Below are 57,671 nucleotides of genomic sequence, written 5' to 3'. Positions count from 1 at the left end.
ATACATCCCCGACTACGCAGGGCCGGCAACCCCGGAAATTACGGATACCATTGTGGCAAATATTACTGGTGCTTCTGATGCCCCAGCCATAGGCAGCCACAACGATAAAATCTCCACTTTTGACCCGAAACCTGAATATCTGAAGTTTCTTTATACTTTGATTGATGTGGAGCGGATTCGCTCTGCTAAGTTGAAGGTGAAGTACGACGCTCTTTATTCGACTTCTCGCGGCTATCTCGACGGTGTTTTGGAACACTGCGGCTGCGATGTGGAAAGTTTTCACACCTACCGCGACGTGCTGTTTGGGGGCGGAATGCCTGAACCCAAGGGCGAACAGTTAGTCGAGTTGGTGGAAGCTGTTAAGAAGGATTCAGCCGATTTAGGTTTGGCTACGGATGGCGATAGCGATCGCTTTGGTATTGTTGATGAGTTGGGTAATGTCTTGACTCCGAATACCGTGTTGTTGCTGTTGGCGCGTCACTTGGTTAAGAATAAAGGCTTGACTGGGGCGATCGTCCGTACCGTCGCAACTACCCATTTGCTAGATAATATGGCCGCCAAATACGGTTTAACAATCTACGAAACCGCAGTCGGCTTTAAATACATCGGCGAAAAGATGCGAGAAACAGCCGTGCTCATCGGTGGCGAAGAGTCTGGCGGTTTGAGCGTTTTGGGTCACATCCCCGAAAAAGATGGGATTTTGGCTGATATGCTAGTTGCTGAGGCGATCGCCTACGAAGGCAAACCGCTATCTCAGCTAGTAGAAGAAGCCATCAAAGAAGCCGACGGCCCCCTGTACAACAAACGCTTGGACTTACACCTAGAAGAAGCGCACAAAGCAGCCGTTTTGGACTCTTTTACCAAGAATCCACCCACGGAAATAGCGGGTATTGGCGTTAAGGAAATCGGCCGCAAAGACGGAATTAAACTGTATCTTGAAGACGGCGGTTGGGTATTGCTGCGGCCTTCGGGAACGGAACCTTTGATGCGCGTTTACATGGAAACCAACTCTGTGGAAAAAGAAACCAAAGTTGCCGAGTACATGGAAAAGGTAATTGCCAAGTTAGAACCTGCTTAAGTTTCAATTTATCCTAATGCGGGGTTTTTCTCCTAAGCTTTGAGATTGTAGGGTGCGCGCCGCGCACCTTACGTATTTTTGATAGATCTTGCCAAGCTTATGAACATTATATATCTGGTATTACTTCGTTTCCAATTACTTAAATTATCTGCGTCGCATCTGTGTTTATCCGTCTGACATCTGCGGTTTCTGTACCAATCAAAGACTTATGCAATCGGTATATTAATCATCAATACTTGTCCGCCACCATTGACAAACAAATCAAAATTATCAGTATTCGATCGCACTTTAAAATCTTTCCATCAAATCTTTTTCTTGGGAATAAACATCTCGTAGCTGTTGCAGCCCTGAAGCAGAAATCACCGATTTAAGTTTAGCTACCAACATTCCCCACTCCAGCAAGCTGTCAACTGACACAGCCTCTTTGAACTTGTGCGTATAGAATTTAGTCCAAAATCCCGGTGCTAGCTTGCTTTTCCAGCGTTTGTACCATCTGCCAAAATCTTGAGGGGAAGGCGGATTGACTCGTAAGATTGGGGGAAAATCGGCGTAGCTGACAAACCGGCTGATGCCTTTGGCGTGGACATACACCATGTAGCGGCAGCATTCGATCCGGTAAATGTCGTCTGTTGAGATGTTGAACAGCAGTGCTACTGTGTCTTCTGTGACGAATCTCGCCAGCGGATGCAGGATTGGAGATTTGTGAATTATCTTGGATTCTGCGATCGTCCGCGATTTTGCCGGAGTTTCTGATATCATGGCTAGTATACCTCTGGATATGGTTAGTAGACTTCTGGATATGGCAAATGCGCTTTTGATAGAAAGAAATAATCTGTCTAGATTGAGTTTTTAAGACGATCGCCCTTTAGTTTTCGAGGCCGGGGGGCGATCGCTCTTTACATATACAATTATACGACGCAATTGCATCAACTGTCAAGCATGGGTTTAGTCAGGCTAAAAATTCGGGAACTAGCTGCTGAGAAGGGCTGGACGCTTAAGGAAGTATCCGATCGTTCTGGGGTAATTTATAGCACCGTCAGAAGCTATGCTCGTCGTCCTGAAATGGCAATGGTTGACTTTACTTGCCTGCGGAGGTTAGCTCGAACTTTTGATGTGATGATTGAGGATTTGGTTGAGGTTTTGGAGGAATAGGGCGGCTTTTTAGATATCTAATATTCAACGACAGCAGATTTTCGGCTTGGGATTCTACTCAGGCAATTTGAAGAATGCTAGGTTCCGGGATGGGCGAACCTTCTTCCTGCCAAGCTTCTAGATACATTTCGATCACTTCTTCGCCATGTCGGATAGCTGCTTCGCGGGTTTCACCGTGTGTACAGGGCATAATCACGCGATCGGCAAATTCTGGAATCGTCACTAAGAAAAGTTGATCTTCGTCAGACCATTGGACGATCGTACTGTATCGATTCATCGCCATTTATTTTAATTTTTCCTTTCCTCATTCTCGCAGTTCTTCGTCGGTCGATCGCATATTCAAAAATTTTCCCGCCAATATTTTTCGTATACATAAGCATCTCGCAGTTGCTGCAATGCTATTGCTGAAAACAGGGATTTCACTACAGCTACCAAGAGACCCCATGCAAGCTGTTTATCCGCAGTAATAGCGTTTTTGAATTGATGGGTGTAAAACTGTGTCCAAAAATTAGGTGCTTTTTTGCCTTTCCAGCGTTTGTACCATCTGCCAAAGTCTGGAAGTTTCGGCAATTCTACTCCTAAAATTGGTGGAAAATCAGCATAGCTGACAAACCGGCTGATGCCTTTGGCGTGGACGTAGACCATGTAGCGACAGCATTCGATGCGGTAAATCTGGTCTGTTGAGATATTGAACAGCAGTGCAACTGTTTCTTCGGTGACAAATCTTGCCAAGGGGTGAAGGACTGGGGACTTGTGGAGAATTTTTGAGCAGGCGAGGGTGCTTGATTTTAGCTGGAATGCTGCTATCATGATGGATAACTTAGACAGTTGATACCTGTCTAGATAAGTTTTAAAGGCGATCGCCGCTAAGTTGTCAAGACCGGGGGCGATCGCCTTTTTGTATTTTTTACACTATAGCATGATTAACTATGATTAGTCAAACATTATCATACTTAATCTGACTTAGGATGCTAACATCAAGAAAAGTTATTAATAGTTGATTATTCTTCGTGGCAAAAACTAATACGGCGATCGCGGTCAGTTCCGTGATTAAGGAAGTCATTCAAAAACAAGCCCAAGCGACCAGACTCACCCAGAAGGAAGTCGTGTACTTGGGAATGCTGGCAATTGATGCACTCGACAAGGAAAGTCGCCAAGAGTTGGCGGACAAGGTGCATCAGATGCAAGTTAATGGTGAGATTTGAGGGGTTCAGAGCGATCAAACTTCTCAAAACTTCAAGAACTGGCGAGCTTAGCTTTTTGATTGCTTGTATGCTCTTAGCCAATTTAAGCCCCGCTTAGCACCTAGTTTTTTCTGCATATCTTCCAGAGAACTGTAAACACGCCGATCGCGGATCAGCTTTGCGTATCCATCTTTAACTCCAGGGATTGAGGTAAGGTCAGATTTTGGATTGTTAATAAAATCCAAGAAATCTGTAATATCTTGAGGCTCAACAACCCTTTCATTCAACTTTGACTGCAAAAGTGCTTGTTCAATAGCCTTTTCTGCTTCTGGTTGTTTAGCTGCAATTAGAAATACCCAAATTCGCTCAAGCTCTGCTTCAACTGCTGCTTCATAGATTGGTAGCCCAGTTAGCAAGTGGTATTTGTCTTCCTCATCAGTAATACAAACGATTGGCAGGGCCAAGTTAAATTCCCACACCTTTAAGCTTTCGGAAACTTTTTTTAAATCAGACTTTGAAATTCCAGATTTTTCTTGAGAAACCTTTATCTGATTTAAAACAACAAGGCTAGGCTGACTCTCAATACCCGTATAAAATTTGACCATTTCTACATTCCTACTGAACTTTCAATCTGATTTATTCTTGTCATTATCTGTTGGGTTAATGCTGAGAATTGCGTTGCAACTTCGGCTGCTCCTTTATTATGTTCAGCAAACAAAGAGATAGGCTGACGTACTTGAGATGCTTGACCAACAGCAGCAGCTCTCTTTATTTCTTGCAGAATCGTGAGTCCCTGAAATCTTTGCTGTACTGACTGCTTAATTGTAGTATGGATTTTCACATTTTTTTCTGTCATCATTGGTACAATTCCCAGAATTACTCCCCGCTTTCCCATTTCCTCTTGAACTTCTTTAGCTCGGCTAATTGGGGTTCTGATGCCATAGACTGAAAGATATTCCATCTGGGATGGGATAACCACATATTGAGCTGCATAGAGTCCATTGCTAGTGATCGTAGTAGCGCTTGGCGGTGTGTCTATAAGTACATAATCATAATCATTAGCTATACCGGATTGTTGCAAAGCCTTATTTAATCGCTTTTCACGAATACCGATTAAGTTGGCGAGAGCAGAATCTTTGGTTTTATAGCTACTGGGTAAAACATCAATTTTCCCAGAACAGCCTGTTTTACTAAAAACTTTATTAATAGGGGAACTCTTGATATATTCTTTGTACTTAAAACTTGGGGTGTCATAGTCTTTCAAAAACTCTATAACTTCTTTTCTATCCAGAAAAGAATCCAAAACTGTGTCAAATTCTGCTAAGGTAGAAGCTTTGTCAAACTCATCAGCTTTGTTGACCCCCAAGGATAGGCTAGCATGGGCTTGATCGTCTAAGTCAATAACTAAAACTCTGTTACCTAATTTTGCCAGCTCATAGGCAATGTTGACAACCAAAGTAGTTTTACCAACCCCGCCCTTGGATGTATGAATTGCAATTGTACGCATTTTAACTATATCCAAAAAAAATCTAACGAAATTTGCTACTGGTTGAACTTGTTCTGGGTTTTCTATATTGTGCTTACACTTTAGTGTCGCACTCCCTTGTGTATATTCGTAAATCTCAACTGAAAATGGGTCAATCAGTATCCCAAATCTTGTACGAGAGTATTTCAGATATTTTTCTAATTGAATGCGAGCTTCCGCATTAAGTTTGGTTTTAGCCGTCTTAATTTCAACCAGAAAGTTAATATACCTACTCAAATCTTCAACTAAGAAATCAACCTCTTTTTGAGTCGAAACTATCTGACCATTGGTAGTCAGCCTGGGTACTTTAACCTTAAACTCTGGAATCCAGTGAGAATAACTACTCTTGCGAGGCAAACCCGCCATCTCCAGCATTGTCTGAACCAGATGCAGAGACACATAAGCCTCATTATTCCAGTCAGAAGACAGTTGAACCATGTTGAAAACTCAGGCTTTTCTCTATTATTACCCAAAATGAGGTTTAGAGGATCGATCGCACTTTTATTCCTGCTTGACAGACTCAGCCAACCGCTTCGCATTCTCCCGCCGATGAACATTAATCGGACTATTGCGAATATCAGCTTCTACCATTGCAATTAGTTCATCTAGTGTTTGAGTCCAAGCTTCCAGCATTCGGTTGCTGTCTCGAAGCATGGCGACAGTGTTCTTAACTTTTTCCGGTTCGGGAAGTTGTCTTTGCTCACTCATAGTATGTTCCAATCCCTTTTAGCTTCTTCAACACTTGCCAATGACGCATCAAGCGCTACTTGTCCTTGCTCAATGCTGCGATACAGTAAATCCAGCATAGCAGAGGAGGCGATCGGCTGATCCTCAGCAATCCGCAGTAACAATGTGTATAAACGAGAGTAAGGCTCTCTGAGCCGTTCTGCGGCGTTTTGAAGCTGATCTAAAACCGTAGCAGTTGCTTCGATCTCGCCATACTGCTCAAAGATGGCAAATTCTGCTGATTTGGCTTCGTCAATTCCTGCTAAAAGTCGCTGTTGCAAATTCAAGATATTAGCAATTGTTTCCTGGGCTAACTTCGCCATAAAAAAATACTCTTCACTCTCAACATTTAACAAACATATAGCAACCGCCAGGATGGTTAGGACGTTTTTGAATATAGTCGTGGGGTGGGGGCAGGTTTCGATCTTTTGTCAATCGGTGTCAAAGATTTTGGCGAACCTGCCCCTACTATACTAACGGTCTTGGCGGTTCCTATATCAAAAAAAAATCCCCCGCCCGAAGGCAGGGGATTTAATTTAATTACCTAGAAACCAGAGTTCAGAGTTATCCGAATTTCCCGGCCGTCGAGGCAATTACAAAGGCTGCGTAAGTGAAGACGTTGCCCACAGTAAAGTGAACTAAGCCAACCAAACGACCTTGGACGATCGACAAAGCAACAGGCTTGTCTTTCCAGCGAACCAAGTTGGCCAAAGGAGTGCGCTCGTGAGCCCAAACCAAGGTTTCGATCAACTCTTGCCAGTAACCTCTCCAAGAGATCAGGAACATGAAACCAGTTGCCCAAACTAGGTGTCCGAATAAGAATATCCAGGCCCAGACTGACAGGTTGTTAGTACCATACGGGTTGTAACCGTTGATCAACTGAGAAGAATACAGCCAGAGGTAATCGCGGAACCAGCCCATCAGGTAGGTAGAAGACTCATTGAACTGAGCGACGTTACCTTGCCAGATGCCTAGGTGCTTCCAGTGCCAGTAGAACGTTACCCAAGCTAGGGTGTTCAACATCCAGAAGACAGACAAGTACATCGCGTCCCAAGCAGAGACATCGCAGGTACCGCCACGGCCGGGGCCGTCGCAAGGGAAAGCATAACCGAAGTCTTTTTTGTCCGGCATCAGCTTAGAACCGCGTGCATCCAGAGCGCCCTTGACCAAAATCAAGGTGGTGGTGTGCAAGCCAAGTGCGATCGCATGGTGAACCAAGAAATCGCCAGGTCCGATCGCCAAGAACAGAGAATTTGTACTACTGTTGATTCCTTCCAACCAGCCTGGGAGCCATACGTTGCCGTAGTTTGGCCAAGCAGTCGCCGCAATGCTGTCTGGGTTAGAAAGTAGCACGTCCATGCCGTACAGAGCCTTCCCGTGAGCAGCTTGGATGAACTGTGCGAACACTGGTTCAATCAAGATTTGCTTTTCAGGAGTTCCGAAAGCGACTACAACGTCGTTGTGAACATACAAGCCGAGAGTGTGGAAGCCCAAGAACAGCGACACCCAGCTCAAGTGAGAGATAATCGCTTCTTTGTGCTGCAACACGCGATCGAGCACGTTGCCTTTATTAGCTTCAGGATCGTAGTCCCGCACCAAGAAGATAGCTCCGTGGGCGAAAGCACCGACCATGATGAAACCAGCAATGTACTGGTGGTGCGTGTACAACGCAGCCATTGTCGTATGATCCTGCGCTATGAAAGCGTAAGGAGGCATCGCGTACATATGCTGAGCGACCAAGGAGGTGATTACACCTAAAGCAGCGAGGTGAAATGCCAGTTGGAAGTGCAGCGAGTTGTTGTAGGTTTCGTAAAGGCCTTGGTGAGGCAGGTTGAACTGACCTTCACTCTTACCGCCTACCAAACCAGCTTTTGAATCCAACATCTCTTTGATGCTGTGACCGATACCGAAGTTAGTCCGGTACATATGACCGGCAACGATAAACAGAACTGCGATCGCCAAATGGTGATGAGCAATGTCTGTGAGCCACAGGGATTCTGTTTGAGGGTGGAAGCCGCCCAAGAAAGTCAGAATTGCAGTTCCAGCGCCTTCGGCAGTACCGAATACGTGGCTTGCTGCATCTGGGTTCTCGGCGTATACGCCCCAATTACCAGTGAAGAACGGAGCCAAACCAGCCGGGTGAGGAGGGGTAGACAAGAAGTTTTCCCAACCTACGTGCTGTCCGCGAGATTCGGGGATAGCAACGTGAACCATGTGACCAGTCCAGGCCAAAGAGCTGACACCGAACAAACCAGCCAAGTGGTGGTTGAGGCGAGATTCAGCATTCTTGAACCAAGACAAGCTCGGGCGGTACTTCGGCTGGAGGTGCAACCAACCTGCGAACAGCATGACAGAAGCCAACAGTAGCAAGAAGATAGCTCCTTGATACAAGTCGCCATTTGTCCGAACCCCTTGGGTGTACCACCAGTGGTAAACACCAGAGTAGGAGATGTCCACTGGGTTAGAAGCGCCCGCTTGAGTGAAAGCTTCTACTGCTGGAGCACCGAATTGAGGGTCCCAAATCGCGTGAGCGATCGGGCGGACGTTTAGAGGGTCTTTAATCCACTGTTCAAAGTTACCTTGCCATGCTACGTGGAACAGGCTGCCCGAAGTCCACAAGAAAATGATTGCTAGGTGGCCGAAGTGAGAAGCAAAAATCTTTTGGTAAAGATTTTCTTCGGTCATGCCATCGTGGCTTTCAAAGTCGTGCGCTGTGGCAATCCCGTACCAGATCCGCCGTGTGGTCGGGTCTTGGGCAAGGTCTTGGCTAAATTTTGGAAATTTCGTTGCCATAAGCCTTGATTAATCCTGAATCCTGAACGTTGAAGAGGTTCGGTTCCGAGGTTTGGATTCTGGGTTTGAGATTGCTCCCAAATCCTGAATCCAAAACCTAAAGGTAGTTTACCCTACCGAGATGATTCGCGCTAGGAAAAATGCCCACGTAGTGACAATTCCTCCTAGGAGGTAGTGAGCTACGCCCACAGCCCGACCTTGAGTAATGCTCAGAGCGCGAGGCTGAATGGAAGGAGCTACCTTGAGCTTGTTGTGAGCCCAAACAATGGACTCAATCAGTTCTTGCCAGTAGCCGCGGCCGCTGAACAGGAACATCAAGCTGAAGGCGAACACGAAGTGTCCAGCTAGGAACATCAGACCGTAGGCCGACAGTGCCGAACCGTAGGACTGAATTACTTGAGAAGCTTGCGCCCACAAGAAGTCCCGCAGCCAGCCGTTAATCGTGATCGCACTTTGTGCGAAGTTGCCGCCGGTGATGTGAGAAATTGTGCCGTCTGGCGATACTGTTCCCCACACGTCCGACTGCATTTTCCAGCTAAAGTGGAAAATCACGATCGAGATGCAGTTGTACATCCAGAACAAGCCGAGGAACACGTGATCCCAACCAGAAACTTGGCAGGTACCGCCACGGCCTGGGCCGTCGCAAGGGAACCGGAAGCCTAAGCTGCCTTTGTCAGGAACCAAGCGAGAACTGCGTGCGAACAACACGCCTTTCAAAAGAATCAGAACTGTAACGTGAATGGTGAAAGCGTGGATGTGGTGGATCATGAAATCCGCCGTACCCAACTCGATCGGCATCATCGCTATTTTGCCACCGACTGCTACTGCACCGCCGCCAAAAGCGTGGCTGACGATTTCCATAGCATTAGGCGCTGTGTTACCTGGTGCCAAAGCGTGGATATTTTGTACCCATTGGGCAAATATCGGACGCAATTGGATACCGGTATCTGAGAACAAATCTTGAGGACGACCGAAAGCTCGCATTGTATCGTTGTGAACGTACAAACCGAAGCTGTGGAAGCCTAAGAATATGCAAACCCAGTTAAGGTGAGAGATGATTGCATCTCTATGGCGGAGTACGCGGTCGAGCAAGTTATTAACGTGCTGAGCCGGATTGTAATCCCGCACCATGAAAATTGCTGCGTGAGCTGCTGCTCCAACAATCAGGAATCCGCCAATCCACATGTGGTGGGTGAACAGGGATAGCTGAGTTGGGTAGTCAGTCGCGATGTACGGATACGGAGGCATCGCGTACATATGGTGAGCCACGAGGATGCTGATAGAGCCCATCCAGGCCAAGTTCCACGACAGTTGGGCGTGCCAAGACTGCGTGAAGATTTCGTACATCCCCTTGTGGCCTTCGCCAGTGAAGGGGCCTTTGTGAGCTTCCAAAACTTCTTTGAAGCTGTGGCCAATGCCCCAGTTAGTACGGTAGAAGTGTCCGGCGATGATGAACAACACTGCCAACGCTAAGTGATGGTGTGCTGTATCGCTCAGCCACAAACCGCCTGTGGTGGGGTTCAGACCACCTTTGAAAGTCAGGAAGTCGCTGTAGGCGCCCCAGTTGAGGGTGAAGAAGGGCGTTAAACCTTGAGCAAAGCTGGGGTAGATGTCAGCCATCAAGGCTGAGTTGAAAAGCCACTCGTGTGGCAGTGGGATATCGGCAACTGTTTTAATCAGTTTGCCACCTACTGTCAACGGTGAGCCTGCATCGATCGCGTCCATGCAAGCGTTGATCGGCAGAGCAACGTGAATTTGTTGTCCTGCAAAGCCCAAGCATCCGCAGCCTAGCAAACCTGCCAAGTGGTGGTTCATCATCGATTCTACGTTCTGAAACCATTCCAGTTTCGGAGCGCGGACGTGATAGTGGAACCAACCGGCAAATAGCATCAGGGCTGCCATTACCAAGGCGCCGATCGCAGTGCAATATAGCTGGTATGAGTTAGTGATGCCGTTGGCGCGCCACAGTTGGAACAAACCAGAGGTGATCTGAATCCCGTGAAAGCCGCCGCCTACATCTGCATTTAAAATTTCTTGACCAAAAATCGGCCAAACCACTTGAGCGCTGGGCTTGATGGCTGTAGGATCTGTCAGCCAAGCTTCGTAGTTGGAGAATTTAGCGCCGTGGAAATATGCGCCGCTCAACCATACGAAAATTACTGCCAAGTGGCCGAAGTGAGCGCTAAAGATTTTGCGCGAAACGTCTTCTAAATCACTTGTATGACTGTCGAAGTCGTGAGCGTTAGCGTGGAGGTTCCAAATCCAAGTGGTGGTTTTTGGCCCCTTAGCTAGAGTGCGATCGAAATGACCTGGTTTTGACCACTTCTCGAAGGAAGTTGGAACCGGATCTTTATCGACTACTACTCTAACTTTTACCTCTCGCTCTGGAGGACTAATGGTCATGAAGACTCTCCTCTCGATAAGACAAGGAACGAGAACTGAATACTGTATCTGACACTCCCCACGCTTAATTAGGCGGGGGATTCTCGGTTCCCCGAAACAGCTTGCACTTCGCTCTTTCCAGAGTTACACGCAGGTCGATCGTCTCCCCAAGCATTTTGCTTCTTTGTAAAGAAGCCAGTTCCCCAGTGTCGCTAACAATGTCCCTGGGTACTGCCAACTCTTCTCGCCAGAGCTGCCGATCGCCTCCTGGATTTAGGTTTGATGCGGCTGCTCCTTTTGAGGGAGTTTTATGAATTATAAGCCTGCTAGAGAAGTATTAATCGCTTGTTAACAATACTTAAAAAAGCCTCAATTCTTGATGCAATTACCCCCTTTAATTTCCACAGCCCCTCAAAAAAGTCAAGGGGTATTGCCATTAAGTTTACAAAACTCAAAGATAAAGCAATTGAGGAATACTCATTTATAGAGAGATGTTTAAGAAAATGGCTGGGGCAGTTATTAGTGGGATCGGATTGGTTGCCGGCACAGCCTGAATCCGCGACACAGGGGGCCCCCCAATTGCCGATCGGCAATTCGGCAATACTAAATTCAGTTTTGGGCTATAGTTCCCTATGAGAAGGCTTCTAGGAGTATAGTTGCGTGATTGGCATCAATTGGCAGAGAACGGTTGCAGGCAGGCTGCTGGCATTGTTTGCAGCAGCAGTATTGATTTTGGGTGTAGCAAGTTGTGGCGCGGGCCATCCCTCCATGCCCAAATCAGGAAACAAGAGCGGCTCAGCTACCGCCGAGGTAAACAGAATCTCAGAGGTTTCTCCCCCAGAAGCCATTCAACAACTGCGTCAGGCTCTAGAAATTTACCAGCCTCAAATAAGTATTTTGAATCCAAAACCTGACGAAGTGCTTCAGGATATAAATGTGTCTGTTAAGTTCCAAGTCAAGGACTTCCCCATTTTCAAAGAAGCAAACTTGGGTTTGGGGCCCCACCTGCAAGTTTTATTAGACAACCAACCTTATGCAGCAGTTTACGACATCAACCAAACTTTAACGCTCTCCAACTTAGAACCCGGAACCCATACCCTGCGGGTGTTCGCAGCTCGACCTTGGGAAGAAAGCTTTAAAAACGAAGGTGCTTTGGCCCAAACCACCTTTCACATTTTTACCAAAACACAGGACAACAATCCCGATCGCACATTGCCCCTACTAACGTACAACAGCCCGCAAGGCAGCTACGGGGCAGAACCAATCCTGCTCGATTTTTACTTGACAAATGCGCCTTTGCACCAAGTGGCTCAAGCAAATTCCCAAGATGACATACTCGATTGGAAAATTCGAGCCACAGTGAACGGGGAAAGTTTCGCGATCGACCAGTTGCAACCTATATATCTTAAAGGATTCAAACCCGGGAAAAACTGGGTGCAGCTAGAATTAATCGACGAACAGGGAAATACCGTCAAAAACGCCTTTAATAATACAGTCAGACTGATAGATTACCAACCCCAGGGGCAAGATACTTTTTCTAAATTAGTGCGGGGCGAGATCACAGTAGCAGAAACTCGCGGTATAGTCGATCGCAGCTACCAAGTACCAACCCCAACCCCGACACCCGAACCGACACCCGAACCGACACCCGAACCAACACCCGAACCGACACCGACACCTGCATTAGAAAAAACACCAGTAGCCGAACCCTCACCAGCGGTTCCAGAAACCCCAGCTACCGAGCCGAGCTTAGAGCCAAAAGTTGCTCCCGTTCAAACAATAGAACCGACACCAACAGCAACCCCCCAACTCGAAGCACCAAAACTTGTAGAACCAGTTCAAGTCATAGAACCGACACCGACACCGACAGCAACCCCACAGCTAGAAACCCCCAAAGTTGTGGAACCAGTTCAAGTCATAGAACCCAAACCCATAGCAACTCCACAGTTAGAAACCCCCAAAGTTGTTGTACCCGTTAAAATAATAGAGCCGAAACCAACACCATCTCCCCAAACACAGAAACAGGAATACAAAGGATACTACAATCGGTTTCGCAACTTTTTGAATCAAGTTACCGAACCTGCCAATCCTTCAGTACCCCCAACCCTGCCAGAAATAACAGACAAAGCTCCTGTACCTAAAGTAGTCGCTCCTGCGATACCAGAAGCATCTCCCAATCTGGTAGCACCAGCGCCCTCGGTTGCCGCTCCCAAAAGCACCGAATTAGCAGTTCCCGAAACAACAGTTTCAGAACCAGAAAACACACCAAAATCAGAACAAAAAGCAGTTCCCGAAACAACAGTTTCAGAACCAGAAAACACACCAAAATCAGAACAAAAAGTCGAATTTGAAACCTAAAAAATATTTCTGAATTCATCTGCGTACCCTTCGGGAAGGCTTCGCCTACATCAGCCTAAATTCGCCTACATCTGCGGTCAAAAAACACAGGAAAATTGAAAATGACCTATCTCGAAACAGCAGCCAAATTTTATAGCGACGTTGCCGAAACTCCCCAAATTGGACTGTGCTGCGTCCAAAGCAGTCCCTTGCAACTCCCAGGATTAAAAATTCCCGAACAAATGCAAGAAATGAACTACGGCTGCGGCACCACCGTTCACGCCGCCGAACTTGTCGGAAATCCAGTCGTGCTTTATGTCGGCGTCGGCGGCGGATTGGAAGCACTGCAATTTGCTTATTTTTCTAGGCACAATGGATCGGTTATTGCCGTCGATCCGGTTGCAGCAATGCGAGAAGCGGCTGCACGCAACTTGCAAATTGCCGCCCACGAAAATGATTGGTTTGACGAGAGTTTTGTGGAAATTATAGAAGGCGATGCTTTTGCGTTGCCGGTACCGGATGCTTCTGTTGATGTTGTCGCACAAAATTGCTTGTTTAATATCTTTGAACCTGCGGATTTAGCTAAGGCATTAAAGGAGACCTATCGGGTGTTGAAGCCAGGGGGCAGGTTGTTGATGAGCGATCCGATCGCAACTCGCGCAATTCCGCAGCATTTGAAAGACGATCAGCGCTTGCGGGCTTTGTGTTTGTCGGGTGCTCTGACATACGCAGAATACGTTCAACACCTTGTAGACGTGGGCTTTGGGCAAGTGGAAGTCCGGGCGCGCCGTCCTTACAGGCTGCTGGACAAACACAATTACAAATTGGATGCGGATCTGTTGTTAGAAAGCCTCGATACAGTGTCCTTTAAAGTGGACATTCCCCCGGATGGCGCTTGCATTTTCACGGGCAAGACGGCGATTTATGCGGGGTCTGAAGAGCTGTTTGATGACGGAGCAGGTCACGTTTTGCAGCGAGGAGTTCCGGCGGCGGTGTGCGATAAAACTGCTGGGAAGTTGGGGGGATTGATGCCGGATCAGGTGTTGATTACTGATTCGACTTGGCATTATAACGGCGGCGGTTGCTGTTAAATTTATTTCGGAATGGGGAGGTAGCGTTCACCGCAGAGATATAGCGGTTATCAAAAAAGTGAGGTATGCCCACGGAGGCCACGGAGGCCACGGAACCCACGGAGGCCTATCCCCATGAGTACCTCATCTTTTTGAGAAAGGCTATAGCTGCCTCTTTCAAATCTTTATGGTGTATGGGTTATTTGGGAAAATAATTGCAGGGAAAAGCAAGCATAAAATTTAGGAGAAGCAAGAGACGCCAATTGCTGAAGTTGGTTGACAAGCAAGTCCTAATACTATAGTATTCGAGTATGACATATAAGACTATTGACTTATTTTCTGGTGCGGGTGGCTTGACTACAGGATTTCACCTAGCTGGTTTTGAATCTTTATGTGCGATCGAGGTGGATGCTAAAGCCCTAGCGACCTATAAGCACAATTACCCAAACACCAAAATTGTTCATCAGGATATACGCGAGGTCAATCCTTTGGATTTGCGATTATGTTTGGGTTTGCAGAGGGAGGAACTAACAGTGTTGATAGGTGGCCCCCCATGCCAAGGATTTTCAAGAAATATTCCTGCTGACTATCGATATCTTAGCGACTCTCGCAATCAGTTATATCGGACATTTTTAGAATTCGTACAAGAATTTAGACCCATTTACGTTGTTATGGAGAACGTACCTGAAATCTTGAAAGCTTACGGTGGTGTAGTTAAGAATGAAATTATACAACAACTTGAATTGCAAGGTTATAAAGTAACTTATGGATCGCTAAACTCCGCGCATTATGGAGTACCGCAGACCAGATCAAGGGCTTTTTTCGTGGCTAGTTTAGATAAACCACTTCAATTTCCTGAACCTACACACGCTGGCGAGATTAGAAGCGATTACAGAGCTACGAAATCTTGTTACCAACTGAGTCTCCTAAAATCAAACATTTCTTCAGTCGTCACAGTTAGAGATGCGATTGGAGATTTGCCGTCATTGAATGCAGGAGAGGAATATAATGCTGAAGTTTATCCTTTGCCACCCCAAACTGCGTACCAAGCAATGATACGTAATGGAAGTACGAAACTTTTCAATCACGTTGCTCGTGCTTTGAGTCCCATTCAAATGTCAAGAGCGCGTCTTCTTAGTGAAGGGCAAGATGCTAGAGACTTGCCACCTGAATTAGCCCCTAAAAAGCACTATAGCGGTGCATATGGAAGGCTTTACTGGGATAAACCAGCAAGAACTATCACAAGGTGGGTTTTCCATCCAGGATCTGGCAGGTTTTTTCATCCAACCCAAAATCGGACAATTACAATCCGTGAAGCTGCAAGATTGCATTCTTACCCAGATAACTTTCACTTTTTGGGAACGTACACTGATATGGCTTCTCAAATCGGAGAATCAGTACCCCCACTTCTAGGCAAAGTAATAGCTGCATCTATTCTCGAAGTTCACCGTCAAAAGACTGTGTACTGAGTTGATCTTGCAAAGCTGAGAGCACAGTCTGCACATATCGATCAAGTGTAAGACGAGTTCGCTCAACCCTGATGTGAACGGCTTCTGAAGAAATGGTTCTAGCTCTGAAAAGTTGCTTTTGATTCTTGTACCAAACCAACTCTGGCTTACCTCCAATACTGCCTTGTAGCCCTGCTCCTGATTTTCCAGTAACTCTATCAACTGTCCAAGCCCAAGAAAAAGCATTTGGGTCAAGTGGATTAAGAGGGAATTCACAGTAAATATATTCATATCCTCTAATGGTTTTCAGCAATATGCCTTCATAGCTATTGATAATGCTCTGTGCTGCTTGACTCGATCTAATTTTCTCGTTCCAATGCTGAACAATAGCTGCTCCTAGTTCAGCAGGTGAGGATTGTTCAGTCAAACCAGGAAAACCAAGTTGGGTAGCCTTTTTGATAACATCTGCTCTCTGAATGACAAACCAAAATGTATTGACAACCGTAAGACTATTCAGTTGAAGAGACTTGAGTGACCAACCAGTTGCAGTCGTGGTGTCAACAGCATCATAGAGGAGTTTGCTACGTCCTAATGCTGGATCTGATAAAGGAATATCCTTGACATAATGAAAAATTGCTTCCCAAGTATAATCCTCTATCGAGCCGATAACTGGAGATGCAATGGTAGTAATAATGGCTTGCCTCAATCTTTCAATTTCGTTTTCTGTCAGCACTCAAGAGTTCCTCTACGGCTCGTAAAAATTCACCCATTGTTATGTCCAGAGCATTTGTAATGTGACTAAGAACCCTCACAGATGGACTTTTCAGCCCTCGCTCAAGCTGGCTGATATAGGTTCTGTGCAGACCTGTGACTTCTGCCAGATATTCCTGTGACCAACGTTTCTCTATGCGACGACGTTGTATTTCTAGTCCTAAAGTTTGGTCTAGTTGGCTAGGTTGCATAGAGAAAGATAGTAAGGTTTTGAATACCAAAGTTCTACAGACTAAAGTATTCAATGCTGCAATATGAACACTGAACTCTCCCCCCTCCTATGCCACAGCCATCTTGCCTATGCCGAAAAGCCCAGATTTAACCAGCTTTTCCCCATCCTCCCAAACTTCTCGCTAAATTAAAGAAGTGTAAAACTTACTCAGCCCGCACCAAGGAGATATCCATGCCTCGCGTCAGAGCACCAGAATTCCCCGTAAAGTACCCCTGGTTGAACACCGAAAAACCTTTATCCATTGCATCCTTAAAAGGGCGCGTCGTCATCCTCGACTTCTGGACTTACTGCTGCATCAACTGCTTGCACGTCCTCCCAGACTTAAAATACCTGGAACAAAAATATAAGGATTCCCTGACGATAATCGGGGTTCACTCGGCTAAATTTGAAAACGAAAAAGATGTAGAAAACATCCGCCAAGCTATCCTCCGCTACGATATCGAACATCCCGTAATCGTAGACAGCGGTATGAAAGTTTGGCAAAGCTACGCGGTTCGCGCTTGGCCGACTTTAATGGTGATCGATCCAGAAAGTTATGTCGTCGGCTTTGTTTCGGGCGAAGGCAATAGAGAAGCACTAGATCAGTTAGTTGGCAAGTTAATTGCTGAATACAAAGATAAAAATGCGATCGCCTTTCAAGAACTTCGCTTCAGTTTAGAAAAACAGCGCAAACCTGTATCAACTCCCCTGGCTTTTCCTGGTAAAGTGCTGGGATTTGCGATCGCGCCAACGGAGGCAAAACAGCTTCACCAACATGAGGCGCTGTTGGGCGAAATGACTGAGGACAGTCAATCTGTAGATGAAACTGTACTGCCCGGGCCTGCTAATTCAGTTATCCAAAACTTGGTCGGTTCTTGCTTGTTTATTGCCGATTCGGGACACAATCGAATTGTTGTCAGCAGTACCGAGGGTGAGATACTGCACGTCATTGGTACTGGGAAACCGGGTTTGACTGATGGCAACTTTGAAGAAGCTGAGTTTTTTGCACCTCAAGGTATGGCTTTTGATGCAGAAACTCAAATTCTCTATGTTGCTGACACGGAAAATCACGCTATCAGAACGATCGACTTTACGACTCAAAGGGTGCAAACTGTTGCTGGTACTGGCGAACAAAGTCACGAAATTGCTCCCCGCAGCGGCAAGGCTTTAGAGACGCCATTGAATTCGCCTTGGGATTTAGAAAGAGTTGGCGATCGACTTTTTATCGCCATGGCGGGTTCGCACCAAATTTGGGAGATGCAGTTAGATACTGGTACGATCGCCACTTACGCAGGTATTGGTCGAGAATCCTGTGTTGACGGTAGTCTGGCGGAATCTGCTTTTTCTCAGCCCAGCGGCCTGTCTACGGATCGATCGGAGTTGTTTGTCGCTGACAGCGAAATTAGTTCGATCCGCGCCGTCGGTATCGATGAAGACCCGAAGGTACGCACTGTCTGCGGTAGCGGTGAATTGTTTGGTTTTGGGGATAAAGATGGTCGCGGTGAGGAGGTGAGGTTGCAGCACTGTTTGGGTGTTGAATACGCTCAAAATTACCTCTGGGTTGCTGATACTTACAATCACAAAATTAAGCGAATCGACCACCGGGGCGGTACTTGCATGACGATGATTGGAGATGGTAAAGCTGGTTTGGTAGATGCTAAAGGTCTCAAAGCTCGATTTTTTGAACCTTCAGGCTTGAGCGCTATCGGGTCTCATTTGTTTGTTGCTGATACGAACAATCACGTGATTCGGCGAATTGAGTTGGATACTTTGGAGGTCACAACTTTGGATTTTCACAGTTTGTGTGCGCCGGATGTTTGTCTCCCTGATTGATCCGAAATGTTGATAATAGACCTCTTGCAAAAAAAATCACGGAGTTACAATTAAAGGTTTTGAGTTTTAGACCTGAGAGCTAACTCATAATTGTAAAGTGCTGATCTAACCTGCAATCTGCTCCACTTAAGCCAAACCCTTCATTATAGCATAAAATTATTTTGCAAGAGGTCTAATTATTTCAACAACTCAGAAACAGTTTTAAATTGATAACCTTTTGACTGCAAAGACTTGACAATTATCTCAGTTGCTAATACGGTTTTCGAGCGATCGCCTCCGCCGTCGTGCATCACCACAATCGAACCCGATCGCACATTGTTAATCACCTGATTTGCGATATCCTCTACCGTGTGAGTTTTCTCATAATCTTGAGAATCCACATCCCACATAATCAGTTTTTTGTGCATTTGGGCAAGTAAATAAGATAAAACTACAAATCTCCGTCCCCAAGGTGGCCGAAAACTAATACTATTTTGCTTAACGCCCAATTCCTGCAAAAGTTTGTCCGTTTTTTCAATCTCAGACAGCAAATATTCCCGGGGTTTAAACATCATATCCTTATGAGAGTAGGAATGGTTTGCCAACTCATCGCCCCTCGCCACAATCATTTTGACGATTTCGGGATGTTTCTCTATATTGCGGCCGATTTCATAAAAAGTTGCTTTAACTCGATAGCGGTCTAAGATATCTAAAAGTTGATTTGTATAGGGAGGATAGGGGCCGTCGTCGTAGGTAAGCGCCACCACTTTCTCTTGAGTATCGGCGCGGTTGATGCCAAAATAATTGTGGAATTTAGTAACGTTAATCAGTAGCGATGCTGCAAAAAATAACGCTATTGTCAAAAGCAGAAACTTTTGTAAATTTTTACCTATTCGCATAACTGCACGCACTCGATTGAGAAGAAAAGTGAATGGATCGGGACTTACGCATCAAAACCTTCATAAACCGGGTTTTTGCCGTTGTTGCCGGCTGTAACGCCTCTTCGGGTGAAAAAACAGGTTTCCGAGCGGCCGTGCGTAAGTCATATTGATGTCAGATTATAGCACGATCGAGGGCAGATTATTCTTAACATTATATAAAAAAGTATTATCTTCGCAGTGAGGATTGTCTGCTGATATTTTATAATTGTTCAAACAGAGATTGCAGGTAGATTTGAGATTTTTTGCTTAATTCTCCTGAATTTTCTGCCCTAGATCTACCGGGTGCAGCGACCTGTGCAAGGCAAATACGTGTGTAGGGGCGAAGCATGACCGCAGAAAATATGGGATTATAACTAATAACTTATATGCGGTCATGCTTCGCCCTCTTCAAAAACCAGATGCACCCGATCTATCCCTTCTACCCAACGTTCGTCAAATACCAATTCATAAATACGGTTATTCACTTGGAGATAACCCTCTCGCTTGACTACTAAACCCGACATCAGCAATTCCGTTTCTACTGGACTATCAACAGCCACAACCTGTCTTTGATGTAAAATTTTTCGGTAAAGTTTTAGCAGTTCAACAGCACGCTGTTTATCTTGCAATAGACGATCGCGAATTGTCTTCAAATGCTCTGGTTGATCTTGCGATTCCCAATTTTCTATGATGTGCGATCGCACCAACTCCTCCACATAAGTTGCTTCATTGTTAGTGGGAATAGGAGAGTCAGAAGTGCAAATCAGTTTGCAGACTTTTTGGGTGAGAAAAGGCTGTCCGGCTGTCCAGGCGATTACTTCTGTAAGTAGCGTTTGCGGATTTGTCACTCGTTTCGTTAATCCTTGCAGTAAGGGTTGAGCTTCATGCGCTTGAAAACCTTTGAGTTGAATTGCTTGACCCACATTAAAGGGAGTAGATTTTCTATCTTGAATTAATTGAGAAGGAGTAGCCACGCCTAACAAGACAAAATTCAGACGCTGATAGTCAGAACTATCAGCACGTTTGTTATAGAAAGTTCGGATGAGGCTAAAAAATACACTGTTGTCAAACTGAAGATCGAGGACGCTATCTATCTCATCTATGAAAATAATAATTCTTTCAGAAATATTGGCTAACAATACTTCATTGATAAATTCTGACAAACGTTGGACGGGCGATAATAATTCGCGTTCGCGCCACCAAGTACGGATATTGACTTTATTTAACAGATGCAAACCACTAACTAAAAGGTAGGCAAAGCCTGCGTACCACTGATCTAAAGTGCTCTGAGGACTGCTAATTACAGAAATATCGATCGCGGTACAAGCAAAGCCTTCTGCTTGCAGCTTTTTCATAATTTGTACTCGCAAGCTGGATTTGCCCATTTGTCGGACATTCAGGATGTAACAAAGCTGGCCCAACTTTAAAGCTTTGTATAGGTGTCTGTCGGCCGATCGCACTACATATGTAGGTGCATCCATTGGCAAACTGCCGCCAACTTGGTAATCGAAATTAGGCGGTTCTTCCGCACTCCTCAGCAGCGCATTTTCTATTACTAATTCGGCTTGAGTTGCTTTGAGAATTTCTAGGGTGTGCGACAATTCTTGGGTGCGTTCTTCTACTTTTTTCTCCAAAGTTTGGTTGTAATCTTCTAATTGTTCGTAAAGATTTGCATTTTCAATGGAGATGGCGGCTTGAGAAGCAATGATTTTTAAAGTTTCGACTCGTTGGGGGGTAAATGCGCCGATCGCCAGATTATTTTCTAAGTATAAAATGGCAGTTAGTTTGCCTCGATCGAGCAGGGGAATGCAGAGGATTGATTTGGGTTTAGTGGCGGTTATGTAAGTATCGCGGGTAAATTGTCCTTCGGCGGCAGCATTATTTAATACTACATTTTCGCGGCTGCGAGCGACGTAGTTAACTATGGCGGTTGATAGCAGGGGAATTCCGGTTGCGGGTTCGACGGCATCTACCGGAATGGATTGCAGAATTGTGCGATCGCCCTCTACTGCTGCTGCTGCTTCTATAACCCAATTCCCGCCTCGATCCAGGATGAGAAAACCTGTTTGGGCACCTGCATTTGCGATCGCAGTTTGCATCACCTGGTTTAACAATTGTTTGAGGACGATTTCGCCGGAGATAGCTTGGGATGCTTTCAATATGGCGGCAAAATCCAGCACTTCGCCCGATTTGTTACCTGTTGTAACCCGATCTTGCTGATTGTCTCGGGCATCTGTTCGAGTTGAATCGATCGACTGGAGTGCTAAAAACTGCGGGTATCGCGCTTCCAAATCTTTTACCTTAGCCATAGCCCCCCAGCGCTGATAGGCGTAGTGGGCATCTTGCAAGTAGTGACGGGCAATATGATTTTGATTTCTGGCTAAATAAAACCTGCCAGCCAATTCGTAGGCGAGGGCTTCTTCGTTGAGATATTCGTTTTCGCGGGCTAGGATGATGGCTTTGTCGTAATATTCTCTGGCATCTTTATCGTTGCCTAATACGCGCGCGAGTTCCGCTTCGACTAGATAAAATTTGTGCAGGTAATTCATGGGGGCCTGCTTTGCCCATGTGTCCATTTTTTCTTGTTTGGCAGCAACCTTTGTCAGGATTTCTTCTCTTTCCGTCTCTGAGGAATTAGGATAAAGCGCCAGTCGCGCTAACATATCATACAAACAGACAGCAGGGAGAATAAACGAGGAACCTGCATTAGCTGAGTATTCTTCAAAGCTGTCTGCATTCTCAACAGCTTGCTGAAATTCCTCGAAAATATAACAGAGGATAACTTTATGTGAATAAGCGTGCATGAGTGCAGTTCGATCGCCACCTGATAGATGAAATGGTATCATCTTTTCTTCATCGTATACTTCACCAATCAAACGGCACGGATTGTCTGCTTGTCCCATCAAGTTCAGGATTGCCTGCATATAGATTTGAGTCCAATGAAGGTACGCTTCCTGCTGAGTTTGATAAGTAACTTCAAGAACTTTCGCCATCTCTTTCTTGGCATCGCTCAACTCTGCACCGCTGAGGTACAAAGAATAGGCATAGAGACTTCTAGCACTAGCAGCATATTCAAGATCTCCAGTTTCTATCCCACTGTGATAAGCTTCCATGCAAAAAGAAGATGTATCTCTGAGAGGTTCACGCCAATGCCTGATATAGCCCTGATACACCACAGAAATTCTTGCTTTAAATATTCTATCTTTGAATCGTTCTAGTAACTGCAAAGCAAGTTGACCGAACTGATAGCCAGCGTCAAACTCTCCCGAGCAGCAGAGGAGCATTCCGTAACCTACATATGGAAAAGCAGAGCCAGCAGAATTACCGTGCTGAATCGATAAATTCACCTGCCGACACCAATTTAGCAAGCTCAGTTGATTGATTGCTATGAACGCAGGACCAAATAAATAGTTCATAATCCGCATAGCTGCTACTTTATACGGAGCGGTCATTTGCGGTAAGTCGATTAGTTCCTGGATTTGCCTGCCTGCTAAGTCAGATTTTATCTGCTCCATCTCTCGTGTCAGATCGGATTGGTTCGGTTGTTTCGGTAATTCTACTCCAAGTAATTTCAGAACCTCTAGCCCAATGTCGATCGCCTCTAAAAATTTAATTTGGGCGCAATAAGCTTGCATCTTGACTTCATAGACTTTTACTTTGTCTAACAGGGTTTTGGCTTTTTGCAAAACTACCTCAGCTAAGCGCTCCATTTCATCGTAGTTGGCAATTGTATAAGCTACTTCTGCTGTTTCCAAATACAAATCTAAGGTAAGGTTGTACTGCTGCGACCAACTCTTTTTATTTAACAAAATTAAGCCTGTCTGAAGGTAATTGAAAGCTGCTTGGCTGGCCGTTGAAGATTTGGCTTTTTTACCTGCCTGTAAATTAAATCTAGCTAACTGGTATCGCTCTGTTTGTCGAGCTATTAGGGCGCGGCCTTTGTTCAACTGATTGACAATCTCAAATAGCTTCTGTGCCAATGCTTCAGATGGTGAATTTTGGAGTAACAACCTGCCCGCACGCAGGTGTACTGACTGTCTGTCTGCTTCGGAAATGAGAGAGTAAACTGCTTGTTGAATGCGATCGTGGGCAAATTTGTATTCTGCAACTAACCCCTCGGACAAACCTGCTACCTCAAATTCCGCCAACTGATAGGCACGGCTGAGGGGCAGGATGAGGTCTGATTGCAGTGCCGATCGTAAATCTGTTGCTGTTGCTTGGAGAGATTTTTCATAGATAATTGCCAGCGTTTGCAAATCAAACTGATTCCCCACGCAAGCTGCTAATTTTAATACTGCTTGAGTGGCTGTCGGGAGTTTTTGGACATTTTTTACAGTCAGATCTAAAACGTTATCTGTCAGGGATTGCGCTTTGATTTGTTTTAAGTCCCACTGCCATTTCTGAGCTTGGTAGTTAAAATGCAACCATGCTTCAGAATGCAGGAATTTTAAGAATTCATTGATAAAAAACGGATTGCCACCAGTTTTTTGCAGGAGCAATTTGGCAAGCGGTTTAGCATTTTTTGAGTCTGCAAACAGCGTATCGATTAAAAGTTGCGTAATATCGGTCAAGGATAAAGGTGCCAGCAATATTTTATTAACTGTTGTTACTTTGGCTTTGGCAATTTTTTCCAAAATTTGAGTGAGTGGATGCGCCTCAGTTACTTCATTATCGCGATATGCGCCCATGAGAAATAGATATTTATTTTCTGCTAGTGTCATCAGCAGTTGAATTAATTCCAGCGATGCTAGATCTGCCCACTGCAAGTCATCTAAGAAAATTACTAGCGGATGTTCGGGCTGAGTGAATATATTAATAAATTTTTGAAAAACCAGATTAAAGCGCTTCCTCTGTTCTGCTGGTGGCAATTCTGGTAGGGGTGGTTGCGAACCAATAATGAGTTCTACTTCAGGAATAACTTCCACGATTGCCCCGCCAATTTCCCCTAATGACCCTTGTAACTTCTCCCGCCACTGGCTAATTTGCGCGTCACTTTCTGTGAGTAACTGCCGTACTAATGAACGAAATGCTTGAATTAAGGATGCGTAGGGAGTATCTCGTTGAAACTGGTCAAACTTACCAGCAATAAAATAGCCGTGTTGGCGAGTCAGCGGCTTATAGATTTCCTGGATTAATACTGTTTTTCCAATCCCGGAATATCCCGAAACCAGCATCATTTCCCTGGCTCCTTCGCTGACTCGATCGAAGGCGGCTAATAGGGCAGAAATTTCCCGCTCTCGCCCGTACAGTTTTTGCGAAATTTGAAATCGATCCGAAATATTGTGCCGCTCGATCGGGAAAGGGTCGATTTGCTCTTTAGTCTGCCACTGCCTGAGACATTCTTGTAAATCTGCCTCGATATTATATGCTGACAAGTAGCGTTCCTCAGCATTTTTTGCCATTAATTTCAACACGATGGTCGAAATAATTGGTGGAACTTCTGGTTGGAGTTCGTGTGGTGGGAGAGGTTGTTTGGCAATATGACAGTGCACTAATTCCAAAACATCATTTGTAGGGAAGGGTAACTGTCCCGTTAGTAATTCATAAAAGGTTATCCCCAGCGAGTAAAAATCAGTGCGGTAATCGATCGATCGATTCATGCGACCTGTTTGTTCTGGCGAGATATAAGCCAGCGTTCCTTCTAACACGTTCGGGTTGCGAAAGGTTGGATTTTCTCGCGACAGGGTTGTTGAAATTCCAAAATCAATTAGCTTCAGCTTGCCTGTTTCCCGCTCGAAAATAATATTTGAAGGGTTAATATCCTTGTGAACGATATGCTGCTGGTGAACCTGACCGAGAATGCCAACAATCTCAATTGCCAGGTGGAGAAATTCAGCAATTGTAAATTGCTGCTTAGCTATCGTCCTATTCAGGGATTCGCCGCCGAAATCTTCTAACGCAATTACCCACTGATTGTCTAGGTGTTGCAAGCTGTAAACATCGATTACTCCCGGTAAGTTAATGTTTTGGGTTACTTCATACTCTCGCTTGAACCCGGCAATTTGTTCCGGTGAAGGATAGGCTTGTTTGAGCATTTTGAGGATAACAGGCCGATTGTCTGCTTGCCGGTATCCCCGATAGACTAGCGAGTTACTGCTCTCGTGCAGTTTTTCAGTAATTTGGTAAACATTCTGCATAAGTTAGGTGTTTGTATGTTTTTATGATAAAAAAACCGCAACAAGTGCGGTTTGAGTTTGTGAAATATCAATCCACTTTTCCAATTGTAGAAAATTACAGCACTTTTCATGTAAGTGATGCACGCAGAGAACGCAGGTAGGGACACGGCACTGCCGTGTCCTTGCGAGGATTGTTCGATAGACGGGCCTACATCATCAACCTGCAATCTGCTGTATGAGCGATTTGACCTCAAGATCGCATTTTAGTTCAAGTCCGAGTTAGAGTCGGGTTCGGGGTCTTGCGATGGAGAAGGAGGAAAGGGATCTGGATCTGGCAAGGGATCTGGTCCGGGATCGAAAGCAGTAATGGCAAGCGGAACTCGTTCCCCTGCAAAGAGTGCGGTGATTTTAGCGTTTTCACCGCTCATTATTGCGGTTTTTTCTGCTTCAGGTAAACCCACCCCGTCCGTGAAGGAACTGGGGTTATCCATGAAAGCACTTTGTTTCTTGGTGTCAAGCGCTAAATCAGTTAATAAATCCAATAGGTTACTCATGGGATGTTCTCCTAATCTTAGATAGTGAAAAACGAAACTTAAATTGTAGGTTGGGTTGAGGAACGAAACCCAACATTTTTCGTGAATTTGTTGGTTTTGCTACGCTTAACCCAACATACAAACTAGATCCCCCTAAATCCCCCTGATTGTTGGGGGACTTTGAGTTACTTCTAGTCCCCCCATTTGGGCAGGGCGGTTTCCTTAAGGTTGAATCCTATGCCATCGTTCAACTCTTTAACTATGCTTTTTCTGTCTGCATCTGAGAACACTGGAGTTTGGTAAAGCCTTTCTATAAAGACGTAAGGAGCGATAGTCAATGCCAGCTCTCGATAAGGCCTTGCCGTACCGATATTACTGTCTTTTCCGAGAATGTGGCTTAATTCACTAAGTAAGAACAGAACGTAGGTACACATCTGGATCTGTGCAACGTTTTTCCACAGCCATAATTGCGAATTTTCTCTCACACCTGATTTCTGGTTGTTTATCACATCTTCCAAAATCAGCTTTTTTAATTTATGTCCCTCCTCGGCTTGGTTATATATCGATTGCAACTTCTCGATTGTAACTGACGGTTCCGGAACGTTCATTTGATTCCGCAACACCTTTTTACAGATTTGCCAAAAATCCTCCTCTAGATCTTCAAAAAATCGATCCAATTTTCTTTGAAGTTTTTCAATCTCATCTGGTGTTAATGCCTGCCCATCCTGTTTTTCCTGCTTTTGTTTTGTGTCAACTATGGTGAGAATTAGCTTAGCTATTAAATCACCAGGACGCAGAATCAAAGCTTGTTGGAGAAAAGCAATCGCCCTCAGGTAACATTTTTGTTTCTCATGTGGGTCTTCTGTTTGCTTGGTCAAATAAAAAAACAGAAATGCGTGTTCGTAAAGATTTACCCTGCTGCTTTCTAAGAAGGGAACGGGAAAAGAAGAGTTTTGCAGAATCTCAAAATTCGGAGCTACTACAGTCTCAACTTCCAAATCGCAGAATGAATCTTTGTATTCTTGAGCCAACCTGTAAACGGTCGATCGCATCCCCCACGCCCAAGCATATGTAGGCATAAGTTCGAGCGCTCTGTTAAGGTATTGTAGGGCCGTGTCTTTGTTTTGTTGTATGACATCCAGTCCTGACAATTTTCCTTGACTTAATGCCGGAGTTACCAACTCATTAAGTAATTGAATGATACCGCTCGTTATATTCAGCCGATAAGTTGCTCCCAAGTGAGCTAATGCCCACTCGTAGGTGCTATCTGCTGGTTCTTTACCATCAAGCGCTTTTTGAAAATGTTCGATCGCCGAGTCAATGTATTTCTTTCGCCTGTTCTCTGCAAGTGCCCAGAGACGATAGGTTTCACCTAGCTGTGCGTGAGCCCAGAAATAATTCTTGCTCTTGCCGATCGCCTTCTTTAAGCACTCTTCTGCTTTCCCATAATCCATCAACTGGCAGTAAGTTGCTCCTAGATGAGCATTAACCCAAGCATCGTTTGGAGCTTTTTCTAGGAGTTGTTTAAAAATCTCGATCGCCTCGTCATAAGCCCCTGACAACCGAAAAGTTTCTCCTCTTTGAGCATTCGCCCGAGCTCGTTCGTTCATCTGCATAAAATCCTCCTGAAATGTTACTTACTGAACTAAATAAGGGGTTATTCGTGGGAGAGGGCGGGTTTATTTAACCTGTTCGCTACGTTTAAATTCCTTGGCGAACCAGCCCTTACAGGTTATCGACTTTGCTGCAAAATTTCGGTTTTTGCAAACACTTAACTTGCGAGCAATGCCAGAGTTTTCGGGTGATCCCGCCACTCCAACCAAGCCGGATCGTGGCCGACTAACTCAATGGCTTCATCATTAATCGGAATAGCTTCCTGCAAATACTGCCATGCTGGTTCGCAGTTACCTTCCAAAATTTCTAAGCCACAGAGTCGGTACAGAATATCTCCCCGATCGCCAGTTTCCCATTGAGCAAGCAAAGCCGTTCGCGTTCGATCGATTTCGCTTTTTGCCGCCTCCAATCCCTGCCAGCGCGCCTTAGATATTGCGATACAGTACAAAGCTGTAGTATCGTCAGCAACCTCTAGCAACCTTTGTTCGCAACAGGCGATCGCCTCAGAATATTGGCCGTCATAGCAAAAGATTAATCCTTTCTCAATCAGCCAATTTTTCCCACCAAAAATGGTTTTGTCAAAGGCGACTGTTCGATCGAAATCAATCAGCGATTGCTTGTAGCACTTCATCAATTCATAGATGCGGCAGCGATAAGCCAGCGCCCAAACGTAATCCGATTGATGCTCGATCGCCCGATCCAGATCGGTCAGTGCCTTTGTGTAGTATGCTTCTCCCAGAAAGCGGTAAGTTACGCCTCGATGCGCGATCGCCCAATTATAATCTGGGTTCAGTTCGATGGCGCGGTTGAAATCTGCTAGAGCCTCCTCATAGCGTTTCATCAGATAATAAGTTTCACCTCGGTGCGCGATCGCCCAAGCACTGTCAGCCTGCAACTCGATCGATCGATTAAAATCCTCTAGCGCTGCTGCAAAATGTCCTGCCAGTCGGCGATTTTCACCGCGGTGAGCCCAAGCCTTAGCATCCTCAGGGTTTTGTTCGAGCGATGGGTTGATGTCATCTAAAGTTTCGCGATCGTTAGAGCGTGTGGGAGCCATATTTCTCTCCATTACATAAGTTTTTTGACATGGTTTTTTGTCTATATTTTCATAACAATAAGTTATGAAAATAACTTATCACATTTTTTTGATTCTCGCGCACAGTTAATAAAAATAAATTTTTTCCTGCCCGAGCGAGAGAGCGCACAAAAATGTATTCTTTGTTAGTTTATTGTTAGTTTATTGGCAAATTAAGCACTACCAACTTCATAAAATGTTGCTACAAATATGAGCGATCGAATAAACCTTCATCGATCAAACACATCTACTAACTGTAGCAATATTTTCTGATAGCTGAGAACTATCAACTATCAGGGCAGGCACGGGGGCCCCCCCTCCGCTTCGCTTCGCCCCTACCAAATGTCAACTGTCAACTGTCAACTGTCAACCCCAACCGTGCCATCATTTCACTGTTTACAGGTGCTGGCGCTTGAGGCGGAACGTAAAGTGTCGAAACTAAAGTAACGCGAATTCCTGCCAGTTTAGACAGAGGAATATGCTGGATAACTGGCTCGCAAACCGGATAATAAACTGCTGCTTCGTAAACAATTATTTCGTGTTCAGAACCATAGTATGTTTCTAACACTTCAGCTAACACCGTTAGGCCGCGCAGTTGGCTTTCTTCCCGATAAAAACCCAGATTGCCGATCGTCGCAATCTGCCACAAAATTAAAGCACTGGTTGGGTCAAATTTACGCTGCCGAATCAGAAAGTCAGTGGCTTCAAAACTTTGACATCCGTTGCGCCCTGGGTCAAGACCCAAGTCAGCAAACAAGCAATCTTCCGCTGAAATTCCCGGTAACATTTGCGCCCTAAAACCTTCACGACGCGCCTGTTTAATCGCTGCATGGGTGGGGTCAGCAAAAACGCCCGGATGACCGTAAAAAACAGCACACACATTCAATCCCTGACGAACTTCAGCCAAAATGCGATCGACCATCTCCCGATATGTCTCTCTGCGCCGCTGATTGTCGGTATTGTAAGGCAGGGCTTGGGCCGTGGCGTTGAGTGTATGCAGCCATTTTCCAGTAATCGGGTCAGCTACAGCGAACAAAACCTTGTCGGCTTGCTCGATCGACGCCTTTGCAGCTAAGGTCAGATGACCAACCAATTGAATCCCGGTACCAACAACAGTTAAAGAACCCGTTTTCAAACGCAACCTCCTCCAATGCTACTGAATCGATAGCCAAAATACTCCCAATACAACTGGCAACTCACCGCCGCCAGATTGCCTTGTAAATTTACCAACCCCATACCTTCCAACTTAGAGGCCTCCACTAAACCCAACTCTACAGGTATACTGCTTTTCACCACTCGCACAAAGGCTGCTAGCAATTCAGGCTCCTGTTGTAGGTTCCACAATTCTCGTTGTAAGCGATCGCTATAAATTCCCGCTGCAATACCAGAGGTTTGCAGCACTTGCTCGGGAGTCACATCTCCGAGCCCAATATGATAAAGAGCTAATCGTATTAAATAGGGATTTCCGTTTACCAAAGCCACCAGTTGTTTAGCATTTTCAGCAGACAAATCCAGTCCTTGCCGTTTGGCTAAATTCTGTACTTGCTCGCTATTGAATGGTGGCAGTCCGATCGGTAGCCCGACATTAAACGGCGATCTATTCGCACTCAGCGGAATATATATCTCAGCCGAGTGCACTACGACTAACCGCAGTTTTCGCCAAATTTCCCGATTCTTTGCTTCCTCGTGCCAACTTCGCAAAAGCCCGAAAAAGTCGCTCGCCAGGTGGGAATAGGGAAACAAGCGATCGATATCGTCTAAAGCTAAAACTATAGGCTTATCTGTTGCAGCCAGCAGATACTCCTCAAAATACATCTTGCAACTAAGCTGACTGCCAAAAAGTTCATCCCAATATTCCGCCATCTGATTTTCCAGTTGCAAACCCAAACCGACGTTGGCACAAAACCACCGCAAGAATTTATCTAAATCTAGGACGATTTCTCTATCTGCTAACTGAAAATTTATCGCAATCGTTTGATAGCCTTGCTCGGCAGCTTTCTCTAGAATCCTTGCCATGAGGGAGGTTTTCCCCATCCGCCTGGGAGCTTGGATGCGGATTAGCGCTCCCGGTTGCAAAATTGTCTTGTAACACTGAGATTCAATTGGCTGACGCTCCACATAAAAAGACGAATCCAGGGGAACTTGGCCTAATGGTAATTCCAACTCTATGTCTTTTTCTGGTTTGGGCGGGGTATGGGATGCTTTAACCCCGTCACTCTGAGGAAACACCCTGGCATAATCACTGGGCTCCAGAATCAGACTAAAAGCGCTGAAGCACCTTTTTAGCGTGTTGCGATCGACACCAGCTTCGCGAGTGTATATTTTCATCACAGTATTCACAGCTAACCGCGTGCGATCGCTTATTTGTTCCAAAGTATACCGATTCCCGCTATTTTGCTCGAATTCTGCCTTTGTTTTGGCTGCCTCTAATTTCTCTAATCCTTGTAGGGTAAGGATTACACCGCGTTGGCGCTTATCTTTTTCTTTGTGTTGAGCTTGTAACACTATCATGTGATGATGATTGATTTCCCAAGATTATAAAAATTTTATCAAGTTAAGCAACTTAGCAGTTAGATAGAAAAACTTACAAATGCGCCAAACCCTAGCTCCGGGGGAGTTTGGTTAATTGCCGATCGCAAATCTTAAGTTGCGATCTTAAATAGCTAAATTTGAGTGGTGCGATCGGTCTCGGCAGTGCAAAATGATACTGTCTGGCTAGCCAATATTATTGGTAAGCCTGAATTAAACTGCGATCGGGTAAAGCAGGTAAAACTGCTTCTACATCCGGCCTATGAAAATTTAGCGTGTAGTTTTACCGAATATTTAGGGTGCTTTACTAAACCCTGGTGTTAAGAAGCAGCTTTGATGGAAAGATCGCGGTGGTGACTACTAACCGCATCCTCAAAGAACACTTGAAGCTTACAACCAGAACAATCGTTACTCATCGCTCTGTCTTTCCTCAGTGGAAAGGCTCGGATTGTCCTTGGCAAAAACTGTCGGGCAGTTGAATTATTGCAAAACTTTTATTAACTTTAGGTATTAGAAATGACATTGGATTCTCAATCATTTACGCTTTCAAAGCAGCGCGATTGCTCGTTAGATCTAATCACAACTTTTTGGCAGCAATGGCAACAGTATCGAAACTCTCTTTACCGTTGCTGTATCAAGTGGATGGGTGGGAACTTTATTGATGCTGAAGATGCACTTAGTCGGGCGATGCTGAAAGCTTGGGAAAAGGTGCAAAAGTATGCAGCGGGCGAAATTGCTAATTTTAAGGCTTGGTTGACAAAACTGACTCATAACCTCTGCATAGATATTTATAGAGAACGCAGTCGGGGTGCGAATCGAGTTGAGGATATAGAAGCGATTCCACAGAAACAAGGACTGGTTTCCTTTGACGATACGCCCCTTTGGGCATTGGAGACTCACGAGCAAAAGATTGTGATTCGCCGTGCAATTGATAACTTACCGCTCAGGATGCGCGAGACGTTTATCCTGCACTTTTATGGGGAACTTTCTCATCAAGAGATTGCCCAACAGCAAGAGATTTCCTACCAGAATGTCTGCAAGCGCATCTCCCAGGCGCGCGCAATTCTGCGAGAGGTATTGAGGGGATATTTTATCGGAGAGGAGAGGGCGGATACGGATAAATCTGTTCCACCGACAGCAACGGAATCGGCAATTGGGGAAATGTCCCAAGGGAATGCAGCAGTTGAAGCGATCGCAGGTGAGACGGTAGTTTCAGTTGCAGTGCAGAAAGTGGAGACTGTGGTGAGTGAGGAATTAATTGAGGTAGTGCGATCGCAGCAGCAGTCGAAGTCGGATTCTGTTGTAGCGACTGCTGACGGGAGGCTATACCAAATCCGGGTTAAAAACCCCTTGATTTTTGAAGATGGGGAGAGGGCGAGATCGGGGAATGGGGAGAAATTAGCTCGCGAACTAAAAAAGAGGGTGAGTAACCCGGATTTAGTATTATACCAATTTAATTTTATCGGCAAACAGATAGTAGGAGCATTCCCCCCGTGGCTGAATTGTTTAGGAGGCATCAGGCGGGGCAAATTACTGGAGAATTTGTGCGATCGTCCCTCTCTCCTCCTGTGTAATGTATTTCATATTTTCACTCCCTTGTCAAGAGTCTCTCAGGAATCAAGATTAGGCTTCGTTTCTTTTGAGTCAAAATTCAGAAACTGATTAGTGTCATCGTCCTTAAGGTATAGAAATGGATACGCAATCAGAGCTTTGGATAGCGACTATGAACTGCGAAAAATTCAACAAATTGCACTGTTCTATTTTGCCAGTATCCCGGCTATACCCCTTATCGCCTTTTGCCGGAGGCATTGTATCATTTATGCACCGGTTAATAGTGCCGGGAAAATTAGATTCTTTAAGTCAGATAGCTGAGTATGTCCTCGTAGCAGCAGCCGAGGCAGCTCTAGATCAAAAAGCATCTTACGGGCTGCGCCTTGCAGTCGATGAAATTGCCACAAATATCATCATTCACGGTTATGAAGAATCTGGTAGAGAAGGGGATTTGGAGTTGCGTGCCGAAATTAGCGATCGCAACTTGACAATTATGATTGAGGATACAGCAGTCACCTACGATCCCCTCGATCGAGCGCTACCTGATGACTTAGACAAACACCCGCACGAAAAAAAGATTGGAGGACTCGGAGTTTATTTAGCTATTCAAAATGTAGATGAATTTGCTTACGAGTGGCTGGGAAATCGCAATCGCAATATATTTACTGTCCATCGTACAAGTCACAGTTAGGACAAGATCTCCAGAGGATGCGACCGACATAATTTAAAACTAGGGAAAGTCTACTGCTTGTTGAGCTAGCTATCTCTCAAAATAGCAGTAAAACTGTGGGTTATTACCTGAAACAGAGACATTACTTTGCTAGCTGTACGACGAAAATTTCCCAGCACATCCTAATTAAATTAGTCCTGGACGCACCCCGACCTTCATAACCGGGTTTTTTACCGCGATCGAACAACCCGCCAGAAAAATAAGGGTTTTCAGCTTTGATAAAATTCAAAACCATCCAACAACAGAAACCTGCGGGAATCCGCTGCGGTTGGAGCAGTAATGAGCCTTTATCAAAAACCCTGCCAATTGAACACACAAATTATCTAATTACCAGCATTATGACCATTCCTAACTACAACGAGACCACCTATCTGCAAGAAAATCCAGAAGTGGCAAAAGCCGTAGCTTCTGGCCTTATTCCCAACGGGTTTGAGCATTGGGTAAAGTTTGGTTTTACTGAAAAAAGAAAGCCACAAATTTCATTCAACGAGCAATTTTATCTAGATGCTAACCCCGAGGTAGCAGCAGCAGTTGCCAAGGGTAGTTTATCAAGCGGATTTGAACATTATGCGCGGTTTGGAGCGGCTGAAGGTCGAAAACCAGTTGCCAGTACCACACCCACAGGCCCTAAACTTCAAGAAATCTTAAAGCGCGGGTTTGTGCGGGTTGCAGTTAACGACGATGCGATCGGATTTAGCAAGCGGGAATCCGACGGTTCATTTAGTGGGATTGGCATTGATTTTAGTCGCGCCTTAGCCACCGCTTTGTTCGATAACCCGAAAGCAGTAGAATTCGTAGTCGTCGAGGCGGGCAAAGACTTTAACAGCGTAGCCAGTGGCGCAGTCGATATTGCCGCCACTTTGCCCACTCAATCTATGCTCCGCGATGGCAGTTTAGGAGTAGATTTTTCGCCTACGGTTTTCTTCGACACTCAAGCGGTATTGGTGCGCGGTAATAGTGGAATTAGTTCTGTTAAGCAGTTACCAGGAACAACCATCGGCGTATTAGCAGGAACGCGCTCTCAGCAAAATTTAATAGATGTCGCCAAACGTGCCGGAATCGCCCTCAACATCCAAACTTTTCCTTCTCAAGATACCTTATTTGCTGCCTACGATGCGGGGAAATTGGGCGCTGTTTCCATTAATCGCGGGGTGCTGAGCAATCGCATTCCCACCTTATCCAATCCGGGAAATCAAGTCATCCTGGATGAAGCCATTTCTAAAGAGCCTTTAGCACTCGTCGTGCCGGAAAATCAGTCTGAATGGGCTGATGTGGTGCGCTGGGTGGTCAGCGCTCCCATCCAAGCCGAATTCTTTGGTATTAACTCCCAGAATGTGAATGAATTTCTTAATAAAAATTCCGCCACCAAGAGCTTCTTAGGCGTGGAAGGAAAGTTAGGAGAATCCCTGGGACTCAAAAATGATTTTGCGTTGAAAGTTATCAAACAAATTGGTAATTACGAAGAAATTTACAATCGCAATTTCAATCCCAAAGTGCTGCCGCGCGGGCTCAATGAGCTAATGTTTGTCAAGCCTGGGGGACTGCTTTATTATCTACCCTTTTCGGGGACTGACCAATTAACCGTGCCCTTGGTAAATAACGACAACCGCAACGTTTTACAGGAAGTGTTAGACCGGGGTTTCGTGCGTGTCGGGGTGAGAAATGACGCGCCAGGAGTTGGTTTTGCTGACTCCAAGGGCAACTTCAGCGGATTTGATGTGGATTTTGGTCGGGCACTAGCAGCTTCCCTATTTGGCAACCCCAACGCAGTGGAATTCGTGATTCAGAAAACTGGTCCTCAGCGCTTCAGCGATGTCGCCAATGGCATCGTTGATGTAACTAGCCGCAATGCCAGCCACAACCTCAAGCGGGATGCTTTGCTGGGGGTAGATTTTGCCCCCATTAATAGTTACGATGCTCAATTTGTGGTAACACCAACCGCCAGCGGAATTACCTCTTTTGAACAGCTTGCCGGTCGCCGAATTGGCGTGAGTGCAAATACCAATTCTGAGGTAACTCTGCGAGAAAAGCTGAAAGCTGCGGGCATTAATGCGGAAGTCGTAGCCTTAAATAGCTTGGAGGCCCTATTCGATCGTTATATCAAGGGCGAATTGGATGCGCTCACCGGCAATGGGAATCTGATTATCTCTAGTCTTCTCACCTTACCCCCCGACCAGCGAGACAAACATCAGCCATTTCCCGATGTTTTGGGAGAGGAGCCTTTAGCAATGGTGGTGGACGAGAATCAATCCCAGTGGAAGGATGTGGTAACAGGCGTTACTTATTCTGTTTATGAAGCGTTAGAGCTGGGTTTAACTTCTGAAAATGTGCGCCAGCAAATCAATAGTTCCGATCCAGTTGTCCGCCGCTTTTTGGGAGTGGAAGGAACTGTGGGTGAAAGTCTGGGTTTGTCGAATAATTTCGCTTTGAATGCGATTTCCGCAGTGGGGAACTATCAAGAGATGACCGATCGCAACTTCCCAGGTATTAGTTTGATGATAGCGCCTTATACCGAGGGCGGTATCGTTTTCTCAGTTCCTTTTGCTTGATTTTGCTGAGTCGGGGTGATTGATGAATCACCCTGACAACAATCAACCTTGAATATTGGCTAACGATACTGAATCGAATCTTTAGCCGGATAATACCAAATCCGGGTTTACCACCCCCGTTATTGTCATTGCGAGCGACAGCGAAGCAATCGCAAAGACTCTGCTAATAACGGAGGATTTATAAAGGGGATGGATAACCCGGATTTAGTATAAATACTCAGATCGCACTGAGCTAGATTTTTGCCGGATTGGGGTGCAACGAAAAAAGGAATAGAGGAATGTTCCTTCACATCTATCTTTCACCACTTTTAAAATCATGTCAAATTCTCAATCAGTTAGTGCAAAAGACATTTGGGGTTCTCCAGAAGATATGGAGAAAGCATTTTGGCAGCTATGGGAACAGAATCGAGATTATCTTTACCGTTGCTGTGTCAAGTGGATGGGGGGGAATCCTACTGATGCCGAAGAGGTGCTCAGTCGCGCCATGCTTAAAGCTTGGGATAAATTGCCAAACCATGCCGAAAAAATCACCAACCTCCGAGCTTGGCTGATTCGCTTAACCCATAATCTATGTATAGATATACACCGAGAACGCCGCCGGAAAGCAATGCAGATGGAGGATATTGAAGAATTAGCTGCTACAGGAAATTCAGCAGTTATTTCTGGTTTGGACTCTCCTGAAGAGGCACTTCTACATCATGAGTTGGGACATTACATTCGCCGCGCTATTGATACTCTTCCTTCTCGATTACGCAATCCGTTTATCCTGCGTTACTGCCACCAAATTGCCTATCAAGATATTGCCCAAAAACTTGCTCTCTCGCTCAATAACGTTTACAAGCGCATCCAACAGGCGCGAGAGATTCTGCAAAAGCGTTTGAGCAGGTATTTGTCAGGGTTGGATGATGCTCTGTTAGATTTCTCCGAGTCTTCTCAAAAGGGGGAAGTTGCCCCGATCGCAGATGAATTTACTGTAGGGGTAGCGCAAGAGTGCCTACCCCGTCAAGATTTTGGGGCGGGGGGATTGCCCCTACAATCCGATGAAACGATCGCCCCACCCGCGATCGCCCCCATCCCTCAGAACATTGGCGAGACAATTAATTATCAGGTAACAGCATCATGTCTAGAAACACTACACTCCGGGTGGTATCCCTCACTCAGTCCTCTGGGGTGGAGTTGAATGCTTACCTGGTTGCAGACTCGAAGCCAACCAGACAAGAGCAGAAGCTGAAAACATTAAGTGAGTACGTGCAGCAGTTTCCCTCTGGGTGGAAGAAACGGTTGGAATTGGCGAATCTGCTGTCTGAAATGGGTCAGATCGAGCAGGCGGTTGAGGAATATCGCCAAGTAATCGATCGGCAGCAACCACCATCGATCGGCGTCCGCTTGCAATTGGCAAAACTCTTGCAGCTTATGGGACAAGAGGTTGAGGCAGCAGCGGTTTATGAAAGTGCCTCGGCGAATGCACGCAATGAGGCGACTCGACAGCATATCAGCGGAGCGATCGCACTCTGTAGAGGTGATACTCAGGCAGGGATACTCGCTTTTGAGTCGGCGGCTTCCCTTGAACCTCACAATGCAGCTCACTGGCTGGCGTTGGCCCAGGTGCAGGTGGGGAGAGGCGATGCGGTTGCAGCTTTGCGAGCCTTTGATGCCGTTTTGTCACTGCACCCAGAGGATATTGTCGCGTCGATCGGCAGCTATGACGCTCTGGTGGCGGTGGGGAACGTGCGCCAAGCGCAGCAGCGGTTGAGCAAAGCGCTAGAGGTGGCTCCGGGTGATTTTGGGGTACTCAAACGACTGGCGGATACTCGTTGCCGGATGAGATTGGTATCGGGTGAGGAGGGGAAGCAGACTAAAAAGACGATCGCTTCTGTGCTGCAACTGGCTCCTGATGCGGCGGACGGTCATGAGTTGCTGGCATATTATCACTTTTTCCGGGGGGAGTCGGCTAACGGGGTTGCGGTGTTGGAAGGTTTTACCGAGGAACACCCGAATCATCCGAGGGGTTGGTATTCCTACGGGCGTTACTTGTTCCACACGGGGGAATATCAGAGGGCGGCGGCGGCGATGCTGAAAGCTTATCGTCTGTATCCCCTGGATTGTGAAATTTATCGGGCGTTGTGCGAGATTTTGCCCGCTGCGAGGATGACTTCTTCCCCAGCCTCTCTCGATCGCCCCCAGCCCACAGCGCAGTTTCATTCTCACCAAAAACGTGAATTTTGTAGGGGTAGTGCCCCCGTGCCTACCCCCGACCCAGACGATTCGATCGGCAGGTCAGACCAAGAGGGCCGGCACGGGGGCACGGCCCCTACGGAAAATCAAACAGCCCTGGGGGATTTAGGGCGATCGAACCGTGAAGTAACCCTGACATCAATAGTAGAAGAGATGCTCGATCGTTTTCCCGATCGCTGGAGTGTTTGGACGACGGCGGGGCGGGTGTTGGTGGAAAGTTTTCAGGAGATCGATCGGGGGTGTGCTGTCTCTGCGAAGGGGACGCAACTTGAGCCGCAGTTACCTGATGCTTGGTTTGCTCACGGGCGGGTGTTGGCATTGGCTCTCAAACACCGGGCGGCGGTGGAGGCTTTGGCGCAAGGATGGGAGTTGTTACCAGAAGAGGGGGGTTATCTGCAATCTGTATCTGCTGCGGTGTGGCTGGGGGAGAGTTATGGAGTGTTGGGGGATGAGGTGGCGAGCCGGAAATGCTTGGAAAAGGCTTGTCAGTTTGCTCAGGAATTGATGGAGTTTGACCCGGCTATGGCTGGTTACTGGCGAGGGAGGGCGTTGTTGGGCTTGGGGGATGTGAGGGAGGCTGTGGAGGCCTATCGAAGTGCGCTGAGTCGGCGGTTGCTCTACCCTTTTCGCGGTGAGGTTGAGGAGGCTGTGAAACGGTTGAAAGGTAAGAGGCGAAAGGGCGATCGTGCTAAAGCGTAGATCCTTGACTTCTTAGGGAAGTCGGGGATCTGAACCTCTGAGAGTGCATTAAGTTAGGAAAAAACAGCCTCTAACTCGAAAAATTCAGAAATTGACCTCTGGAATCGTCTTATAAGTGTAGAGACAAAAATACAATTTCGTCTCCACTAATCTCGAACAAGATTGAGGATAAAAACTCAATCAAAAACAACAAGTGAAACTAGCAAAAAGGAGAAAAATAATGCGGTTCGGTAGACCATTCTAGAAACAAAAATTAATTGCGATTTCAATTTCATCAGTAATTGAACATCAGTAATTGAAAAAAGATGTAGGGTAGGCACTGCCGTCAGCGCCTACCCTACATCTTTTGTTGCTGACCTCAACTTAATGACACAATCTGGTGCAATGGGGGAAATTATAGTTCTCGTATTTGAGGTGGGTTTCATGGGGTGCATTGAGTTAGGGAAAAACAGCGGCTAACTCGAAAAATTCAGAAATTGGCTTTGGGATTCGTCGTAAAGATGTAAAGACGATTATTCACTTCATTAAGAATTTTGGGAGTAACAGAATGGGACCTACACTTACAGGTAGTATTCTTTTAATAGATGGACACGGAAAAACAGATGATTTAACATTCAACTTTAAACGCCCAGATACTCAAAAGTGTAATTTGTACTCTTACGTTTTCCAAAATGTAGGTATTGGGGTTGATCCGAGCAATAAAATAATTAATGACGCCCTTGATACTGGCAAAGTTCCAGATGGCTACAGTGATGTCTCCAGCAGCCGTATTGGTGGAACTCAAATTAAAGATAGGCTTCTCCAAACTCCTGGTACTGATTGGTCAATTGCACAATTTGATGCCCTTAAAGGATGGACTAACAGAACAATTTCTATACCAGCAGTAAGTGGAGACAATGTTAGTCTCCAAGTTTATCACAATAAGCCTGCCTTAGGAGACAGTGATCGAGTATTGGTAGCCGTTGATAAAAATAGCACACAGCTTGTACGACTATCGACTATTCTCAATACTTTTACACAGAGGGCTTATGATGTCCTTTGGATGGCTTGTCGCTGAGGAACCGCTCAATAACTCGGGGTAGACTACTGCGTTTGGAACGATTTTGCGATGTTTGACGCTCATCATTGAGCGATTTACCCCGATTTATTGAGCGGATACAGCAATTGCACGTCTAAGAGTTGGTTTGGAAGAGACGAAGGAGTGCGATCGCAGTTAATAGAGTTTGAGAATCATAGCGCTCGCTTTTTAGAATAATTGCTAGGAAATCAGGGGGGCAATTGCCCCTCTTTTTCATTTGAGGGAAGTGCGATCGCTTTATTATCTAAAACATTGACAAACTAGGGTGCGAAAAGCTTATCCTTATTGAGGTTTGTTTGATGGCGTGCATCGAGTTAGGCAAAAAAGCCTCTAACTCAAAAAATTCAGAAATTGCTCTCACTAATCGTCTTAAAGATGTAAAGACACGAGCATACAATAAGGAGAAAAAATGTCAGAATTCGTCATCGATGTTCCAGCAGGTCCAATTTTGAATAATGAGGATGCCCAAACCAAATGTCCTATCGTTTGTGCCAGTCATTCAGGTAAATGGAATGGTCAATGGAAGACAGTTGTTGAGGGTCAGATGAGTGTCTGTGGTTGCGTACAGACAGTTCCGGCTAATCAGCAAGGAAAGGAATTCGTCGTCGATGTTCCAGCAGGTCCAATTTTGAATAATGAGGATGCCCAAACCAAATGTCCTATCATTTGTGCCAGTTACTCAGGTAAATGGAATGGTCAATGGAAGACAGTTGTTGAGGGTCAGATGAGTGTCTGTGGTTGCGTACTTACAGCTCCAGCAAACTAATAAATAGGGTTTGCTGAATAGGCGATCGCCCTTGGTAAAGTTTGAGAATGATGGGGCGATCGCTTTTCAGGATGATCCTTAGAAAATTAGAGGGGCAATAGTCCCTCTTTTTCATTTGATAGAAGTGCGATCGCCCCCTTTGCTGCTTCTCCTGATTGTTTCCTAGGACGCATCAAGTTAGAAAAAAACGCCTCTAACTCGAAAAATTCAGAAATTGACCTCTGGAATCGTCTTATAGGTGTAGAACAGAGACATTGGTTCTCCTTTCTACATCGTTTTACTTTAGAGGGAGATCAACCACCTATGACGGCAACATTTACACTTCACACTGTTCGGTGCGAAATTCCAAGTTCTGGAGTTGATAGCGGTTTGTTACAAGACATTGGCGGTTATGTAGAGCAAGCATCATCTGTAGCAAAACTTTTACCAGGCGGTCAAGTTGCCGGGGGATTTTTTACAGTCGGCGAAGCTTTGCTAGGCGTGCAAAACGTCTTAAAACAAGCGGAAGGTTTGACGGGCGTTCTTACTTCTATTGGACAAATGTTGCCCGATCAGTTGTACATTAAGCGCGGGGATAAAAAAGTATTTCCGGCAGACGAAAAATATGTCGATATCTCCAAAGAACAGGAGATAAAAACAGATATATCTTTTAATTTTGACAACGAAATTAAGCTCACTCTTTGGGAGTGGGACATGATAAGTAGTGATGACTTTCTCGGAGAGTTAGTCGTTTCAGAAGAAGTTGCTCTCCAGGAAGACACGCCTGAAGCAAAGAAGAAGCAACGAGCAGCTTTAAACGCAGCAGTGGCTGAAATTCCTGCTGACGCACCCGACTATGAAAAACAAGAGGATGAGATGCGTCGGAAGTTTATGAAACCAACAGTGAATACCTATGTGATGAAAAACGACTCGGAGGGGTGTATTTACACGCTGGTTTACTCTGTTACTAAGGCTTGACATCTTTTTGAGGAGAGAAAGGGCGATCGTACTTTGAACCCTTCCACATATTTGCAAAGCGCAACAAGTTCCAGGATAGCTGCTTGTACTCCCTCTAGCTGAAAGGCGATCGCTCCTTCAAACATCATCCATCTATAACGAAGACAACCTATTTCGATAGTGTACGAGTTTTGCAAACAGAAGAAGCTGCGGTTGAGGCAGCAATCGCTGAATTACTTTTTTCTATTTATAGATGACGAGCTTGCCTAATAATTAAGTCTCGGCAAATGATTAAATTTATTCAATCTCCCATAACTCATGGAACTGATTTGGTTCTTTAAAACCCTCAACAAATACATTGCCTCCTACAAATGGCAATTCATTTTACTCTTTATCTGCCTGATATGCGACGCAGCATTTGATTCAGTCTTCCGAGCCAGCTTAAAATTTATCATCGATGCCGCCATCGTTCCCCAAAACTATAGTCTTCTGGTTCTAATCCTGTCATTGCTAGTTGTCGGAGCAATTCTATATGCTTGCATCGGCTTGCTAGGAATTTTCCTCGGAGCGCGTTTGGGCATTTTAATCACTAACAATATCCGATACTCTCTATTCGAGCATCTCCAAAGCCTTTCAATGGAGTTTTTTGGGCGACGTTCAGCCGGGGATATTGTCAATTGTCTGATCGCCGATGTCCAAAAGGTGGAAAATGGCGTAATTACAATGGGGCTGACAGTCGTTGTTTTAGAACTGTCTAACTTCCTATTTTCTATGGTTTTCCTCTTCCTCCTCAACTGGCAATTAGCCCTGCTCAGTTTAATCGGTTTAACTATCTGTACCATTGCTCCAGCAAAAATTGCCAGCCTTGCCACCGAAGTCGGCTATAAGTTGCTGCAAAAAGAAGGACAGATTGCCAGCGTTATCGAAGAGAATATCCTCTCGCAAACCGTTGTCAAGATATTCGGGCTGGAGAACCAAATGACTGAGGATTTTTCCACCGATTTGAATGACTTAAAACAGGTTTATGTCCGGGCAACCTTTCTCTCCTACTTAGTGCAGAAAGTCCCCATGATTGGTTTTGTCATGACGCAGTTGGTGGTTTTAAGTATTGGTGCAGTCATGACCTACAGGAATACAATTTCTGTAGGAACTCTTACCTCATTTCAAGTTTTAATGCTAGGATTGAATCTCAATATCCTCGGCTTAACTTCGTCAATACCGGCATTTATTGATGGAGTGGCAGGGCTGCAACGCATCAGCGATATCTTATCAGAAACTCCGGCGATTCAGGATGCACCGGGTGCGATTGATTTACCTCACTTTTACAGCGATCTTTACTTTGACGATGTTACCTTTAGCTATTCCCAAGATAGAGGTGGAGTTAAAAATCTCTCCCTGAAGATTCGCCAAGGAGACTTTGTGGTATTTGTCGGTCAAAGTGGAGCAGGCAAAAGTACAATTGTCAACTTGCTAACGCGATTTTACGATCCAGATAAAGGACGCATTCTGTTTGATGGCATTGATTTACGTCATGCCACAGTACGCTCCCTCCGTTCTCAAATTGCACTGGTTTCTCAGGATGTAATTCTGTTTAATTGCTCGGTGCGAGAAAACATCCGCATGGGCTATCTACAAGCCACTGACGAACAAGTCGAAGCCGCAGCCAAAGCCACCGAGATTCACGAATTTATTTTGTCCTTACCCCAAGGCTACGACACACCTGTTGGTGACAGGGGCGGACAGTTATCAGGGGGACAACGCCAAAGAATCGCCCTGGCGAGAGCGTTGGTAAGAAATCCAGCAATTCTGATTCTGGATGAAGCCACATCAGCCCTCGACCCCGCCACGGAAGCCAAAATCCTCACCACCATCGAGCGCATTACCAAAGAACGCACGGTGATTTTCATCACCCACCGCATGGCTAATGCCTTGCGTGCGGATGTCACGTATGTGATGGAAAACGGCAGCTTGGTGGTGAGTGATTGACACGCAGATTTAACTTGTACTGAACATTTTGGAGTTGAAAATTATGACCGATACAAATGATTACAAATGGCTAATCCCCTCTTCTCATGGCCTTGGCTCGAAATCACTTGAAGAAGAGAAAGAAATCTGGGATAAACACCACGAAGATTATACCAACAACGCTTTCAGTATCACCCAAGACCCCAAAATCTGCAAAAACTTAATCCGTCCAGAGCGTTCTCCCGGCTATGATATTCCCAACTCGCCTGACATCAAAGTCCTAATTCCCGGTTGTGGCTCGGAAATTTATCTTCAGAAAACCTTACTAGAATTTTGCCCCCAAATTGGACAAATCTACTGTACCGATTTTTCCAAAACAGCGATTGAAAAAGCACGCACAGATTGGGAAAAAGCAGATGGAGATGCCCGACTCAACAACCAGCAAATTGTGTTTGAGGAAGTAGACTCCACGCGAATCATCGAACAAAAACCGGAGTGGAACGATAAATTTGATTGCGTCCTCCTCGCAAATTCTGTGGTTTCCAGTGAGGATAAAACCAACCGCCAGATGATTCGGGAATTTGGTAAAGTTCTCAAGCCCGGTGGCAAGATATACGGATATTTTCCAACTACCTTATGCTTCTTGGAAATTGCCTATTTTAGTCGCAAACACGCTCACTGCGTTACAGAAGGATTTATCGATGTCTACGGCAATAAAGTTTGGGATGCTGAGTGGCAAGATCCCCAGATTTATTACACTCCCTTGCGTTTGAATCGCATCTTTAAAGAAGCGGGATTAAAACAACTTTGTTTGCAGATGGAGATTTTGGACTATGAGCCTTTTGTTTCGATGTTTAAAGAGATGATCCAGCATGACGATCCGGATATTTTTCTCTGGCATCTTCTAGTTCGTTATGAAAAGTCCTAAACGCACTTGGGCGAAGCATCGAGGGAGATGCTTCGTTTCACTCAGCATGATACATAGGCTGTGGGTAATTAGGGACACTCCAAGAGCCTTTCGGAGTGTCAACTTAACATCAAATTTATTGTCGTCATACAAATTAGGTACGTAGTTGCGATGAAAGCGCTCTTTATAATATTAGGAAAGAGCGCTGAAGCGCAACTACGTACCTTTAATTAACCCTGTCTAGCCCCCCGGATAGTCGGGGGGGACAGGAGTTGTCTCAAAGTCCCCGCAACGATGCGGGGGATGCGAGGGGGATCTGGACTCAGGTAAAAACGAGATTTATCAAGGCTTTCAGGCTTAAGTTTTCACCAATAGGCACGGTACCGTCTTCCTACTGAAAAAAAACCGCCGACAAGACTGTCAGCGGTGAGTAGTTGTTGAGGTTAAACTCTAGAATATTGCAATTAACAGAGGTGAGAAGTTCGATCGCGCTTTTGAAGAGATTTGAAGAGAGATCCGCCTAGGCGGCAGCGCGATCGCAAATTCCCGCATTTCAAGCTATACCCTCCACCAATAAAGTAATCTTGTCAATTCCTACCACATAAACCAGTTCCCCGGGTTTAAAAGTTATGCCTTTATCGCACTTAGCGGGCCACCAACTACATTGAAAGCGGACGCGGCCGCATTCACCCGGTCGAATTTCTTCTGCAACGATTGCTTCTTCAAAATAGTCAAAAAACATGATTGCTACTCCTAAAAATTGGTTGGAATTGTTTTGAAGGCGAACAGTTTCCGAGGTATTTACCAATTAATAAACCATTCATCAATCTCCCAATCCCCAAATCCTCCAATCTAAAATCTAAAATCCAAAATCTAAAATCGGAAGATGCTTTGCAATTACCCTTCAACAATCAGAGTCACATTGTCAATGGCGATGACTCGAACCGCTTCTCCGGGTTTAAAAGTAATTTCTTGGTCAGATGTTGCAGGCCACCAACTGCTTTGGAAACGGACGCGACCAGATTCTCCCGGACGAATTTCTTCTTCGACGATCGCTTTTTGGTCTGGGGCGATATCTTTTGGCGCTAGATGAGTATGGACTGTTTCTGCATCGCCGACAGCGGGTTTTTCCTCACCGACCGCCGTCTCTTCTGCTACATCGGTGCTGGACTTTTCCGCACCGGAGACGGCTGATTTTGCTTGATTAACACTGCCCACTTTTTCCTGATCAGCGAAGGCTAAGATTCCTTCTTCTTCAATAAAGCTTGCTTCTTCGACATAGTTAGTAGACATGGTGGATGGCTCCTGAAGATAGGTTATGTTTGACTTTTGGATGCGAAAAGCTCGCGCTTTTTAAGTTTGATTAAATGGTCAGATTTCTTATCCCAACAATTGCAAGCGGGAAGTTAAATTCTGCCTTCTACAAACCGATACAAATCCTCAACTTGAGTCTGGCAGATCCCTGATTTTAGACTGACTTTCAAACTCTCAGATTTAATGAGAGTGTAAATCTAAAATCTAAAATCTAAAATCTAAAATCAACTGACTACTCCCCACCTCAGAGTTTTTCCGAACTAAGCTTCAACTATTAGAGTAATGTTTTCAAGTCTCAGGACTCGAACCACAGCACCGGGTTTCAAAGTTATTTGTAGATCGTCGCACTTCGCAGGCCACCAACTGTTTTGGAAGCTGACGCGACCGGGCTGATTGGGTCGAATTTCTTCATCTACGATCGCTTTTTCCAAATAGCTAACAGTCATATTTTTGGCTCCCAATTTCAAATTTTTCGTAACCTTCAAAGGCGATAAACTTATAACCAGACTCGGTAAATCCTTAATTCCCAACTACGCTTCAACGATCAGAGTCACGTTCTCAAGTGCCAGGACACGAACCACAGCACCGGGTTTCAAAGTTATTTGTCGATCGCACTTCGCAGGCCACCAAGTGCTCTGGAATCGGACGCGACCGGACTCGCCTGGACGGATTTCTTCTTCTACGACGGCTTTTTTCAAATGGTTGAGACTCATAACTTTAGGACTCCTGAGTGCAGATTCGTCGGATTCTTGAGAGGTAAAAACTTGTAGGACTCGATTCACTGGCTCGATCGGCAGCTAGGCTGCCACAATCAGAGTAATGTTGTCAATTCCGATGACGCGAACCACGTCACCCGGTTGAAAAGTCATCTCTTGCTCGCATTTTGCAGGCCACCAACTGTTTTGGAAGCGCACGCGGCCGGACTCTTGAGGGCGAATTGCTTCATCGACGATCGCTTTTTCGGAATTGTCAAAAGTCATGATTGCTGGCTCCTGATTATAAGTTTGGCTGAAGTTTGAGATGCGAAAAACTGATTGCTCGACTCGTTACCAATTTCCAGGTAGAGGTCGCCCTCTTGCTGTCAACTGTCAACTGTCAACTGTCAACTGTCAAAGCTAGGCTGTGACAATCAGGGTAATGTTGTCAATTCCCACAACTCGAACCACATCCCCGGGGTGAAAAGTTATGTCTCGATCGCATTTTGCAGGCCACCAAGTGCTTTGAAAGCGCACCCGGCCGCATTCTTGAGGGCGAATTGCTTCATCGACGATCGCCTTTTCATCAGTGTTAATAGACATAGCTGCTGGCTCCTGAATGTAAGTTCGACTTGATTGGTGCGGATGTCAGAAGCTTGTCGGTCAACTTCCCCTCCACACTCAACAGTCTCGCAGGTCAACCATGGCTGTGTCAGTCGGCAAAAGTCCTTATAAGTCGGCTGTTTGAGCCCGTAAGCGAGTCGGAAAAAGTCTGTTAGAGTTGTTTGATAATAGGTAACGCTAAACCTGGTGACTCAATGGAAGCGGATCAAGCACTGGATTTTACTAACTCGTTACTTGTGGCTCGAAACCTGAAAACTCTCGACAACCTTGACAGCGCGATCTTTCGCGAAGCATGGATGGGGGTGCAAGGCAGGACGTACCAACAGGTTGCAGAGAGTGAAGGATATGGAGTAGGGACTGTTAAGGATGCTGCCTCTAATTTGTGGAAGCGCCTTTCAGCTTTGTTTGGAGAAGGTGAAAAAGTTAAAAGAGATAACCTGCAAGCGGTAATAGATCGATATTGGCGCAGCTACTCGAAACTAGAACCGCAGTCGGGGCAAATTGTTCCGCCCCGATCGTCCCTGGGGCTAGATTCGGACTTGGAAATCGAAAATCCGAACTTTTTGGGCAGGTTTGAGGCGATCGAGGATCTGAATACTCTGGTCGCCCAAGGCGCTAAAGTGATTGTGATCCAAAGTGCCGGCGGTATGGGCAAAACGACTTTAGCCAGACAGTACCTGAAATCTCAAGGGTTCGATCGCGTAATTGAACTGCTGATGGCAAAAGAGACAGAAAACCTCACAGCCTTAGAGAGTGCGATCGAAGAATGGCTCAAGCAAGACTTCCAAGAAGAACCAGGGCCAGACTTTGGTGTCACCCTCGGGCGGCTGAAGCGGCAACTTCAGACTCTCAAAGTCGGCGTATTGATTGACAATTTGGAAGCAGCCCTCGACGGACAAGGTAAATTTATTGAACCGCACCGGCTTTACGTCGAACTCTTGCGAGTTTTGGCTGACGCGGCGGTGCAGTCGGTAACGCTGATTACCAGTCGCGATCGACTTTGCGATTCTGACGTAACCGTCGAACACTACCTGCTTCCGGGATTGGACGTGGAAACTTGGCAGCAGTATTTTGGCGATCGCAACATCAAAATAGATCCTGTCGCACTCCAGGAAATGCACAAAGTTTACGGCGGTAATGCCAAAGCCATGGGCATTCTTTGGGGGACAATCCGAGAAGATTTTGACGGAGATATGGCAGCCTACTGGCTGGAAAACAGCGACGATCCGCTGGTGGAAACCGACTTAAAAAATTTAGTTACCAGTCAATTCAACCGCCTGCAAGAACTCGATCCCGAAGCCTATCAACTCCTTTGCCGCTTGGGCTGTTACCGCTATCAAGACGTGCCGACAGTCCCTAGTGATGCACTTTTGTGCCTGCTGTGGGACGTGCCCGAAGCCGGACGCAGACAAATCATTAAATCGCTGTTGCACCGATCGCTAGTCGAGTCCCAAAAAGGCGAATACTGGGTGCATCCAGCAATTCGGGAAGAAGCAGTCGATCGGCTTTCGCCCGCAGACTGGGACACCGCCAACCGCAAAGCAGCCGAGTTTTGGACGGATAGCGTCGAGATTATTGAAACCGTAGAAGATGCGCTGAAAGCTTTTGAAGCTTACTATCATTACGTGGCAATTAGCTGTTTCGAGCAGGCCGCTAGCGTCATCCTCAAAAAAATCAATATCCAGTTTGCCAAAGATTACAAACTCGGACGAGCGCTCTATAAACTAGGTTTCTTGCAGCCAATAATTTCAGCAACTACTCGCATCGTCAACAATGTGACTTCTGACTATTATTTGAGCGGTCTTTACAGTATTTTAGGCGTTTCTTACAGAATATTGGGCGACATCAATCAAGCCATAGAATGTCACCAAATATCCGAAAGAAAAGCCACTAAATGTCTGCAAAATATAGCAAAAAATAGCGAACCGGAAAACGGCCCAAAAGCTAATCTAGAATTTTGGAAACTTAACGCTGCAATCAATATAGGGTTTTGCAAAATAGAAATGCTGGAATTAGAACCAGCTCTGGAGATATTTGTCAAAATGAAAAATTCGCGGGAGGAAATCGGGATTATCGGGATTAACAGTTATTCGATCGAGGTCGGGTTAGCTTTTCTCAACTCCTGTGTGGGAGTCAAAAAAGCTGCCAAGGAACTCGCCGACAAACTATATGCCGATCGCGAAGAGAGCCAGTTAGTGGGTACGGGATACAAGTTAGTGTTTCTAGCCACCACCTATAAAAACCTCGGAGATCCAGAAAAAGCTTTGAGCTTGTACAGTCAGGCGATCGCCCAGGCCGACGAAAACCTTTACAGCACCGTCAAAGCCAAAGCTCTTAGCGGTATAGCTGCCCTGTACCGAGAACGAGGAGAATTTGACCAAGCCATGCAGCACCATGCAGAAGCAATAGAAATACTCGATCTGCCCAGCGCTAAATTAGACCGAGCCGAAGCTTGCTATCAGCTCGCACTGACAGAACAAAAACTCGGCAACATCGAGAAAGCCCAAGAAAACTTCGATCGCGCCATTCAACTGTTCAGCGAAATGGACGCCAGCAAACAAGTAGAAAAAGTACAGTTTGCCGCTACCAAAAATCCCGAAAAAATCCCTAATTAACTGAGAAACAAAGGAAAAAAGATACAATAAAGTAAAGCACAACAATAAAATTTCTAGACATGAAACTAAAACGATTGGGACACGTAGCCGTCTGCGTGCAAGACATAGAGAAAGCTGCTGAGTTCTACAGCAAATTGGGAATGGAGTTAGTTTGGAAAGATGCAGACTGGGCTTATTTAAAAGCAGGAGATGATGGACTGGCGCTGTTGAGTCCGACTTACGACCAAGCAGGGCCGCATTTTGGGTTTGTATTTGACGATCGCACCGAAATGGAATCCGCCTACGAACAACTCAAAACTGAAGGTGTTTCCGTCACCCAGATTCACGAACACCGCGACGGTACAGCGTCTTTTTACGGCAGAGACCCCGACGGTAACGGTTTTGAGTACCTTTACGAGCCGACTTGACCGATTCTAGGACTTGCGGAGCGAGCTAAATCCGCGTAAGGTGCGCACTGCGCACCCTACAAGATTTGTGCACACTGCGCACCCTACAGATTTGTGCACACTGCGCACCTCGGCCAGTTGCAGACTGCCCGGAACCTCCGTACAACTCGCCGAATAAAGTGACGTACTGACACCAAATCTTCTAAAGTTACAGTGCAGGCTCAGCATCCAAAATATAGCAACCGCCACATGGCGTGAGGGCATAAATGACTTCCATGAATGGAGACGAGAACCCACAGCATAAACGGTTTGATTGCTGTCAACTGTCAACTGTCAACTGTCAACTGTCAACTGCTATATATCCACAACTTCCGAAAATCGGCTCGATAATCTAAAATCTAAAATCTAAAATCTAAAATCCTCATGTTCCAAAGAATACAAGTCAGAAACCGCTGGACATCGATCTTCAAACCCTGGGAAGAAGCAGATCCTTGGCTGTTTGCCGCTTGCATCAGCCTCACCATCTTCGGCGGAATCATGATCCGCAGCGTCGAAATCAACCAGGGCTCGATCGACTGGTGGCGGCACTGGGTAACTGGCGGAGTCGGTTTGTTCCTCGCCATCATCATTTCCCGCTGTCGCTACCAAATACTGATTGAGTGGAAATGGCCGATTTACATATTCATTAATTTGTCCCTGATTGCAGTGCGGTTTATTGGTACTACAGGGCTCGGTGCCCAGCGGTGGATCAATATCGGCGGCTTCTACCTGCAACCCTCAGAATTTGCCAAAGTAGGGATGATTATCACCTTAGCAGCCCTCCTGCACGAGAAGACTGTCCCTACGGTGCGCGATATGTTGAGAATGCTGGCGATTATGGCTGTGCCCTGGGGATTGATCTTTGCTGAACCAAATTTAGGTACTTCGCTGGTGTTTGGCGCGATCACAATGGGGATGTTTTACTGGGGAAATGTCAATCCCGGATGGTTAATATTGTTGTTCTCTCCTCTCTTCTCAGTTCTCCTCAATAACGTGTCCACACCGATTTGGGTAGCCTGGGTAGTCGTGGCGGGTATTATTGCTTGGCGAAGCCTACCTTGGCCTTGGCTGGGGACTTTCGGTGCTGTGTTGGTGAATGTGGTGTCGGGACACGTCGGACACGTATTTTGGGGCGTGCTGAAGGATTATCAAAAAATGCGCCTGACAGGGTTTTTGAACCCCGAGAAAGACCCTTTAGGCAGCGGATATCACTTGATTCAATCTCGGATTGCGATCGGGGCCGGGGAACTCAAAGGCAGAGGTTTGTTTCACGGAACCCAAACTCAGCTTAACTTTATTCCCGAACAGCATACGGACTTTATCTTTTCTGCGATCGGCGAAGAATTGGGCTTTATTGGCTGCATTGCAGTGCTGTTGGTGTTCTGGATCATTTGTTTCCGCTTGGTGACGATCGCACAAACTGCAAACGACAATTTTGGTTCCTTGCTGGCGATCGGCGTACTGTCAATGTTAATTTTTCAGGTATTCGTAAATATTGGGATGAACATCGGCTTAGCCCCGGTTACAGGAATTCCGCTACCTTTCCTTAGTTACGGGAATGCGTCGCTGCTGAGTAATTTTCTCGGATTGGGACTGGTGGAGGCGGTGGCGAACCAGCGACAACGCAAGAAGCGTTGGAATTAGCGGATTATATTTTTTGAGGACTGAAGTCCTCACTACAAACGGAATAATAGGTTTGTAGTGAGGACTTCAGTCCTGATATTTTTTGAGGACTGAAGTCCTCACTACGAACCTAATAAGGGTTATTTAACAAAAAAATTAGATATGAGCAGATTACTCGTTCATATTCTTGTAAGTAGCAACCGCCGAAGGCGAACTCCGGTTTAAATAACGGAATATCCAATACTTAAATACCGTATCCAAGATCACCGGAAACGTGGCAATAAACAGAAAGATAAACTGCCTATTTTCTGGCAGTCCCAAGTGCCTCGATAAACCTTCGAGAATTATTTCCCAACCGTGCGGCGAGTGGAATCCCACAAACACATCGGTAAACAAAATAATTACAAAAGCCTTTGCACTGTCGCTGAGTCCATAAACCACATCATCCATGAAAGATTTTAAAACCTCAATCTCTTTCTTGTTAGTGATGAGAATCGCGGCAAAGGCAATCACAGAAATCAAATCAGCAAAAATATTTTTAATGGCTCCACCGCTTTCTTTGCGATATTCCTCCGCTAATTCAAATGCTTTTTCAGCAATCTTCTTTTCCTTTTCCTCTGGAGCAAGTGGCGGCGCTATGCCAATTAACGTGTCAAATTTGAGGTGCTGCTCAAATGTTTCCAGTTCTTTTAAGGCTTCTTCTTCCAAGTCAACGTTTATGAATAAGGGAGCATTTTGCTTGACTCGAAAGTGGTCAACTACTGGCCCGACTACAAAGTTTTTGGAAATTTGATTTGTCAGCAGGGGAACCAAAATCAAAAGCAAAATAAATCTTAGAGAAATAACTGTTTTTACTTTAGAATTTCGGAAATTTCTAACTACGTCTTTTTCTGCTTCGGGATCTAACTCTTTAGTGATTCGATTCAAAGTTCCCAAAAGCGATCTGGGTAATAAATTCACCTCTTCAGAGCTAGTATCAACCTCCCCATGAGTTTGATTGAGATTAGCTAATCCTTTATTGGCGTCAAGTTGAGAACTGCTTGTAGATTTCACCTGCACGTTTACTGAACTGACAAGTGGGACGATCGCCGTTGATTTACTATTATTAATATACTTGTCAATGACTCCATCAATAAACTCTAGCTTCTCGAATACCAGGGACGATCGATCTTTATTCTCTAAACCCAATCCTTGTTGGTGGCGCGGGGCGCTGTTACCCGCCTGCGGTTTTGCCCCCACGCGATCGGGCAATTCCAAAAAAGAACGGCTAGCATTAAACTCAACCATTCTCGTTTGGATGACCTTGAGGTATTTTTGCAGTTCGGATTTAAAGTAAGACAGGGTGCTGTGTCCGTAATCGGACGATCGCTCGGAGATGCCTTGGCCGCCAAAATGCTCATCTTCGATCGCCTTAATTGCTAGCGCAGCATCATAGGCCTGTTCTAGTGCCCTTTCAGGCGTTTCTCTATACCACTGGTGAGCGCTGTAGAGATATTTTACAAACCTGTTCCACAGAGAAGTATTCATAGCTGGAGTCCATTAGTTAGTAGCAGATATTAGTCATCGAAAATTTGGGTAGAAACCCCGTCCTTCGCTTGACGGCTTTACAGGAAGTATGCGCTGGGGATAGTCCTAGCAATCTCACGGTATGGTAAAACTTCATTGACTTTATAGCCATTAATAGCCGTGTATAGTATAGTATAGTCAAAAAATACGGCAAAACTATGCAGCTCGTTGAAAAGCACATTATCGATCAAAACCACTGGCTATACAAGCAGCTAGATAATTTGTGCTTTCTTTCTAAGAATATTTTCAACTACGCTAACTATATAGTCCGACAAAAGTTTATTAGTTCGGGAGAATACCTCGATTATTACAAAATACAGAAAATATGTCAGGGAAAGACTGACTATCTAGCATTACCAGCCAAAGTATCTCAGCAAGTATTATTGAGATTGCATGAAAGCTGGAAATCTTTTTTTGCAGCTACCCAGGAATATAAGTTACATCCAGATAAATTCAAAGCCCGACCCAAAATACCCAGATACAAACACAAAATATTAGGCAGAAATGTCCTGACTTACACCGCTCAAGCTATCAGTCAAGAATGGCTCAAAAAAGGAATCATCAATCTGTCTTTGACTCAGATATTTCTAACGACTAAAGTCAGCCAAGTAAATCAAGTCAGAATCGTTCCAAAAACTTACCATTACTCGATAGAGGTAGTTTATGAACCCAAGGCTGTAACTGTTTCATCATCAGGTGTTGAAGGAATAGCAGGAATTGATATTGGTCTGAATAATTTAGCGACAATTACATCCAATCAAAACGGGTTTGTTCCGCTGATAATAAATGGCAAACCTCTCAAATCAATCAATGCCTACTATCACAAAAAAAAGGCTGTGTTGCAGTCAGACTTGAAGGGGGAGAGACAAACATCAATCAAAATTGAACAATTAACTCACAAGCGGAATGTAAAAGTAGATAATTACCTGCACAACGCTAGTCGATTCATCATCAATCATCTGGCAGCTAACCGAATCGGGACACTGGTGATTGGTAAAAACGAGAATTGGAAACAGGGAATAAATCTCGGAAAGCGGAACAATCAGAATTTCGCAGCAATACCTCATGCAAGGTTTATTGAAATGCTAACTTACAAAGCGCAGTTAGTAGGAATAGTTGTGAAAGTTATTGAAGAAAGTTACACTTCAAAGTGTTCTTTTTTAGATAATGAACCTTGTGTTAAGCATTCAGAGTACAAAGGTAAGCGAATTAAGCGAGGTTTGTTTCGTGCTGGTGATGGCAGACTGATCAATGCGGATGTGAATGGCAGCGCTAACATTGTCAAAAAAGCATTTCCCAACGATGAAGCTGAGGGAATACAGGGCGTAGTAGTACGTCCGGTAAGGGTCACACCTTACAAAATGGTTGCCCGAGGCAATTGTAATATTTGCCTAGAAAACCTGTAACTATGGTAACAAATTTAGATAAATTAGGAACCGTTTCCGCAGATTCTATTTGGATTGTAGGAGGCGCCCGCAGTGGCAAAACCGCTCGCTTAGTCGAGCAGTTCTGCCTGTGGAGCAAAACAGTCAAGCCTTTGCCCGCAAACGTTTCAAGCCGCGGGCGTTCCGGGCGCTGGCGGGCGGGACAAACAGCCCCAGCAATCTTAGTCTTAGCAGCTAATGGGGACAACCGGTTGGAATTGGCCGATCGCATCGCCATAGCTACCCAAGGAAAATATGCCTTTCACTCCACAACACCGTTCGGTTTTTTTGAGCAGGAAGTATTGCTATTTTGGCCGCTGCTGTTGCAGTCGCTAGATTTGAAGGCTCAATTTCCCCTGCGGCTGCAACCTGAAACAGAATTGGAACTTGCAGCCAGACTCTGGCGTCGCGAGTTAGACGAAGGGATTTTGCAACAAACAGGGGTAAGTCCAAATCGCATGGTGCGTCGAACTCTAGACTTATTACAACTTGCTGCTGTCAGCGGTACGCCCAGAGAAGAAATTCCCCACATTCTCCAACAGGGATTTGCCGCTGGTGACGGCTCGAATAGCCTGTGGACTAGCATGGGAGAGTTGCTCGAAAGGTGGCGGGAATGGTGCTTGACGCGGGGGCTGCTGACTTACGGGATTGTCTGCGAACTCTACTGGCGCTATTTGTTGCCAAATGTCACTTACCAGCAGCAGTTGGCTTCTAGATATCAAGCTGTCATCGCCGATGATGTTGACGATTATCCGGCCATCAGCGGTCATTTGTTCGATCGAATGCTCGACACAGGCGCAGCGGGGGCCTTTTCCTACAATCGGGATGGAGGAGTGCGTTTGGGTTTGGGGGCTGACACGGAATACCTCGCCCGACTCGAAAGCCGCTGCGGAAGCGTGGAAAATTTGGACGCAAAAGCCGGTTTATCCTCAGAGATTGGGGATTTAGCCGTAAGTTTGGCAGTGAATTCTGAGGGTTTTTATCCTTTAGGCTTGAGTTTACCAGGCTCGGTTCGATCGCTCGAAACCACTTCTCGGGCGCAACTGCTGCGAGAAACCGCCGAAATTATCGTGGATGCGGTGAAGTCAAAAGCCGTGGAAGCGCAGGAAATCGCCGTAGTTGCTCCTGGGATGGATGCGATCGCCCGTTACAGCTTAACGGAAATTCTCGCCCGAGATGGTATCGCGGCCGAATCCCTCAACGATCAGCGTCCCCTATCGACTACGCCAGAGATTCGAGCTTTGCTGACTTTGCTAGCGTTGGTTTATCCTGGACTAGGCCGTTTAGTCGATCGAGACGCCGTAGCCGAAATGCTAGTAATTTTAGGCAGCCAGAAACACCGGGAATTGCCGGAAACAGCAGAAGATAACCCCACTTTCAATCTAAAATCTAAAATCCAAAATCTAAAATCGATCGACCAAGTGAGAGCAGGTTTAATTGCCGATCACTGTTTTTGTCCCGATCTCGATCGACCTCAACTGCTGGAAATTACAGCCTTTCCCCGGTGGGACAGAGTGGGACACCGAGCAGCTTTGGCCTACGAGCAAATTGTAGAGTGGATCGAACAACAGCGATCGCAACAACAGGAGCGGCTGTTACCCAGTCCCATTGCGCTGATCGATCGAGCGATCCAGAAATTTCTCATCAACGACAGATATCTGCCGTTCGATCGGCTAGCAGCCCTGCGAGAGTTAATGGAAACCGCCGCCCACTACTGGGAAATACACGCGCGAATGCAGCGTGTAGAACCCACAAACGGGGGCGACTCAGAAACGATCGCCAGGTTCATCCAGTTGTTGCGCCAAGGAACCGTCACCGCCAACCCGTTTCCAGTCCGTTCCCAAGGCCCAGAAGCCCAAGCCGTCACCCTCGCCAACATCTTCCAGTACCGCAGCAGCCGCCGCGCCCACAAATGGCACTTTTGGCTGGATGCCGGTTCGCCCCTATGGCTGAGCGGCGGTGCGGCGACTTTGTTTGGTGCACCCTTATTTGTGCGATCGCAATTGGGGCGTCCCTGGGGAACCGAAGACGAAACGGCCGCCGACCAACAGCGACTGCGGCGAATTCTGGTAGATTTGTTAAGTCGTTGTTCCGTGCTTTACCTTTGCCACAGCGAACTAGCCGTCAACGGCCAAGAGCAAACCGGGCCGCTTCTGCCTCTAATTAACAGCTCTGTTTCTTGTGAACAGTCAGTTTAAGACATTGGGCAACAGGCAGGAAAGAAAATTATGAATCAAAGATTTTCATTTTTTCTCTCTTTGGATAGATACTCCGGCTTGACTCGCAGTGTGACTTCTAGATGCGATCGAAATAGGGCGAGATAAAAGTGTACCCAAAACAGGCATCAAAACGTGCAATCATTAATATTTTTAGCTCGAAAGATACCAGAGTTTAAAAATATCTATAGGCCTTGCAATTTTGATTTAGTATGCTATAAATGAGCGAGATTATAAGAAATACCCTGAAAACCCTGCGACAAAAGTCCAGGGATGAAAGGGCATTGCAGGATTGATCCTGCCAGTTAAATATTTACCAATTCTAGTAAAATAAATCAAGGAGGGTAAAAAAAGATGTACGCAGTACAAAGAGACCTGTGGCATTTAACAGGACTCGACAAAACCATTGTCGAGCAACTGTTGAGGTGGTCAAACAATCTGTTTAATGTCGGGACTTACGAAAGTCGGCAACGGTAC

47 protein-coding genes and 1 pseudogene (1 of these 48 running past the window's edge) are annotated in these 57,671 nt (G+C 45.7%); 23 read left to right on the top strand and 25 right to left on the bottom strand.

Features of this window, described 5'->3' with window-relative positions:
- Positions 1-1,078 carry the 3' portion of a phosphoglucomutase/phosphomannomutase family protein gene (locus tag JGK07_RS12810; RefSeq protein ID WP_293176776.1) on the top strand. The gene continues 356 nt to the left of window position 1, outside the view, so the window shows 1,078 of its 1,434 coding nt (coding positions 357-1,434); its start codon lies beyond the left edge, outside the window; its stop codon occupies positions 1,076-1,078.
- Positions 1,079-1,366: 288 nt separating this feature from the next.
- Here the strand turns inward: JGK07_RS12810 and JGK07_RS12805 are convergent, their stop codons facing one another.
- Positions 1,367-1,837 carry a hypothetical protein gene (locus JGK07_RS12805; protein WP_293176780.1) on the bottom strand — a complete coding sequence of 157 codons (471 nt, stop codon included), beginning with the start codon at positions 1,835-1,837 and terminating at the stop codon, positions 1,367-1,369.
- Positions 1,838-2,017: 180 nt separating this feature from the next.
- Here JGK07_RS12805 and JGK07_RS12800 point away from each other — a divergent pair, with 180 nt between their 5' ends.
- A complete protein-coding gene (locus JGK07_RS12800) occupies positions 2,018-2,230 on the top strand; it encodes a helix-turn-helix transcriptional regulator (RefSeq protein WP_193974409.1) in 213 nt (70 codons plus the stop codon).
- A gap of 58 nt (positions 2,231-2,288) precedes the next feature.
- Here JGK07_RS12800 and JGK07_RS12795 read toward each other — a convergent pair whose 3' ends face one another.
- Positions 2,289-2,507 carry a type II toxin-antitoxin system HicB family antitoxin gene (locus tag JGK07_RS12795; protein ID WP_293144835.1) on the bottom strand — a complete coding sequence of 73 codons (219 nt, stop codon included), beginning with the start codon at positions 2,505-2,507 and terminating at the stop codon, positions 2,289-2,291.
- 62 nt (positions 2,508-2,569) lie between these two features.
- On the bottom strand, positions 2,570-3,040 hold the full coding sequence (locus JGK07_RS12790; protein ID WP_293176782.1) for a hypothetical protein: 471 nt from the start codon (positions 3,038-3,040) through the stop codon (positions 2,570-2,572).
- A 200-nt stretch (positions 3,041-3,240) separates the two neighbouring features.
- Between JGK07_RS12790 and JGK07_RS12785 the strand changes: the two genes are divergently transcribed.
- Positions 3,241-3,435 carry a hypothetical protein gene (locus JGK07_RS12785; protein ID WP_236506337.1) on the top strand — a complete coding sequence of 65 codons (195 nt, stop codon included), beginning with the start codon at positions 3,241-3,243 and terminating at the stop codon, positions 3,433-3,435.
- 47 nt (positions 3,436-3,482) lie between these two features.
- Here the strand turns inward: JGK07_RS12785 and JGK07_RS12780 are convergent, their stop codons facing one another.
- From JGK07_RS12780 to psaA, 6 genes are all read right to left on the bottom strand, one after another.
- A complete protein-coding gene (locus tag JGK07_RS12780) occupies positions 3,483-4,019 on the bottom strand; it encodes a hypothetical protein (RefSeq protein WP_293176786.1) in 537 nt (178 codons plus the stop codon).
- A 2-nt stretch (positions 4,020-4,021) separates the two neighbouring features.
- Positions 4,022-5,377, bottom strand: a complete 1,356-nt coding sequence (locus tag JGK07_RS12775; protein ID WP_293176787.1) for a ParA family protein — start codon at positions 5,375-5,377, stop codon at positions 4,022-4,024.
- Positions 5,378-5,440: 63 nt separating this feature from the next.
- A complete protein-coding gene (locus tag JGK07_RS12770; protein WP_293212219.1) occupies positions 5,441-5,647 on the bottom strand; it encodes a hypothetical protein in 207 nt (68 codons plus the stop codon).
- Positions 5,644-5,988 carry a hypothetical protein gene (locus JGK07_RS12765; RefSeq protein ID WP_293212221.1) on the bottom strand — a complete coding sequence of 115 codons (345 nt, stop codon included), beginning with the start codon at positions 5,986-5,988 and terminating at the stop codon, positions 5,644-5,646. Before JGK07_RS12765 ends, JGK07_RS12770 begins: the two co-directional genes overlap by 4 nt.
- A gap of 241 nt (positions 5,989-6,229) precedes the next feature.
- Positions 6,230-8,458, bottom strand: a complete 2,229-nt coding sequence (gene psaB / locus JGK07_RS12760; protein ID WP_293176793.1) for a photosystem I core protein PsaB — start codon at positions 8,456-8,458, stop codon at positions 6,230-6,232.
- A gap of 108 nt (positions 8,459-8,566) precedes the next feature.
- A complete protein-coding gene (psaA, locus tag JGK07_RS12755) occupies positions 8,567-10,861 on the bottom strand; it encodes a photosystem I core protein PsaA (RefSeq protein WP_293176795.1) in 2,295 nt (764 codons plus the stop codon).
- A 639-nt stretch (positions 10,862-11,500) separates the two neighbouring features.
- Between psaA and JGK07_RS12750 the strand changes: the two genes are divergently transcribed.
- From JGK07_RS12750 to JGK07_RS12740, 3 genes are all read left to right on the top strand, one after another.
- Complete coding sequence (locus JGK07_RS12750; protein WP_293196643.1) at positions 11,501-13,198, top strand: hypothetical protein; 1,698 nt, start codon at positions 11,501-11,503, stop codon at positions 13,196-13,198.
- A 101-nt stretch (positions 13,199-13,299) separates the two neighbouring features.
- Complete coding sequence (gene arsM, locus JGK07_RS12745; RefSeq protein ID WP_293224568.1) at positions 13,300-14,268, top strand: arsenosugar biosynthesis arsenite methyltransferase ArsM; 969 nt, start codon at positions 13,300-13,302, stop codon at positions 14,266-14,268.
- 290 nt (positions 14,269-14,558) lie between these two features.
- Positions 14,559-15,716, top strand: coding sequence for a DNA cytosine methyltransferase (locus tag JGK07_RS12740; RefSeq protein ID WP_293176801.1), 1,158 nt, complete (start codon positions 14,559-14,561; stop codon positions 15,714-15,716).
- On the opposite strand, the gene JGK07_RS12735 is transcribed toward JGK07_RS12740, so the two are convergent.
- Both JGK07_RS12735 and JGK07_RS12730 read right to left on the bottom strand, forming a co-directional pair.
- Positions 15,679-16,428, bottom strand: coding sequence for a hypothetical protein (locus JGK07_RS12735; RefSeq protein WP_293176803.1), 750 nt, complete (start codon positions 16,426-16,428; stop codon positions 15,679-15,681). The two genes, JGK07_RS12740 and JGK07_RS12735, sit on opposite strands and share 38 nt — an antisense overlap.
- Entirely contained in the window at positions 16,406-16,657 is a 252-nt protein-coding gene (locus JGK07_RS12730; RefSeq protein WP_293176859.1) for a helix-turn-helix transcriptional regulator, read from the bottom strand. Before JGK07_RS12730 ends, JGK07_RS12735 begins: the two co-directional genes overlap by 23 nt.
- A 212-nt stretch (positions 16,658-16,869) precedes the next feature.
- Here JGK07_RS12730 and JGK07_RS12725 point away from each other — a divergent pair, with 212 nt between their 5' ends.
- Positions 16,870-18,510 (top strand): thioredoxin-like domain-containing protein, encoded by a 1,641-nt coding sequence (locus JGK07_RS12725; RefSeq protein WP_293224570.1) that lies wholly within the window; start codon positions 16,870-16,872, stop codon positions 18,508-18,510.
- Between the two features lie 176 nt (positions 18,511-18,686).
- On the opposite strand, the gene JGK07_RS12720 is transcribed toward JGK07_RS12725, so the two are convergent.
- The 7 genes from JGK07_RS12720 to JGK07_RS12690 form a co-directional block, all read right to left on the bottom strand.
- Entirely contained in the window at positions 18,687-19,352 is a 666-nt protein-coding gene (locus tag JGK07_RS12720; RefSeq protein ID WP_293176807.1) for a polysaccharide deacetylase family protein, read from the bottom strand.
- 449 nt (positions 19,353-19,801) lie between these two features.
- Positions 19,802-25,546, bottom strand: coding sequence for an AAA family ATPase (locus JGK07_RS12715; RefSeq protein WP_293190070.1), 5,745 nt, complete (start codon positions 25,544-25,546; stop codon positions 19,802-19,804).
- A 242-nt stretch (positions 25,547-25,788) separates the two neighbouring features.
- Entirely contained in the window at positions 25,789-26,079 is a 291-nt protein-coding gene (locus JGK07_RS12710) for a hypothetical protein (protein WP_293176811.1), read from the bottom strand.
- Positions 26,080-26,249: 170 nt separating this feature from the next.
- The gene (locus JGK07_RS12705) at positions 26,250-27,668 is read right to left on the bottom strand and encodes a tetratricopeptide repeat protein (RefSeq protein WP_293176813.1); all 1,419 of its coding nucleotides are present in this window, start codon (positions 27,666-27,668) and stop codon (positions 26,250-26,252) included.
- 161 nt (positions 27,669-27,829) lie between these two features.
- Positions 27,830-28,729 carry a tetratricopeptide repeat protein gene (locus tag JGK07_RS12700; RefSeq protein WP_293176815.1) on the bottom strand — a complete coding sequence of 300 codons (900 nt, stop codon included), beginning with the start codon at positions 28,727-28,729 and terminating at the stop codon, positions 27,830-27,832.
- 370 nt (positions 28,730-29,099) lie between these two features.
- Positions 29,100-29,882, bottom strand: coding sequence for an SAM-dependent methyltransferase (locus tag JGK07_RS12695; protein ID WP_293176817.1), 783 nt, complete (start codon positions 29,880-29,882; stop codon positions 29,100-29,102).
- Positions 29,879-31,258, bottom strand: a complete 1,380-nt coding sequence (locus JGK07_RS12690; protein WP_293190068.1) for an AAA-like domain-containing protein — start codon at positions 31,256-31,258, stop codon at positions 29,879-29,881. The genes JGK07_RS12695 and JGK07_RS12690 overlap by 4 nt, the downstream gene beginning before the upstream one ends.
- 534 nt (positions 31,259-31,792) lie before the next feature.
- Here JGK07_RS12690 and JGK07_RS12685 point away from each other — a divergent pair.
- The 10 genes from JGK07_RS12685 (at position 31,793) to JGK07_RS12640 (ending at position 44,713) form a co-directional block, all read left to right on the top strand.
- On the top strand, positions 31,793-32,938 hold the full coding sequence (locus JGK07_RS12685; RefSeq protein ID WP_293218866.1) for a sigma-70 family RNA polymerase sigma factor: 1,146 nt from the start codon (positions 31,793-31,795) through the stop codon (positions 32,936-32,938).
- Positions 32,939-33,095: 157 nt separating this feature from the next.
- A complete protein-coding gene (locus JGK07_RS12680) occupies positions 33,096-33,518 on the top strand; it encodes an ATP-binding protein (protein ID WP_293176823.1) in 423 nt (140 codons plus the stop codon).
- 377 nt (positions 33,519-33,895) lie between these two features.
- Positions 33,896-36,106 carry an amino acid ABC transporter substrate-binding protein gene (locus tag JGK07_RS12675; RefSeq protein WP_293176827.1) on the top strand — a complete coding sequence of 737 codons (2,211 nt, stop codon included), beginning with the start codon at positions 33,896-33,898 and terminating at the stop codon, positions 36,104-36,106.
- 316 nt (positions 36,107-36,422) lie between these two features.
- Positions 36,423-37,286, top strand: coding sequence for an RNA polymerase sigma factor (locus JGK07_RS12670; protein WP_293176829.1), 864 nt, complete (start codon positions 36,423-36,425; stop codon positions 37,284-37,286).
- Complete coding sequence (locus tag JGK07_RS12665) at positions 37,226-39,040, top strand: tetratricopeptide repeat protein (RefSeq protein ID WP_293241918.1); 1,815 nt, start codon at positions 37,226-37,228, stop codon at positions 39,038-39,040. The genes JGK07_RS12670 and JGK07_RS12665 overlap by 61 nt, the downstream gene beginning before the upstream one ends.
- A 547-nt stretch (positions 39,041-39,587) precedes the next feature.
- On the top strand, positions 39,588-40,097 hold the full coding sequence (locus JGK07_RS12660; RefSeq protein WP_293226146.1) for a putative adhesin: 510 nt from the start codon (positions 39,588-39,590) through the stop codon (positions 40,095-40,097).
- A 430-nt stretch (positions 40,098-40,527) separates the two neighbouring features.
- Positions 40,528-40,884 carry a mannan-binding lectin gene (locus JGK07_RS12655; protein WP_293226149.1) on the top strand — a complete coding sequence of 119 codons (357 nt, stop codon included), beginning with the start codon at positions 40,528-40,530 and terminating at the stop codon, positions 40,882-40,884.
- A 303-nt stretch (positions 40,885-41,187) separates the two neighbouring features.
- Positions 41,188-41,841, top strand: a complete 654-nt coding sequence (locus JGK07_RS12650; protein WP_293226152.1) for a hypothetical protein — start codon at positions 41,188-41,190, stop codon at positions 41,839-41,841.
- Between the two features lie 297 nt (positions 41,842-42,138).
- Positions 42,139-43,806: an ABC transporter ATP-binding protein gene (locus tag JGK07_RS12645; RefSeq protein ID WP_293190060.1), complete on the top strand. Its 1,668-nt coding sequence runs from the start codon at positions 42,139-42,141 to the stop codon at positions 43,804-43,806.
- Positions 43,807-43,849: 43 nt separating this feature from the next.
- Positions 43,850-44,713 (top strand): class I SAM-dependent methyltransferase, encoded by an 864-nt coding sequence (locus JGK07_RS12640; protein ID WP_293190058.1) that lies wholly within the window; start codon positions 43,850-43,852, stop codon positions 44,711-44,713.
- Between the two features lie 532 nt (positions 44,714-45,245).
- Here JGK07_RS12640 and JGK07_RS12635 read toward each other — a convergent pair.
- The 6 genes from JGK07_RS12635 to JGK07_RS12610 all read right to left on the bottom strand — a co-directional run bounded on the left by JGK07_RS12635 (position 45,246) and on the right by JGK07_RS12610 (position 47,304).
- Positions 45,246-45,434 carry an NfeD family protein gene (locus JGK07_RS12635; protein ID WP_293176837.1) on the bottom strand — a complete coding sequence of 63 codons (189 nt, stop codon included), beginning with the start codon at positions 45,432-45,434 and terminating at the stop codon, positions 45,246-45,248.
- A gap of 155 nt (positions 45,435-45,589) precedes the next feature.
- On the bottom strand, positions 45,590-45,985 hold the full coding sequence (locus JGK07_RS12630; RefSeq protein ID WP_293205717.1) for an NfeD family protein: 396 nt from the start codon (positions 45,983-45,985) through the stop codon (positions 45,590-45,592).
- 281 nt (positions 45,986-46,266) lie between these two features.
- Positions 46,267-46,452: an NfeD family protein gene (locus JGK07_RS12625; RefSeq protein ID WP_293176841.1), complete on the bottom strand. Its 186-nt coding sequence runs from the start codon at positions 46,450-46,452 to the stop codon at positions 46,267-46,269.
- Between the two features lie 84 nt (positions 46,453-46,536).
- Positions 46,537-46,788, bottom strand: a complete 252-nt coding sequence (locus JGK07_RS12620; RefSeq protein WP_293176843.1) for an NfeD family protein — start codon at positions 46,786-46,788, stop codon at positions 46,537-46,539.
- Between the two features lie 15 nt (positions 46,789-46,803).
- Entirely contained in the window at positions 46,804-46,986 is a 183-nt protein-coding gene (locus JGK07_RS12615; protein ID WP_293144766.1) for an NfeD family protein, read from the bottom strand.
- A 135-nt stretch (positions 46,987-47,121) separates the two neighbouring features.
- Complete coding sequence (locus JGK07_RS12610) at positions 47,122-47,304, bottom strand: NfeD family protein (protein WP_293176845.1); 183 nt, start codon at positions 47,302-47,304, stop codon at positions 47,122-47,124.
- A 215-nt stretch (positions 47,305-47,519) separates the two neighbouring features.
- On the opposite strand from JGK07_RS12610, the gene JGK07_RS12605 reads away from it, so the two are divergent.
- The 3 genes from JGK07_RS12605 to rodA all read left to right on the top strand — a co-directional run bounded on the left by JGK07_RS12605 (position 47,520) and on the right by rodA (position 52,009).
- Positions 47,520-49,940: a tetratricopeptide repeat protein gene (locus tag JGK07_RS12605; RefSeq protein ID WP_293241915.1), complete on the top strand. Its 2,421-nt coding sequence runs from the start codon at positions 47,520-47,522 to the stop codon at positions 49,938-49,940.
- Positions 49,941-49,999: 59 nt separating this feature from the next.
- Positions 50,000-50,347, top strand: a complete 348-nt coding sequence (locus JGK07_RS12600; protein ID WP_293176849.1) for a VOC family protein — start codon at positions 50,000-50,002, stop codon at positions 50,345-50,347.
- A gap of 402 nt (positions 50,348-50,749) precedes the next feature.
- Positions 50,750-52,009, top strand: a complete 1,260-nt coding sequence (rodA, locus tag JGK07_RS12595) for a rod shape-determining protein RodA (protein ID WP_293176851.1) — start codon at positions 50,750-50,752, stop codon at positions 52,007-52,009.
- Between the two features lie 150 nt (positions 52,010-52,159).
- Here rodA and JGK07_RS12590 read toward each other — a convergent pair whose 3' ends face one another.
- Positions 52,160-53,515 (bottom strand): proton extrusion protein PcxA, encoded by a 1,356-nt coding sequence (locus JGK07_RS12590; RefSeq protein WP_293176853.1) that lies wholly within the window; start codon positions 53,513-53,515, stop codon positions 52,160-52,162.
- Between the two features lie 197 nt (positions 53,516-53,712).
- Between JGK07_RS12590 and JGK07_RS12585 the strand changes: the two genes are divergently transcribed.
- The 3 genes and pseudogenes from JGK07_RS12585 to JGK07_RS33180 all read left to right on the top strand — a co-directional run.
- On the top strand, positions 53,713-54,960 hold the full coding sequence (locus JGK07_RS12585; RefSeq protein WP_293176855.1) for a transposase: 1,248 nt from the start codon (positions 53,713-53,715) through the stop codon (positions 54,958-54,960).
- A 2-nt stretch (positions 54,961-54,962) separates the two neighbouring features.
- Positions 54,963-57,176 carry a recombinase family protein gene (locus JGK07_RS12580; RefSeq protein WP_293176857.1) on the top strand — a complete coding sequence of 738 codons (2,214 nt, stop codon included), beginning with the start codon at positions 54,963-54,965 and terminating at the stop codon, positions 57,174-57,176.
- A 372-nt stretch (positions 57,177-57,548) separates the two neighbouring features.
- Positions 57,549-57,671 (top strand): annotated as a pseudogene (locus tag JGK07_RS33180) (RNA-guided endonuclease TnpB family protein); the annotation flags it as partial.

The sequence above is a fragment of the Microcoleus sp. PH2017_24_DOB_U_A genome, assembly GCF_020738205.1.
Lineage (GTDB): Bacteria > Cyanobacteriota > Cyanobacteriia > Cyanobacteriales > Microcoleaceae > Microcoleus.
This window is presented reverse-complemented; position numbering and strand designations above follow the sequence as displayed.

What these genes read in the sequence shown, in the direction of transcription:
- JGK07_RS12805 (WP_293176780.1), bottom strand. Translation starts at nt 1,837, where the DNA reads ATGATATCAGAAACTCCGGCAAAATCGCGGACGATCGCAGAATCCAAG.
- JGK07_RS12800 (WP_193974409.1), top strand. Translation starts at nt 2,018, where the DNA reads ATGGGTTTAGTCAGGCTAAAAATTCGGGAACTAGCTGCTGAGAAGGGC.
- JGK07_RS12795 (WP_293144835.1), bottom strand. Translation starts at nt 2,507, where the DNA reads ATGAATCGATACAGTACGATCGTCCAATGGTCTGACGAAGATCAACTT.
- JGK07_RS12790 (WP_293176782.1), bottom strand. Translation starts at nt 3,040, where the DNA reads ATGATAGCAGCATTCCAGCTAAAATCAAGCACCCTCGCCTGCTCAAAA.
- JGK07_RS12780 (WP_293176786.1), bottom strand. Translation starts at nt 4,019, where the DNA reads ATGGTCAAATTTTATACGGGTATTGAGAGTCAGCCTAGCCTTGTTGTT.
- JGK07_RS12775 (WP_293176787.1), bottom strand. Translation starts at nt 5,377, where the DNA reads ATGGTTCAACTGTCTTCTGACTGGAATAATGAGGCTTATGTGTCTCTG.
- JGK07_RS12770 (WP_293212219.1), bottom strand. Translation starts at nt 5,647, where the DNA reads ATGAGTGAGCAAAGACAACTTCCCGAACCGGAAAAAGTTAAGAACACT.
- JGK07_RS12765 (WP_293212221.1), bottom strand. Translation starts at nt 5,988, where the DNA reads ATGGCGAAGTTAGCCCAGGAAACAATTGCTAATATCTTGAATTTGCAA.
- psaB (WP_293176793.1), bottom strand. Translation starts at nt 8,458, where the DNA reads ATGGCAACGAAATTTCCAAAATTTAGCCAAGACCTTGCCCAAGACCCG.
- psaA (WP_293176795.1), bottom strand. Translation starts at nt 10,861, where the DNA reads ATGACCATTAGTCCTCCAGAGCGAGAGGTAAAAGTTAGAGTAGTAGTC.
- arsM (WP_293224568.1), top strand. Translation starts at nt 13,300, where the DNA reads ATGACCTATCTCGAAACAGCAGCCAAATTTTATAGCGACGTTGCCGAA.
- JGK07_RS12740 (WP_293176801.1), top strand. Translation starts at nt 14,559, where the DNA reads ATGACATATAAGACTATTGACTTATTTTCTGGTGCGGGTGGCTTGACT.
- JGK07_RS12730 (WP_293176859.1), bottom strand. Translation starts at nt 16,657, where the DNA reads ATGCAACCTAGCCAACTAGACCAAACTTTAGGACTAGAAATACAACGT.
- JGK07_RS12725 (WP_293224570.1), top strand. Translation starts at nt 16,870, where the DNA reads ATGCCTCGCGTCAGAGCACCAGAATTCCCCGTAAAGTACCCCTGGTTG.
- JGK07_RS12715 (WP_293190070.1), bottom strand. Translation starts at nt 25,546, where the DNA reads ATGCAGAATGTTTACCAAATTACTGAAAAACTGCACGAGAGCAGTAAC.
- JGK07_RS12710 (WP_293176811.1), bottom strand. Translation starts at nt 26,079, where the DNA reads ATGAGTAACCTATTGGATTTATTAACTGATTTAGCGCTTGACACCAAG.
- JGK07_RS12705 (WP_293176813.1), bottom strand. Translation starts at nt 27,668, where the DNA reads ATGAACGAACGAGCTCGGGCGAATGCTCAAAGAGGAGAAACTTTTCGG.
- JGK07_RS12700 (WP_293176815.1), bottom strand. Translation starts at nt 28,729, where the DNA reads ATGGCTCCCACACGCTCTAACGATCGCGAAACTTTAGATGACATCAAC.
- JGK07_RS12690 (WP_293190068.1), bottom strand. Translation starts at nt 31,258, where the DNA reads ATGATAGTGTTACAAGCTCAACACAAAGAAAAAGATAAGCGCCAACGC.
- JGK07_RS12685 (WP_293218866.1), top strand. Translation starts at nt 31,793, where the DNA reads ATGACATTGGATTCTCAATCATTTACGCTTTCAAAGCAGCGCGATTGC.
- JGK07_RS12680 (WP_293176823.1), top strand. Translation starts at nt 33,096, where the DNA reads ATGCACCGGTTAATAGTGCCGGGAAAATTAGATTCTTTAAGTCAGATA.
- JGK07_RS12675 (WP_293176827.1), top strand. Translation starts at nt 33,896, where the DNA reads ATGACCATTCCTAACTACAACGAGACCACCTATCTGCAAGAAAATCCA.
- JGK07_RS12670 (WP_293176829.1), top strand. Translation starts at nt 36,423, where the DNA reads ATGTCAAATTCTCAATCAGTTAGTGCAAAAGACATTTGGGGTTCTCCA.
- JGK07_RS12665 (WP_293241918.1), top strand. Translation starts at nt 37,226, where the DNA reads ATGTCTAGAAACACTACACTCCGGGTGGTATCCCTCACTCAGTCCTCT.
- JGK07_RS12660 (WP_293226146.1), top strand. Translation starts at nt 39,588, where the DNA reads ATGGGACCTACACTTACAGGTAGTATTCTTTTAATAGATGGACACGGA.
- JGK07_RS12655 (WP_293226149.1), top strand. Translation starts at nt 40,528, where the DNA reads ATGTCAGAATTCGTCATCGATGTTCCAGCAGGTCCAATTTTGAATAAT.
- JGK07_RS12650 (WP_293226152.1), top strand. Translation starts at nt 41,188, where the DNA reads ATGACGGCAACATTTACACTTCACACTGTTCGGTGCGAAATTCCAAGT.
- JGK07_RS12645 (WP_293190060.1), top strand. Translation starts at nt 42,139, where the DNA reads ATGGAACTGATTTGGTTCTTTAAAACCCTCAACAAATACATTGCCTCC.
- JGK07_RS12640 (WP_293190058.1), top strand. Translation starts at nt 43,850, where the DNA reads ATGACCGATACAAATGATTACAAATGGCTAATCCCCTCTTCTCATGGC.
- JGK07_RS12635 (WP_293176837.1), bottom strand. Translation starts at nt 45,434, where the DNA reads ATGTTTTTTGACTATTTTGAAGAAGCAATCGTTGCAGAAGAAATTCGA.
- JGK07_RS12630 (WP_293205717.1), bottom strand. Translation starts at nt 45,985, where the DNA reads ATGTCTACTAACTATGTCGAAGAAGCAAGCTTTATTGAAGAAGAAGGA.
- JGK07_RS12625 (WP_293176841.1), bottom strand. Translation starts at nt 46,452, where the DNA reads ATGACTGTTAGCTATTTGGAAAAAGCGATCGTAGATGAAGAAATTCGA.
- JGK07_RS12615 (WP_293144766.1), bottom strand. Translation starts at nt 46,986, where the DNA reads ATGACTTTTGACAATTCCGAAAAAGCGATCGTCGATGAAGCAATTCGC.
- JGK07_RS12610 (WP_293176845.1), bottom strand. Translation starts at nt 47,304, where the DNA reads ATGTCTATTAACACTGATGAAAAGGCGATCGTCGATGAAGCAATTCGC.
- JGK07_RS12605 (WP_293241915.1), top strand. Translation starts at nt 47,520, where the DNA reads ATGGAAGCGGATCAAGCACTGGATTTTACTAACTCGTTACTTGTGGCT.
- JGK07_RS12600 (WP_293176849.1), top strand. Translation starts at nt 50,000, where the DNA reads ATGAAACTAAAACGATTGGGACACGTAGCCGTCTGCGTGCAAGACATA.
- rodA (WP_293176851.1), top strand. Translation starts at nt 50,750, where the DNA reads ATGTTCCAAAGAATACAAGTCAGAAACCGCTGGACATCGATCTTCAAA.
- JGK07_RS12590 (WP_293176853.1), bottom strand. Translation starts at nt 53,515, where the DNA reads ATGAATACTTCTCTGTGGAACAGGTTTGTAAAATATCTCTACAGCGCT.
- JGK07_RS12585 (WP_293176855.1), top strand. Translation starts at nt 53,713, where the DNA reads ATGCAGCTCGTTGAAAAGCACATTATCGATCAAAACCACTGGCTATAC.
- JGK07_RS12580 (WP_293176857.1), top strand. Translation starts at nt 54,963, where the DNA reads ATGGTAACAAATTTAGATAAATTAGGAACCGTTTCCGCAGATTCTATT.